The sequence below is a fragment of the Nocardiopsis coralliicola genome, from assembly GCF_054779695.1.
Genome location: NZ_BAAGXT010000045.1, coordinates 1 through 54,027 on the forward strand (window position 1 = coordinate 1; position 54,027 = coordinate 54,027).

52 protein-coding genes and 3 pseudogenes are annotated in these 54,027 nt (G+C 73.3%); 15 read left to right on the top strand and 40 right to left on the bottom strand.

What is annotated here, in order from left to right:
• The first annotated feature begins 895 nt into the window (after positions 1–895).
• Positions 896–2,146 (top strand): Nramp family divalent metal transporter, encoded by a 1,251-nt coding sequence (locus ACYVGT_RS23165; protein WP_460862206.1) that lies wholly within the window; start codon positions 896–898, stop codon positions 2,144–2,146.
• Positions 2,147–2,208: 62 nt separating this feature from the next.
• Here the strand turns inward: ACYVGT_RS23165 and ACYVGT_RS23170 are convergent, their stop codons facing one another.
• The 4 genes from ACYVGT_RS23170 to ACYVGT_RS23185 all read right to left on the bottom strand — a co-directional run bounded on the left by ACYVGT_RS23170 (position 2,209) and on the right by ACYVGT_RS23185 (position 5,163).
• Positions 2,209–2,925 (bottom strand): sulfite exporter TauE/SafE family protein, encoded by a 717-nt coding sequence (locus ACYVGT_RS23170; protein WP_460862208.1) that lies wholly within the window; start codon positions 2,923–2,925, stop codon positions 2,209–2,211.
• A 211-nt stretch (positions 2,926–3,136) separates the two neighbouring features.
• On the bottom strand, positions 3,137–3,802 hold the full coding sequence (gene rdgB, locus ACYVGT_RS23175) for an RdgB/HAM1 family non-canonical purine NTP pyrophosphatase (RefSeq protein ID WP_460862210.1): 666 nt from the start codon (positions 3,800–3,802) through the stop codon (positions 3,137–3,139).
• On the bottom strand, positions 3,799–4,518 hold the full coding sequence (gene rph / locus ACYVGT_RS23180; protein WP_460862211.1) for a ribonuclease PH: 720 nt from the start codon (positions 4,516–4,518) through the stop codon (positions 3,799–3,801). The genes rdgB and rph overlap by 4 nt, the downstream gene beginning before the upstream one ends.
• Positions 4,519–4,614: 96 nt before the next feature.
• Entirely contained in the window at positions 4,615–5,163 is a 549-nt protein-coding gene (locus ACYVGT_RS23185; RefSeq protein ID WP_460862214.1) for a DUF7144 family membrane protein, read from the bottom strand.
• Between the two features lie 288 nt (positions 5,164–5,451).
• Here ACYVGT_RS23185 and ACYVGT_RS23190 point away from each other — a divergent pair, with 288 nt between their 5' ends.
• Entirely contained in the window at positions 5,452–6,213 is a 762-nt protein-coding gene (locus ACYVGT_RS23190; RefSeq protein WP_460862215.1) for a hypothetical protein, read from the top strand.
• A gap of 73 nt (positions 6,214–6,286) precedes the next feature.
• On the opposite strand, the gene ACYVGT_RS23195 is transcribed toward ACYVGT_RS23190, so the two are convergent.
• From ACYVGT_RS23195 to clpS, 7 genes are all read right to left on the bottom strand, one after another.
• The gene (locus ACYVGT_RS23195) at positions 6,287–7,057 is read right to left on the bottom strand and encodes an MBL fold metallo-hydrolase (RefSeq protein WP_460862217.1); all 771 of its coding nucleotides are present in this window, start codon (positions 7,055–7,057) and stop codon (positions 6,287–6,289) included.
• Between the two features lie 203 nt (positions 7,058–7,260).
• A complete protein-coding gene (locus ACYVGT_RS23200; protein WP_460862218.1) occupies positions 7,261–8,079 on the bottom strand; it encodes a thioesterase family protein in 819 nt (272 codons plus the stop codon).
• Between the two features lie 193 nt (positions 8,080–8,272).
• On the bottom strand, positions 8,273–9,220 hold the full coding sequence (locus ACYVGT_RS23205; RefSeq protein WP_460862220.1) for a PLP-dependent cysteine synthase family protein: 948 nt from the start codon (positions 9,218–9,220) through the stop codon (positions 8,273–8,275).
• Between the two features lie 5 nt (positions 9,221–9,225).
• Complete coding sequence (locus ACYVGT_RS23210; RefSeq protein WP_460862221.1) at positions 9,226–9,504, bottom strand: MoaD/ThiS family protein; 279 nt, start codon at positions 9,502–9,504, stop codon at positions 9,226–9,228.
• Between the two features lie 273 nt (positions 9,505–9,777).
• Entirely contained in the window at positions 9,778–10,200 is a 423-nt protein-coding gene (locus ACYVGT_RS23215) for a M67 family metallopeptidase (protein WP_460862225.1), read from the bottom strand.
• 128 nt (positions 10,201–10,328) lie between these two features.
• Positions 10,329–10,946, bottom strand: a complete 618-nt coding sequence (locus ACYVGT_RS23220) for a DUF2017 domain-containing protein (protein WP_460862228.1) — start codon at positions 10,944–10,946, stop codon at positions 10,329–10,331.
• Positions 10,947–11,243 (bottom strand): ATP-dependent Clp protease adapter ClpS, encoded by a 297-nt coding sequence (gene clpS, locus ACYVGT_RS23225; RefSeq protein WP_460862230.1) that lies wholly within the window; start codon positions 11,241–11,243, stop codon positions 10,947–10,949.
• A 135-nt stretch (positions 11,244–11,378) separates the two neighbouring features.
• On the opposite strand from clpS, the gene ACYVGT_RS23230 reads away from it, so the two are divergent.
• Complete coding sequence (locus ACYVGT_RS23230) at positions 11,379–12,734, top strand: nicotinate phosphoribosyltransferase (RefSeq protein ID WP_460862231.1); 1,356 nt, start codon at positions 11,379–11,381, stop codon at positions 12,732–12,734.
• A gap of 173 nt (positions 12,735–12,907) precedes the next feature.
• On the top strand, positions 12,908–13,522 hold the full coding sequence (locus tag ACYVGT_RS23235; protein ID WP_460862232.1) for an isochorismatase family protein: 615 nt from the start codon (positions 12,908–12,910) through the stop codon (positions 13,520–13,522).
• 45 nt (positions 13,523–13,567) lie between these two features.
• On the opposite strand, the gene ACYVGT_RS23240 is transcribed toward ACYVGT_RS23235, so the two are convergent.
• The 14 genes and pseudogenes from ACYVGT_RS23240 to ACYVGT_RS23305 form a co-directional block, all read right to left on the bottom strand.
• Positions 13,568–14,431, bottom strand: a complete 864-nt coding sequence (locus tag ACYVGT_RS23240; protein ID WP_460862234.1) for an alpha/beta fold hydrolase — start codon at positions 14,429–14,431, stop codon at positions 13,568–13,570.
• Positions 14,432–14,615: 184 nt separating this feature from the next.
• Complete coding sequence (locus ACYVGT_RS23245; RefSeq protein ID WP_460862236.1) at positions 14,616–15,629, bottom strand: tryptophan--tRNA ligase; 1,014 nt, start codon at positions 15,627–15,629, stop codon at positions 14,616–14,618.
• A gap of 271 nt (positions 15,630–15,900) precedes the next feature.
• Positions 15,901–16,950: a zinc metalloprotease gene (locus tag ACYVGT_RS23250; RefSeq protein WP_460862239.1), complete on the bottom strand. Its 1,050-nt coding sequence runs from the start codon at positions 16,948–16,950 to the stop codon at positions 15,901–15,903.
• Positions 16,951–17,106: 156 nt separating this feature from the next.
• The gene (locus ACYVGT_RS23255; protein WP_460862242.1) at positions 17,107–18,813 is read right to left on the bottom strand and encodes a DEAD/DEAH box helicase; all 1,707 of its coding nucleotides are present in this window, start codon (positions 18,811–18,813) and stop codon (positions 17,107–17,109) included.
• 310 nt (positions 18,814–19,123) lie between these two features.
• A complete protein-coding gene (locus ACYVGT_RS23260) occupies positions 19,124–19,303 on the bottom strand; it encodes a hypothetical protein (protein WP_460862243.1) in 180 nt (59 codons plus the stop codon).
• Between the two features lie 4 nt (positions 19,304–19,307).
• The gene (locus tag ACYVGT_RS23265; RefSeq protein WP_460862245.1) at positions 19,308–20,132 is read right to left on the bottom strand and encodes a class E sortase; all 825 of its coding nucleotides are present in this window, start codon (positions 20,130–20,132) and stop codon (positions 19,308–19,310) included.
• 226 nt (positions 20,133–20,358) lie between these two features.
• Positions 20,359–20,601, bottom strand: coding sequence for a DUF3039 domain-containing protein (locus ACYVGT_RS23270; RefSeq protein WP_460862246.1), 243 nt, complete (start codon positions 20,599–20,601; stop codon positions 20,359–20,361).
• A 78-nt stretch (positions 20,602–20,679) separates the two neighbouring features.
• A pseudogene (locus ACYVGT_RS23275) lies at positions 20,680–20,940 on the bottom strand (YqgE/AlgH family protein); the annotation flags it as partial.
• 273 nt (positions 20,941–21,213) lie between these two features.
• Positions 21,214–21,504, bottom strand: a pseudogene (locus ACYVGT_RS23280) (YqgE/AlgH family protein); the annotation flags it as partial.
• An 82-nt stretch (positions 21,505–21,586) separates the two neighbouring features.
• On the bottom strand, positions 21,587–22,990 hold the full coding sequence (locus ACYVGT_RS23285; protein ID WP_460862249.1) for a malic enzyme-like NAD(P)-binding protein: 1,404 nt from the start codon (positions 22,988–22,990) through the stop codon (positions 21,587–21,589).
• Between the two features lie 341 nt (positions 22,991–23,331).
• On the bottom strand, positions 23,332–24,069 hold the full coding sequence (locus ACYVGT_RS23290) for a cytidylate kinase-like family protein (RefSeq protein WP_460862250.1): 738 nt from the start codon (positions 24,067–24,069) through the stop codon (positions 23,332–23,334).
• 313 nt (positions 24,070–24,382) lie between these two features.
• Positions 24,383–25,321, bottom strand: coding sequence for a tetratricopeptide repeat protein (locus tag ACYVGT_RS23295; protein WP_460862253.1), 939 nt, complete (start codon positions 25,319–25,321; stop codon positions 24,383–24,385).
• Between the two features lie 149 nt (positions 25,322–25,470).
• Positions 25,471–27,174, bottom strand: coding sequence for an acyl-CoA mutase large subunit family protein (locus ACYVGT_RS23300; RefSeq protein ID WP_460862256.1), 1,704 nt, complete (start codon positions 27,172–27,174; stop codon positions 25,471–25,473).
• Between the two features lie 291 nt (positions 27,175–27,465).
• A pseudogene (locus ACYVGT_RS23305) lies at positions 27,466–27,969 on the bottom strand (MarR family winged helix-turn-helix transcriptional regulator); the annotation flags it as partial.
• Between the two features lie 142 nt (positions 27,970–28,111).
• On the opposite strand from ACYVGT_RS23305, the gene ACYVGT_RS23310 reads away from it, so the two are divergent.
• Entirely contained in the window at positions 28,112–29,806 is a 1,695-nt protein-coding gene (locus ACYVGT_RS23310) for a glycosyl hydrolase family 18 protein (protein WP_460862258.1), read from the top strand.
• Between the two features lie 209 nt (positions 29,807–30,015).
• Positions 30,016–30,486, top strand: a complete 471-nt coding sequence (locus tag ACYVGT_RS23315) for a GNAT family N-acetyltransferase (protein WP_460862261.1) — start codon at positions 30,016–30,018, stop codon at positions 30,484–30,486.
• Between the two features lie 473 nt (positions 30,487–30,959).
• Here ACYVGT_RS23315 and meaB read toward each other — a convergent pair whose 3' ends face one another.
• A complete protein-coding gene (gene meaB / locus ACYVGT_RS23320) occupies positions 30,960–31,901 on the bottom strand; it encodes a methylmalonyl Co-A mutase-associated GTPase MeaB (RefSeq protein ID WP_460862265.1) in 942 nt (313 codons plus the stop codon).
• A gap of 291 nt (positions 31,902–32,192) precedes the next feature.
• Complete coding sequence (locus ACYVGT_RS23325; RefSeq protein WP_460862267.1) at positions 32,193–33,380, bottom strand: acetyl-CoA C-acetyltransferase; 1,188 nt, start codon at positions 33,378–33,380, stop codon at positions 32,193–32,195.
• 84 nt (positions 33,381–33,464) lie between these two features.
• Here ACYVGT_RS23325 and mce point away from each other — a divergent pair, with 84 nt between their 5' ends.
• From mce to ACYVGT_RS23340, 3 genes are all read left to right on the top strand, one after another.
• Complete coding sequence (mce, locus tag ACYVGT_RS23330) at positions 33,465–33,944, top strand: methylmalonyl-CoA epimerase (RefSeq protein WP_460862269.1); 480 nt, start codon at positions 33,465–33,467, stop codon at positions 33,942–33,944.
• Between the two features lie 592 nt (positions 33,945–34,536).
• Positions 34,537–35,826 (top strand): DivIVA domain-containing protein, encoded by a 1,290-nt coding sequence (locus ACYVGT_RS23335; protein WP_460862272.1) that lies wholly within the window; start codon positions 34,537–34,539, stop codon positions 35,824–35,826.
• A 200-nt stretch (positions 35,827–36,026) separates the two neighbouring features.
• A complete protein-coding gene (locus ACYVGT_RS23340) occupies positions 36,027–36,479 on the top strand; it encodes a hypothetical protein (protein ID WP_460862275.1) in 453 nt (150 codons plus the stop codon).
• A gap of 302 nt (positions 36,480–36,781) precedes the next feature.
• On the opposite strand, the gene ACYVGT_RS23345 is transcribed toward ACYVGT_RS23340, so the two are convergent.
• Together ACYVGT_RS23345 and ACYVGT_RS23350 are read right to left on the bottom strand one after the other, a co-directional pair.
• Positions 36,782–37,516, bottom strand: coding sequence for an alpha/beta hydrolase (locus ACYVGT_RS23345; RefSeq protein WP_460862278.1), 735 nt, complete (start codon positions 37,514–37,516; stop codon positions 36,782–36,784).
• 62 nt (positions 37,517–37,578) lie between these two features.
• Complete coding sequence (locus ACYVGT_RS23350; RefSeq protein ID WP_460862282.1) at positions 37,579–37,908, bottom strand: ATP/GTP-binding protein; 330 nt, start codon at positions 37,906–37,908, stop codon at positions 37,579–37,581.
• Positions 37,909–38,366: 458 nt separating this feature from the next.
• Between ACYVGT_RS23350 and ACYVGT_RS23355 the strand changes: the two genes are divergently transcribed.
• Positions 38,367–38,741 carry a hypothetical protein gene (locus tag ACYVGT_RS23355; protein ID WP_460862284.1) on the top strand — a complete coding sequence of 125 codons (375 nt, stop codon included), beginning with the start codon at positions 38,367–38,369 and terminating at the stop codon, positions 38,739–38,741.
• A gap of 78 nt (positions 38,742–38,819) precedes the next feature.
• Here ACYVGT_RS23355 and ACYVGT_RS23360 read toward each other — a convergent pair whose 3' ends face one another.
• The 6 genes from ACYVGT_RS23360 to ACYVGT_RS23385 all read right to left on the bottom strand — a co-directional run bounded on the left by ACYVGT_RS23360 (position 38,820) and on the right by ACYVGT_RS23385 (position 45,059).
• Complete coding sequence (locus ACYVGT_RS23360) at positions 38,820–40,013, bottom strand: 3-hydroxyacyl-CoA dehydrogenase (protein ID WP_460862287.1); 1,194 nt, start codon at positions 40,011–40,013, stop codon at positions 38,820–38,822.
• Positions 40,014–40,044: 31 nt separating this feature from the next.
• Entirely contained in the window at positions 40,045–41,235 is a 1,191-nt protein-coding gene (fahA, locus tag ACYVGT_RS23365) for a fumarylacetoacetase (RefSeq protein WP_460862291.1), read from the bottom strand.
• 254 nt (positions 41,236–41,489) lie between these two features.
• Complete coding sequence (locus tag ACYVGT_RS23370) at positions 41,490–42,377, bottom strand: hypothetical protein (protein ID WP_460862295.1); 888 nt, start codon at positions 42,375–42,377, stop codon at positions 41,490–41,492.
• Complete coding sequence (locus tag ACYVGT_RS23375) at positions 42,374–43,585, bottom strand: cupin domain-containing protein (RefSeq protein WP_460862298.1); 1,212 nt, start codon at positions 43,583–43,585, stop codon at positions 42,374–42,376. The genes ACYVGT_RS23370 and ACYVGT_RS23375 overlap by 4 nt, the downstream gene beginning before the upstream one ends.
• A gap of 227 nt (positions 43,586–43,812) precedes the next feature.
• On the bottom strand, positions 43,813–44,367 hold the full coding sequence (locus ACYVGT_RS23380; RefSeq protein ID WP_460862300.1) for a MarR family winged helix-turn-helix transcriptional regulator: 555 nt from the start codon (positions 44,365–44,367) through the stop codon (positions 43,813–43,815).
• 80 nt (positions 44,368–44,447) lie between these two features.
• Positions 44,448–45,059, bottom strand: a complete 612-nt coding sequence (locus ACYVGT_RS23385; protein WP_460862302.1) for an NAD(P)H-dependent oxidoreductase — start codon at positions 45,057–45,059, stop codon at positions 44,448–44,450.
• Between the two features lie 513 nt (positions 45,060–45,572).
• On the opposite strand from ACYVGT_RS23385, the gene ACYVGT_RS23390 reads away from it, so the two are divergent.
• From ACYVGT_RS23390 to ACYVGT_RS23400, 3 genes are all read left to right on the top strand, one after another.
• The gene (locus ACYVGT_RS23390; protein WP_460862304.1) at positions 45,573–46,040 is read left to right on the top strand and encodes an NUDIX domain-containing protein; all 468 of its coding nucleotides are present in this window, start codon (positions 45,573–45,575) and stop codon (positions 46,038–46,040) included.
• Between the two features lie 457 nt (positions 46,041–46,497).
• On the top strand, positions 46,498–46,713 hold the full coding sequence (locus ACYVGT_RS23395) for a PH domain-containing protein (protein WP_460862306.1): 216 nt from the start codon (positions 46,498–46,500) through the stop codon (positions 46,711–46,713).
• A gap of 209 nt (positions 46,714–46,922) precedes the next feature.
• Entirely contained in the window at positions 46,923–47,957 is a 1,035-nt protein-coding gene (locus ACYVGT_RS23400) for an LLM class flavin-dependent oxidoreductase (RefSeq protein ID WP_460862308.1), read from the top strand.
• A gap of 49 nt (positions 47,958–48,006) precedes the next feature.
• On the opposite strand, the gene ACYVGT_RS23405 is transcribed toward ACYVGT_RS23400, so the two are convergent.
• A complete protein-coding gene (locus ACYVGT_RS23405; protein WP_460862310.1) occupies positions 48,007–48,387 on the bottom strand; it encodes an SCO5389 family protein in 381 nt (126 codons plus the stop codon).
• A 282-nt stretch (positions 48,388–48,669) separates the two neighbouring features.
• Here ACYVGT_RS23405 and nucS point away from each other — a divergent pair, with 282 nt between their 5' ends.
• Positions 48,670–49,347: an endonuclease NucS gene (nucS, locus tag ACYVGT_RS23410; protein WP_460862312.1), complete on the top strand. Its 678-nt coding sequence runs from the start codon at positions 48,670–48,672 to the stop codon at positions 49,345–49,347.
• A 217-nt stretch (positions 49,348–49,564) separates the two neighbouring features.
• Positions 49,565–50,452 (top strand): ion transporter, encoded by an 888-nt coding sequence (locus ACYVGT_RS23415; protein ID WP_460862315.1) that lies wholly within the window; start codon positions 49,565–49,567, stop codon positions 50,450–50,452.
• Positions 50,453–50,476: 24 nt separating this feature from the next.
• Here ACYVGT_RS23415 and ACYVGT_RS23420 read toward each other — a convergent pair whose 3' ends face one another.
• The 4 genes from ACYVGT_RS23420 to ACYVGT_RS23435 all read right to left on the bottom strand — a co-directional run.
• A complete protein-coding gene (locus ACYVGT_RS23420; protein WP_460862317.1) occupies positions 50,477–51,412 on the bottom strand; it encodes an RNA polymerase sigma-70 factor in 936 nt (311 codons plus the stop codon).
• A 78-nt stretch (positions 51,413–51,490) separates the two neighbouring features.
• Positions 51,491–51,967, bottom strand: a complete 477-nt coding sequence (locus ACYVGT_RS23425; RefSeq protein WP_460862319.1) for a carboxymuconolactone decarboxylase family protein — start codon at positions 51,965–51,967, stop codon at positions 51,491–51,493.
• Positions 51,968–52,114: 147 nt separating this feature from the next.
• Complete coding sequence (gene gdhA / locus ACYVGT_RS23430) at positions 52,115–53,467, bottom strand: NADP-specific glutamate dehydrogenase (RefSeq protein WP_460862321.1); 1,353 nt, start codon at positions 53,465–53,467, stop codon at positions 52,115–52,117.
• Between the two features lie 318 nt (positions 53,468–53,785).
• The coding region (locus ACYVGT_RS23435) for a hypothetical protein (protein ID WP_460862323.1) at positions 53,786–54,027 on the bottom strand (242 nt) is incomplete at its 5' end.

Here is a 54,027-nt window from a genome sequence, read left to right on the forward strand (position 1 = left end):
AAAACAAACATGGCATCATAAAGTATTGAACACGCGCTGTTGAGTTCTCAAGAAACAACCGCTCACCGCATACAAGCTTCGAAATCCTTCGCGAAGCTCTTCGGCTGGGACGTTGTCGTTCTCCGCTGTTGTGCTCTCGAATCTACCAGAGTTTCGGACTGCCCTGATCCGCACCGAAGTGGGAGAGAAGTGGCCGAAACGCATCGGGAGTGCGAGAGCCGCGGGACCCGACCGCCCACCCGGTGAGGGTGTTCGGGGCTCGGCGCCCTGCGGTCTCAACGTTACACCGCTCCGGCGAGTGCTTCGAACGGTTTTCCCGAACCCGCCGCAGGGGCGTCGCCTGCGGGCCATCCAGCTGGCCTACCCCCCCCCAGGGCGCGGACCCCCTTGTCCGCCCGCTCCGGCGCAACGGCCCCGCCGCTGCGCAGCCGGCTTCGCTCCAGCGCCCGGGCGGCGCACGGTCCGCCTGCCCCCGAACCCGGCCGCACCACCCCGCCCTGTCCGCACCGCCTCCCCCGCCTCCCCCGCGCGCGGCGCGCGGGCACGGGCGCGGCAGGCGTACGCGCCCGTCCGACACCTCCGCGAATGGACGTCGAAGTCCCGCTCGCGTACCGTGATCCAGGACACATTTCGGACCGGTTTTTCGGGTTGCCGCCCGCAACCAGCGCCATCCCCGCCAGGCGCGAAAGCCGCGCGCCCCCAGGGCCCCGCTCACTGCCAGGGGTGGCCCGGACCACGAGACCGGGGCCATATCGATTACGGCACGGTTACCGAAACGGCTCTTCATCCGGTTTGTCGTGATTTACCGCGGGGCTAGGGTTCCTCCGTACCTGCGCAGCCCGCAGCACCATCTGCGCGGGACACCGCTCCCCCGCTCAGCAAGAAGGAGGTCTCGGTGGTAGCCACCGAACAGCGCCAGGCGACGTGGAAACAGGTCGGTCCCGGCATCGTCGTCGCCGCCACCGGGGTCGGCTCCGGCGACCTGGTCGCCACGCTCGTGGCCGGCAACAACTTCGGCTACGCGCTGCTCTGGGCCGTGATCGTCGGCTGCATCGTGAAGATCTCGCTCGCCGAGGCCACCGGCCGCTGGCACCTGGCCACCGGCCGGACGATCTTCGACGGCTGGAGCAGCCTCGGCAAGTGGACGATGTGGTACTTCGCCCCCTACATCGTCATCTGGGGCTTCGTCTACGGCGCCAGCGCCATGTCGGCCACCGCCCTCCCGCTCGCGGTCCTGTTCCCCGCTGTGCCGCTGGAAGCGTGGGCCATTCTCGCCGGTGTCAGCGGTCTGATCATCGTCGGCCTCAACCGCTACCTGGTCTTCGAGAAGATCATGACCGCGATGGTCGGCGTCATGTTCGTGACCGTCGTGGGCCTGGCCTTCGTCGTCGGCCCGAACTTCGTTGACGCGCTCAAGGGGCTCGTCCCGATGCTTCCGGAGGGCTCCGCCTTCTACACGATGGGCCTCGTCGGCGGCGTCGGCGGCACCATCACCATGGCGGCCTACGGCTACTGGGTGAACTCGAAGGGCTGGCGCGACGCCTCCTGGATGCGCATGATGCGGGTCGACAACCGCGTCGCCTACATCACCACCGGCATCTTCGTCATGGCGATGATGGTCGTCGGTGCCGAACTGCTCTACAACTCGGGCATCGCACTGGAGGAGAGCGACGAGGGCCTGCTCGCCCTCGGCGACGTCCTGAAGGAGCGCTACGGCACCGCCGTCTCCTGGATGTTCCTGCTCGGCTTCTTCTCCGCCGCCTACTCCTCCATCATCGGCGTGTGGAACGGCGTCAGCCTGATGTTCGCCGACTTCATCAACCACGTGCGCGGCCGCAAGAACGTGCCGCCGGAGGAGAACCAGCGGAGCTGGGCCTTCCGCGGCTACATGCTCTGGCTGACCTTCCCGCCGATGCTCCTGCTGCTGATCGGCAAGCCGATCCAGCTGGTCATCGCCTACGGCGTCCTCGGCGCGTTCTTCATGCCGTTCCTCGCCTTCACCCTGATGTACCTGCTCAACTCCTCGCGGGTTCCGCAGCAGTGGCGCAACGGCTGGGTGAGCAACGTCGGCCTCGGCATCGCCGGCTCGCTGTTCGTGGTGCTGTGCATCCACGAGCTCTGGGGCCAGGTCTCCGGCCTCCTCTAGGGCGCGCCCGAAGCAGTGCGGCCCCGGTCCGATCGGACCGGGGCCGCACTGCTGTGTCCGCATCAGACGCCGATCATCAGTACCGCGCCCGAGACCAGGGCGAACACCAGGACCGCGATACGCAGCCGGCGCGGGTCGAGCCAGCCGTGCAGCAGCCGGCTGAGAGCGGCGCCGACCACCAGCGGCGGCAGCATCAGCAGCGACGGCAGGAGCGCGCCGGTGCCCGCCTGTTCGGTGCCGAACAGCAGTGCAAGGGAGACGACCTCGCCCACGAGGAAGCACAGCGCCACCGTGGAGCGCAGCTCGGCGGGCGGCCGGTGCTGGTAGACGAGTGCGAGCGGCGGGCCGCCGACACCGGTCGCGGTCTCGGTGAGCCCGGTGACGGCGCCGGCGCCGATGTAGGCCGCGCGCCCCGGGGAGAACGCCGGAGCTGCCAGGCTGACCAGCGCCGCCAGCACGGTGGCCGCGCCGACGAGGAGGCCGAGGTGGGCCGCTGGGATCGCGGCCAGCAGCAGCGCCCCGGGCGGTGTCGCGGCGATGCGGGCGGCACTGATCCATCCGGCGCCGCGCAGGTCGATGGCCGACCGCTCGCGCAGCGCCACGTAGGCGTTCAGCGGGACCATCGTGATCAGCAGGAAGACCGGGAGCAGCCCCGGATCGACCAGGCCGGCAACCGGCGCGACGATGAGCGCGTAGCCCACGCCGCTGCCGCCCTGCACGAAGGCGGCCGCCAGCACCGTGACTGCCAGGACCGCCAGCCCTGCACCGGATGGCTCCACCGTTCCCGCCCTTCCTTCCCCGGGGTGGGTTCCCGTCCGTCTGCCGGATCTGAAGGGGCGGAGGGCGGGCCTCGGGCCGCCCCTGCCCGCCCGGCCTGCGCCCCCGCTCCCGGCAGGCACACCTGCCCGGCCCTGCGCCCCGCTGCGCACGTACTGCGGCCCCCCGGGCCGGTGGCTCAGGGGGCCGCGGACAGCGGGTGCCGGGCCGCGCCTACCGGGGCGCCGGGGCCAGCGCGCGGATGTGCTCGGCGATGAGCCGGAACGCCTTGCCGCGGTGGCTGATGGCGTTCTTCTCCGCGGCCGGCATCTCGGCGGTCGTCCGGTCCTCGCCGTCCGGCACGAACACCGGGTCGTAGCCGAAGCCGCCGCCGCCGTGCCGCTGGTGCACGACGCGGCCCCGCATCACGCCTTCGACGACCTTCTCGGTCCCGTCCGGGAGGACGAGCGCCGCGGCCGACACGAACTCGGCACCGCGCTGCCCGTCGGGCACCTCGGCGAGCTGGTCGAGGAGGAGGTCCAGGTTGGCCGCGTCCTTCGCCGCACGGCTGCCCCCGGCCTCGGCCCGCTCCGCCGCCTGGTCGCCGAACCTGCCGGACCAGCGGGCGCTGAGCACCCCGGGCATGCCGCCGAGGGCGTCGACCCGGAGCCCGGAGTCGTCGGCGACGGCGGGCAGCCCGGTGTAGGCGGCGATCGCACGCGCCTTGATCAGGGCGTTGCCGGCGAACGTCGGCTCGGTCTCGGCGGGCTCCGGCGCGCCGGGGTGCGCGCCCAGGTCGGTGACCTCGGCGTGCACACCGGACTCGGCGAGGATCGCCTGCATCTCCGGGACCTTCTTGGCGTTGTGCGTGGCCAGCACGAGCACCGGTGCGGCACTCATCCGGCGAGCGCCTTCTTCTGCAGCTCGGTGAGCTCGGCGCAGCCGCTGACAGCCAGGTCGAGGAGGCTGTCGAGCTCGGCGCGGTCGAACGGTGCCCCCTCGGCGGTGCCCTGCACCTCGACGAAGTCCCCGGTACCGGTGACGACGACGTTCATGTCGGTCTCGGCGACGGAGTCCTCGATGTAGTTGAGGTCCAGCCGCGGCGTGCCCTGCACGATGCCGACGCTGACCGCGGAGACCGAGCCGGAGAGCGGGTTGTTCTTGAGGTTGCGCTTCTTGCGCAGGTACTTGACGGCGTCGGCGAGCGCGACGTAAGCGCCGGTGATGGCCGCGGTGCGGGTGCCGCCGTCGGCCTGCAGCACGTCGCAGTCGAGGGTGATGGTGTGCTCGCCCATGGCCTTGAAGTCGACGACGGAGCGCAGCGACCGGCCGACGAGGCGGGAGATCTCATGGGTGCGGCCGCCGATCTTGCCCTTGACCGACTCGCGCGCACCGCGGGTGTCGGTGGACCGCGGCAGCATCGCGTACTCGGCGGTGACCCAGCCCTGGCCGGTGCCGCGGCGCCAGCGCGGGACGCCGTCCTCCACGGTGGCCGCGCACAGCACGCGGGTGTCGCCGAACTCGATGAGGGCGGACCCTTCGGCGTGCCGCAGCCAGTTGCGGGAGATGTTCACGGGGCGGAGTTGGTTCGGTGTGCGTCCATCAGGTCGGGCCATGCCCCGAGACTATCGCCGCGGGCCGACCGGGGCGGCCGGACCGCCGCGGCCGGCGGCGGGCGCCGCCGGCCCGGTCGGAGCCCGCTCTCCCGGCGGTCAGTACATGGTCTGCTCGTGCCTGCCGTGGTGCATGGGCCGCTCGGGCCCGCGCTCCTCGTCACCCGGCACCGGGGCCTCGTCGGAGTCCTTGCGCCCGGCGAGGTAGGCGGCCTGGTCGACGCGGCGCTCCTCGGCGCGCTCGGCCCTGCCTTCGGCGCTCCGCATCGCCATCCGCTCCGGCGCGGGCCAGCCGGCGGTCAGCGCGTAGATCACCAGGACGTCGACGGCGAGCACGGCCAGCGACCAGACTGGCAGCGCCGGAAGGAACGCCAGTTGCGCCAGCGCGTTGACGGCGACCACGACGACGCCGATGGCGCGTGCCCACATCTGCCCGCTGAAGACCGCGAGGCCGATCGCGATGAGCACGGCGCCCCAGGCGGCGAGGAGCGCGCCCCACAGGGCGTAGTCGAAGATGAGCAGCTCGGACTCTGCTCCCGTGAAGAAGGCGGGCCGCACCATGCCCACGAGCCCCTGGACGAGGTTGATCGCCCCCGCCAGCAGGATCATGGTCGCCGCGAAGACCTGCCATCCGCTGCGGTTCTGCATCTGCTTCCCCCTCCGCCGTGTGCCGCTGGCCGGTCCGGAGTGCCCGGAACGGCCGGTGCGGCGGGACCGTGGGTCACGATCGCCCTACGATGCGGCCCTGTTCCCCATGCCGCTCCACCCTCAGCGTGCAGGGCTCTGACCTGTGCTTCCACGCATGGATGGCCATGGTGCGGTAAAGCTCCCGCTACGGCCGCCGGTGTCGCGTGTGCCGGGGGCGCCTGGCACGATGGAGACCCCCTCCCTCCCCTCCCGCGGCCGCAGGCCGTGCCGATCGCAGAGGTCCCCGAGATGAGCGCGCGTGCCAGTGGTGTCCGGTGGAGCCGTACCCGGCGGTCCAGGGCAGGGCTGCTGCTCGCGGTCGCGGCGGTGACCGGCTGCGGAACGGCGCCGGAACCGGGTGCCGCGGCGGGCGGGGACTCGCCGTCTCCGTCCGCGCAGGAATCCCCGGCGGTCTGGGAGGGACTGGGCGGCTCGCCGCTGCCCTCCCCTGAGGCGCCGTCGAAGGCGCACGAGGGTTCCGCGGCGCCCGATGACTCCGGTGCTCCGCCGGAGGCCGAACCGGCCGCGATTCCGGACCGGTGCGGCGACGCCGGGGTGGACGGGGCCGCGGAGGACGCCTTCACCGGCCTGATCGAGGGCGACGCACAGTTCACCGAGGTCCGCTCGGAGACCGCGCTGGAGTGCTCCTGGGCCGGTTTCGGTGCGGACGGCAGCGAGGTCGTGATGGTCTCCTTCTCCTCGGAGAGCAGCCTGGTCTCCTCGGCCGGCGCGGTGCCCGAGGCGGCGGAGGGCGACCCGGCGTTCTTCACCACGCCCGCGGTCGCCGAGCTGGGCGGGGTCGGGCAGTGGGTGCCGGCGGAGATGTTCTCCCGGGTGCGGCTGCACTTCCCCGGCCTGCTGGTCACCGTTTCGGCCAACAGCGCGCGGATGGAGCAGGCGGGTCCGGAGGTCGTGGAGGCCGCGGTGTCGGCCGCGGAGACGGTGCTCGGCGAGGGCTCCGTCCCGGCGGACGGGGACTCGGCCGACGGCGACAGCGACAGCGACGACTAGCCGAGCCCTGCGGGCGTGCTCCGGCCCGGAGCCGTCCGTTCGCGGAGCGGCGCGCTTTCGCCGCTGCCCGCCGTCAGGACTGGACGAGCGCCTCCGCGCCGACCCGGTAGACCGCGCCGGGCCGGGCCAGCTCGACCGGGCCGCCGTAGGCCGACTGCGCCTCGCGCAGGGTCAGCGCGTCATCGTTCCACGGCACCAGGTGGGTCAGGACGAGCCGCCGCGCCCGCGCGCGCGCCGCGTGCTCCCCGGCTTCCCGGCCGGTGAGGTGCACACCCTGCGGGTTGTCGTGGTGGTCGTGGAAGGACGCCTCGCACAGGAACAGGTCGGCGTCAGCGGCGAGTTCGACGAGGGCGTCGCAGGCGGCGGTGTCTCCGCTGTAGGCGAGCGCCGCGCCGTCGTGCTCCAGGCGCAGCCCGAAGGCCTCGACCGGGTGGTTGACCGGCGCCGTGTGCGCGGTGAACGGGCCGATCCGGCGGGAGCCGGCGGACAGCTCGTAGAAGTCGAAGGTCTCCCGCATGCCGGGATCGGGGTCGAGGCCGTAGGCGGACGCCATCCGGTCGGCCACGCCGGGCGGGCCGTAGACGGGGATGCGCGGCTTGCGGCCGTCGTGCGGGTAGGTGCGCGCGACCCAGTAGGAGCAGAGGTCGAAGCAGTGGTCCGCGTGCAGGTGGCTCAGGTACACCGCGTCGACCGAGTAGATGTCGGCGTACTTCTGGAGGGCACCCAGAGCTCCGTTGCCGAGGTCGAGGAGCAGGCGGAAGCCGTCCGCCTCGACCAGATAGCACGAGGCGGGGCTGGCGGGTCCGGGAAAGCTTCCGGAGGAGCCGATGATCGTCAGTCGCACGTCGCTTCAGCCTTTTCGGTGGGATGCCTCCGCAGGGACCGCGGGGACGCGCGGGCGCCTCCGTGGTCTCCGTGTTACGGGTCTACCCCAATGACCGCTGCGGTGGTACCTAATGTGGCTCGCGTCTCACGCGTCGAGAATCACATGTGCAGCCGCGATACCCCGCAACATCGACATCGTCCCTGTTCAGAGCTTTACCGTGGCTACTGTCCGGTTCGGGCGAGCTGCCGCGACTGGGCCACCAGGTTTCCCTTCACATCCCACAACCACACGTTCTCGTCGAACCACCCGTCTCCGACGGCATCAGCGGACGCCCGAAACACGAGCGGCCCCGGGGCCGGAACTGCGCGCAGGTGCCAGGTGAGCTCCACCGTGGGAGCCCAGCGCCAGGAGCCGAACACCGTGACGACCGGGGGCAGGGCGTCGACGGCCATCGGCAGGAACAGCGCCGGGTCGGCCGGGTCCCCGCCGTCGGTCTCGCTGAGCCGCAGGTAGCCGTGGAGCTCGGGGACCGGCTCGGGGTCCTTTCCGGTGAGCCGGCGCCAGGTGGTCTCGGTGTAGAACTGGTCCACCCGGCTGGTGAAGCCCTCGGCGGGGGTGGCGCCGCGGCGCGGGTCGAAGCGGCGGCACTCCTCGATCGGCGGAACGTCGGGCGCCGGCAGGCCGTAGGTGTGCTCCGCACCGGAGAGCGCGGCCGCCGCGATGGTGCCGGCGACGAGGTCCTTGCCGTTCTGCCGGAGCGTGGCGCGCAGGGCGGTGACGGTGCGGCCGCGCTTCACCGGCTCGACCTCGGCCTCCGCGGCGCCGGGGGCGCCGGGGCGCAGGAAGTGGAAGGACGACGCGACGGCGTGGACCTGGCCTGCCTCGGCGCACTGCGGGTCGGCCAGCGCGGCGCGCTGCAGCACGGTCATGAGATAGCCGCCGTTCATGGCGGAACCGATGAGGTAGCCGGCGTCGAGGTCGGCGGTGAACCGGCCGGGCGCTGCGGCGCGGACCTCGGTGGCGGATTCGAATCGCGTCATGGGTCCATTGAACCGAACGGGGTTCGGGGCGGGCCACCCGGCCCCGGCGGCCGCTGCCGGCCCGCCCGCGGGACATGCGGCAGTGGCGGCGCAGGCGCGTCCGGGCCCGCCCCGGGGAGGAGCGGGCCCGGACGCGCCGCGAGCGGAGCGGGGCCGGCGCACACGGCCGGCCCTGCCGGCGGGCGGTCCCCGCTCAGGCCCAGAGCTGGCCTTCGATGCGCTCCTCGGCTTCGTCGAGGGTGCCCTCGTAGGCTCCGGTGGACAGGTACTTCCACCCGCCGTCGGCGACGGTGAACGCGATGTCGGCGCGCTCACCCGCCTTGGCGGCCTTCGCGGCCATGCCGAGCGCGGCGTGCAGGGCACCGCCGGTGGAGATGCCGGCGAAGATGCCCTCCTTCTCCAGCAGCTCGCGCGTGCGCCGCAGCGCCGCCTCTCCGGGCACGGAGAACCGCGTGGTGAGCACGTCGGCGTCGTAGAGCTCGGGGACGAACCCCTCGTCGATGTTGCGCAGGCCGTAGACGAGTTCGCCGTAGCGCGGCTCGGCGGCCACGATCTGCACCCGGGGCACGTGCTCCCGCAGGTACCGGCCGACGCCCATCAGGGTTCCGGTCGTACCGAGCCCGCCCACGAAGTGGGTGATCTCCGGCAGGTCGGCAAGCAGCTCGGGCCCGGTGGAGTCGTAGTGCGCCTGCGCGTTGGCGGGGTTGCCGTACTGGTAGAGCATGACCCAGTCGGGGTGCTCTTCGGCCATCCGCTTGGCGACGCGCACCGCCTCGTTGGAGCCGCCCTGGGCCGGCGAGGAGTGGATCTCCGCGCCCCACATCCGGAGCAGCTGGCGGCGCTCCTCGGAGGTGTTCTCCGGCATCACGCACACCATCCGGTAGCCGCGCAGCTTGGCGACCATGGCCAGCGAGATCCCGGTGTTGCCCGAGGTGGGCTCCAGGATGGTGCAGCTGGGGGTGAGCAGCCCGTCCTTCTCCGCCTGTTCGATCATCGCGAAGGCGGCGCGGTCCTTGATGGACCCGGTCGGGTTGCGGTCCTCCAGCTTGGCCCAGAGGCGGACCTCGGGCGAGGGAGAGAGGGCGGGCAGCCCCACGAGGGGGGTGCCGCCCACCGAGTCGAGCAGGGAGTCGTAGCGCATCGCGGTCAGCGCATACCGCCGGCGACGGCCGGCAGGACGGTGACGGTGTCGCCGTCGGCGACCGGCGCCTCGATCCCGCCGAGGAACCGGACGTCCTCGTCGTTGAGGTAGACGTTCACAAAGCGGCGCAGCTTGCCGTTGTCCACCAGCTTCTCCCCGATGCCGGGGTGCCGGCTGTCCAGGTCGCTGATGAGCTCGCTGAGGGTCGTCCCCGTGCCTTCGACGGCCTTCGCGCCGTCGGTCAGGTTGCGCATGATGGTGGGGATGCGGACCTCGGTGGCCATGGCGTGTACTCCTCGCTGGCGGCGTGTTCGCGCGCGGCCGTCGGCTGCGGCCGCGCGGTGCCCTGGGGCACGGTGTTCTGCTGCGTTGTGTCCACCGCGGAACCGGGTCCGCGGCGGTCGCGCTGGTGTCAACCGGGCCGGGCGGCGGTTGATTCCTGACCCGGTCGGTGGGATTGCTCTCGACGCAGGGCGGGGGCGGGGGGCGGGAGGCGGTAGCGGTACGGGCTCCGCGGGAGCGGCCGCTGCGGCGTGCATGCCGCGGCGGGCGGGCCCCTACGCGCCGTCGACCTCGACCGGCTCCTCGGTGACCTCGCCGTCGACGATCCGGTAGGAGCGGAACTCGATGGTGTCCGGTGCGGCCTCCGGGTCGCGGGTGGAGACCAGCACGTAGTGCGCGTTGGGCTCGGAGGCGTAGGAGATGTCGGTGCGCGAGGGGTAGGCCTCGGTGGCGGTGTGGGAGTGGTAGACGACGACGGGTTCCTCGTCGTTGTCGTCCATCTCCCGCCACACCTTCAGCTGCTCCATGGAGTCGAAGCGGTAGAAGGTGGGCGACCGCTCGGCGTTGGCCATCTCGACGAGCCGCTCCGGACGGTCCGAGCCCTCGGGCCCGGCGACGATGCCGCATGCCTCGTCGGGGTGGTCGCGGCGCGCGTGCGCGACGATCGCGTCGCGGATCGCGCGGTTGATCCTCAGCATGGCTTCAGCCTAGCCCAGAATGTTCCCTACCCACCCACTAGGTAGGAGACTTTCGCGGCACCGCCGACCTGGACGATCAGCGGACGCGAAACCGGCCGGTGCCGGATCGGTGAGCGGTCGCGCACGCGTCAGCGCATCCGCAGCAGGGACTGCACGAGCGTCTCCTGGAGGCCGCCGAGCCACTCGTAGACGTCCAGGGCCGCCGCGTCGGCCTCGCCGGAGCCGGTACCGCGCACGCTGGTGGCGCCGCCCTCCTCCTCGACGCCGAGCCGGGTGCCCAGCGCGATCCGGACGTCGTTGAGCGCCTTCATCCAGGCGTGCGCCTCCTCGGGCCCGAGCACCAGTTCACCGCCGCGCCGGGGCAGCTCGGCCACCCCGCGCACCACGGTCTGGGCGTTCTCCCTCTTGTGGCGCCTCAGGTCGCCCTCGGTGTACCGGCGGAAGTCGCTGTTCGCCTCGGCGGCGTCGGGCTGGCCGTCCCGGCCGGGCCCGCTCTCGCCGCCGCCGTCCGGCGCGGCGCCCCCCGGTTCGGTGTAGGCGTCCGGGAGCAGCCGCGCGAGCACCGGGTCCTCGGGGCGCTCGGTACCGCCGTCGATACCGACCAGGGCGGCCAGATCGTCGCCCCCGCCCCCCGGCTCCTCCACCAGCCCGAGCACGAGCTCGGCCATGGAGCGCAGCACGGCCGCCTCGTCGGCGTCCAGCCGGACGCTCACCCCGCCGCGCACCGGGCGGAATCCCCGCGTCATCTAGGTGTCCTTCTTCAGTGTGGCCCACAGGCCGTAGGTGTGCAGCACCGCGACGTCCCGCTCCATCTCCTCGCGGGAGCCGGTGGAGACGACCGCGCGCCCCTTGTGGTGCACGTCGAGCATGAGCTTGTGCGCCTTGCGCTTGGAGTAGCCGAAGACGGCCTGGAAGACGTAGGTGACGTAGGACATCAGGTTCACCGGGTCGTTCCACACGATCGTCACCCACGGGACGTCCGGGAGGACGTCCTCCGTGGTCTCGGGCCGCTCGAGCTCGACCGGTGCCGGTGCGGTCGGCATGGGTCGCTCACCTCTCCAGGTCGCTTCTCGCCACCATTGTCCCACTCTCCACGGCGGCGCGCCCCGGCCGGACGCGCCGCGAGTGCGCGGTCCGGGGTATTTTGTTCCTCTCAGACACAAACGAGGCTGGACCCCATGACCGACGCCATGTCCGACGCCGCACCCGAGCACTTCGGGCCCGCGTCCGCCACAACCGCCCTGCTCACCGACCAGTACGAGCTGACGATGCTGGAAGGGGCGCTGCGCAGCGGCGTGGCCGGGCGGCGCTCCGTGTTCGAGGTCTTCGCCCGCCGGCTGCCCGGCGCGCGCCGCTACGGCGTGGTGGGCGGGACCGGCCGCTTCCTCGACGCGCTGTCCCGATTCCGCTTCGCAGACGACGACCTGCAGTTTCTGGCCGACAGCAGGGTCGTCGACGACGCCACCCTGCAGTGGCTGGCCGACTACCGGTTCCGCGGCAGCGTGTGGGGCTACGGCGAGGGCGAGGCGTACTTCCCCGGCTCGCCGATCCTGGTGGTGGAGGGAACCTTCGCCGAGGCGGTGCTGCTGGAGACTGTCGCCCTGTCGATCTACAACCACGACTCGGCGGTGGCCACCGCGGCGTCCCGGATGGCGCGGGCCGCGCAGGGGCGGCCGCTGATCGAGATGGGATCGCGCCGAACGCACGAGGAGGCGGCCGTCGCCGCCGCCCGCGCGGCGCACATCGCGGGCTTCGACACCACCTCGAACCTCCAGGCGGGCCGCCGGCACGGGATTCCGACTGCGGGTACCAGCGCGCACGCCTTCATGCTGCTGCACGACAGCGAGCGGCGCGCCTTCCAAGCGCAGCTGGACGCACTGGGCGAGAGCACGACGCTGCTGGTGGACACCTTCGACGTCGAGCGCGCCGTGCGCACCGCGGTGGAGCTGGCCGGGCCGAAGCTCGGCGGGGTGCGCATCGACTCCGGAGACCTGGGCTCGACGGCCGCCCAGGTGCGCGCGCAGCTCGACGAACTGGGGGCGACGGAGACGCGCATCGTCGTCACCGGAGACCTCGACGAGTACTCCATCCAGGCGCTCGCCATCGCCCCGGTGGACGGCTACGGAGTGGGGACCTCGCTGGTCACCGGTTCCGGGTCGCCCACGGCGTCGCTGGTGTACAAGCTCGTCGCGCGGGCCCGCGGCCCGGAGCCGGACGCACCGCTGGAGCCGGTCGCCAAGCGCTCGGTCGGCAAGCCGAGCCGCGGCGGGCGCAAGTGGGCGGTGCGCACACTGGATGAGCACGGCACCGCCACCGCCGAGATCGTCGCCGACTACCCGGTGCCGGAGCGGCCCTGCGCCCGTCCGCTGCTGCAGCAGCTGGTGGCGGACGGGGAGATCGTCGGCGCCGAGCCGGTGGCTGCGGCCCGCGACCGGCACGCCCGCTCGGTGGCAGAGCTGCCGCCGACGTCGGCGCAGATGTCGCGCGGCGAGCCGGTGCTGCCCACGGTGTTCGAGCAGCGCGCGAACGATTAGGGCGGGGCGTTGCCCGCGGGCGGCGTCCGCAGCCAGCGGTGCCCGAGGTTCGCCCGGGGAGAACACAGCGAGGGACCGGCCAGGACTGCACGCCGCAGGGCAGCGGTCCGCCGGACATGACGGAGCAGCGCCGGACCCGGTGGGTGCCGCGCGCGGGAGAGGGGAACGCCGGGATGGATGCCACCGCGGACACGCAGGACACCGGAGACGGGGGCGCGCGGGCGCTGATCGTCGTCGACGTGCAGAACGACTTCTGTGAGGGCGGCAGCATGGGCGTGGCCGGCGGCGCGGCCGTCGCCTCGGCCGTCACCGCCTTCATCGAGCGCCACCGGGGCGACTACGCGGCCGTTGCGGCGACCCGCGACCACCACGTCGATCCGGGGGAGCACTTCTCGGAGACGCCGGACTTCGTCGACAGCTGGCCCCGGCACTGCGTCGTGGGCACCGAGGGCGCTGCCTTCCACCCCGGGTTCGACGCCTCCGCGGCCGACGCGGTGTTCAGCAAGGGGGCCTACACCGCGGCCTACAGCGGCTTCGAAGGCGCCGACGAGGCGGGCCGGTCGCTGGAGGGGTGGCTGCGCGCGGCCGGCGTCGGGTCGGTGGACGTCGTCGGGATCGCCACCGACCACTGCGTGCGGGCGACGGCGCTGGACGCGGCGCGCGCCGGCTTCGCCACCCGCGTACTGCTCGACCTGACGGCCGGCGTTGCGCCCGCCACCATCGACGCCGCGCTGTCCGAACTGGACGGCGCCGGCGTCGCCCTCGAAGGGGCGCCGGTCACCGGCTGAGCCCGGCCGCGCGGGAGGGCGGGCCGCACGGCCGGGCCCTCCCGGTCAGAGGCGGGAGAGCAGGGTGCGCAGGATGTCGGCCGCGCGCGTCCAGAGCAGGGAGCCGCCCTCCCCCGGAACCAGGTGGCGGCGGGCGCCCGCGATACGGCTGGTGAGCAGGGCCGCCTGGTCCGGGGAGTGGAACGCGTCCAGCTCTCCGTACCAGACGTCGGTGGGGACGGCGGCCTGTTCGGGTGCCGGGTTCCAGCGGCCGGAGGCCAGGACGGTGTCGCGCGCGTACCCGGCACCGCCGCCGGCGAAGCCCTCCTCCAGTGCGCGCCGGTAGGCCGCAGCGAAGGCGGGGGCGCGGTAGACGGCCGCGTCGCGTTCGGGGGCGTGTGCGGTGACCAGGTCCCACATGCCGTCGGGGCCCAGCGCCGCCAGGTCGCGCCCGGCACGGTCCGGGTCGGCGGCCACGGCGTCGCGCAGGCCCCGCGCACCGGGGTCGAGGAGGCCGGCCAGGCCGGGGTGGGCGACCTCGTCGGCGGGCGCGACCAGGGCCAGCGCGCGCGCCGCGCCGGTCGCCGCGCAGGCGAGGGCGAATGGAGCGCCCTGGGAATTGCCCACCACGGCGGGACGGCCGGTCCCCAGGCGGTCCGCGAGCACGCGGGCGTCGGCGGCGAAGTCCGCGGCGGTCCGGCCGGGAGCCGGGTCCGAGCCGCCCAGGCCGGGCCGGTCCACCGAGATCAGGTGGACGCCGAGTCCGGCGAGCAGGTGGGTGCCGAATCCCAGGGAGCTGCCGGTCGCGGCGCCGGGGCAGAGCAGGACGGGGGTTCCGCCCGGCTCGCCCCAGGAGCTCCACGCCAGTGCGCGGCCGTCCGGCAGGGTGAGCACACCGGTGCTCTCGGGCTCATCGACTCCGAATTCCATGCCGGCAGGCTAGACGGCCCGCGCCGCTCCGACCAGCGGTTTTCCCCGGTGCAGGAGGGACGGCGGGAAGGGTCCCGCCGCCCCTGCCGCGGTGCGGCTCAGGCCGCTCCGGCAGTGGCCCGGACGGCAGGGACGGCGCGGACGCCGATGTCCGCAAGCGCGGGGCCGGAGGCCGCCCGGGACATCACGCGGCGATGCCGATGGCGCTGCGGACCTCGGCCAGGGTCGCGGAGGCGCGGGCGCGGGCGCGTTCGGCGCCGTCGGCGAGGATCGCGTCGAGGTCACTGCCGGGCTCGACGAGGGCGTCGTAGCGCTCCCGCATCGGGCCGAAGACCCCGTTCAGGACCTCGAACAGCTCGTTCTTGACGTCGCCCCAGCCGGTTCCGCCGGCCTCCAGGCGCTTGCGGACATCGGCGGTGCGGTCGGCGTCGGCGAAGTGCGCGATCAGCTGGAACACCGCGGAGGTGTCGGGGTCCTTGGGCTCTTCGACCGGCGTGGAGTCGGTCGGGATGCGGCGGACGAGCTTCTTGAGCTTGTTCTCCGGCAGGAACAGCGGGATGTGGTTGTCGTAGGACTTGCTCATCTTGCGGCCGTCGGTGCCCGGCAGCAGAGCGCTTTCGCCCTCGGGGTAGGAGCCCTTCGGGATCGGGAAGGCGAAGGCCGCGCCGTAGAGGTGGTTGAACGAGCCGGCGATGTCGGCGGTGTACTCGATGTGCTGGCGCTGGTCCGGGCCGACGGGAACGACGTCGGCCTGCATCGCGAGGATGTCGGCGGCCATCAGCAGCGGGTAGTTGAACAGGCCCATGTTGATGCCCGCGTCGAGGTCGGAGCTGCCGGCCTCGGCGTTGCGGTCGCGGGCGGCCTTGTAGGCGTGCGCCCGGTTCATCAGGCCCTTCGCGGTGACCGAGGCCAGGACGGTGGTCAGTTCGAAGATCTCCGGCACGTCGGACTGCCGGTAGAGGAGGGTGCGGTGCGGGTCCAGCCCGCAGGCGAGCCAGGTGGAGGCGACCGAGCGGACGTCGGCGCGGAGCTTCGCCGGGTCCTTGACCGAGTTGAGCGAGTGGTAGTCGGCGAGGAAGTAGAGCGCCTCATGCGTCTGCGCCGCTTCCAGGGCCGGCTGGATCGCTCCGATGTAGTTGCCGAGGTGGGGCATCCCCGACGTCTGGATCCCGGTGAGGTAGGTCGTGCTGGCTGCCATGCACGCAGTGTATCGGCGCGCGCAGCGAGGGAGCCCCGCCGGACGGCGGGACCCCCTCAGTGCGGTGCTGCTCTGCGGCGGCCGCTCCCCCGCCGCGGCGCGGGCGGTGCGGCGCCGGTGCGCGCGGCTGGCTACAGCGCCCCCCGCGCCCGGAACGCATGCCAATGATCAGCCATCCGATCCGCCCGACCCTGCGTGAACCCACTCATCCAGGCGTCGTCGGCGCAGTACAGCAACACTGCATCCATGAAGTTGTCCACCGGACCCTCCACTACAACGCCCCCCGCGCCCGGAACGCATGCCAATGATCAGCCATCCGATCCGCCTGACCCTGGGTGAACTCGCTCATGCAGGCGTCGTCGCTGTAATCCATGAAGTTGTTCACCGGGTCCTTGCCCGCCTTGTCCGGGCACGTGTCGTTGCCCTCGGGGCAGCCGCTGGACTGCTCCCGCTGGTAGGGCGTGTCGTCGACGTAGTCTCCGGGCGCGCTGCAGCCGTTCTGGAAGGTGTGGAAGAGGCCCAGCCAGTGGCCGGTCTCGTGGGTGGCGGTGTGGCCGAGGTCGTACTTCTCGCGGCCGCCGCCGGGCACCGTCCGGTAGTCGATGACGACGCCGTCCTGGTCGGCGTTCTCGCCGAACTCCTGCGGGAACGTGGATTGGCCGAGGACGCCGCGGCCCATGTCGGTGGTGTAGAGGTTGAGCGTCTCCGCCCCGCCGGTGTGCAGCGCCGACCGCGCCTCGGCGCCGTGCTCGGCGAAGCCGGTGAACCAGTTGTCGTCGGCGGTGCGGGTGACGTCGGACAGGGTGAAGCTGAAGCCGGTGTCGGCGCCGCCGTAGCCGCCGCTGAACGCCTTGTTCATGACGTCGACCTGCTCTTGCAGCACCGAGTCGGCGACGTCGCCGGTGCCGTCGGCCGCGGTGATCACGTGCACCGCGACGTCGACGTCCGCGCCGCCGTCCCGGTGCGGGACCCGCGCTTCCTCCAGCATTCGCTGGTACTCGGCGGCCTGCTGCGAGGTGATGCTGTGCTCGTCGCGTTCGCCGCCGGCGGTGCGGCGGTCGCCCTCCGGCGGACACTCCTGCACGGCCGGTGCTGCGGCGGCGGGCGCCGCAGCGGTGCGCTCGGCGGTCGGCACCGGCCCGGCCGCAGCGGCGGGCACGGGCGCGCCGGCGATGGTCAGCGCCACCAGTCCGGCGGCGCCGGCTCCCAGTCCGAGCCATGTCGCGGGCCCTGCGGGCCGCCCGGTGCGCCGCGCGCACCCCGTCCGCGGCGCGGCCTCCGGCCCTGCCGCCCGCCCGGTCGCATTCGCATCATGGGTCATAACAACCGACGGTAGCCATCTCACTACGCTTCGGACATATGCGACACGCGACGGCGGTGCGCGCGGTTCCTCTTTTGCCCTCCGATTCCCCTGGGGGACGGGGGCTCCCGGGGACAGGCACGGGTCAGGCGGCCGGGCGCCCGCAGCCCCGGGCGTTCAGCGGCCGGTGGCCCAGGCGCGGAGCCTGTCGATGCGGCCCTGGATCTGGTCGGCGGTCGCCTGCGCGATGGGCGGACCGCCGCACGCCCGGCGCAGCTGGTTGTGGATCATGCCGTGCGGCGTGCCGGTGCGGTGGTGCCAGGCGCCGACCAGGCCGTTGAGCTCCTTGCGCAGCTCCGCGCTGCGCTCGTGCTCCAGCGGCTCCGACGCCGCGGGGGCGACCTTCTCCGCCGCCTTCTGGTCGGACTTGCGCTTGCGCAGCAGCTGGGCGACCTGCTCGGGTTCGAGCAGTCCCGGCAGTCCGAGGAAGTCCTCCTCCTCGGGCGAGCCGGGGGCGCCGCCGCCGAACTCCGAGCCGTCGTAGAGCGCCCGGTCGAATTCGGCGGACGCCTCCATCGTCTCGAACGGCAGCTCCTCGCCGGCGTCCGGGGTGTCGCGCTTCTTGCGCGCCTCGTCGATCAGATCCTGCTCGGGGTCGCCGTCCTCGCCGACCGGGCGGTCCAGCGCGTGGTCGCGCTCGCGCTCCATCTCACCCGCGTAGCCGAGCAGGGTGGGCACCGACGGCAGGAAGACCGACGCGACCTCACCGCGCCGCCGCGTCCGCACGAAGCGCCCGACGGCCTGGGCGAAGAACAGCGCGGTGCTGGTGGAGGTGGCGTAGACGCCCACCATCAGGCGCGGCACGTCGACACCTTCGGAGACCATCCGCACCGCGACCATCCAGCGGTCGTCGGACTCGGCGAAGCGGCTGATCTTCTTGGATGCGGCCGGGTCGTCGGAGAGCACCACGGTGGCGCCCTGGCCGGTGATGGAGCGCAGGATGCGGGCGTAGGCGCGGGCCGCCTCGTGGTCGGTGGCGATGACCAGGCCGCCCGCGTCGGGGCTGGCGTTGCGGACTTCGGTGAGGCGGCGGTCGGCGGCGGCGAGGACCTTCTTGATCCAGTCGCCCTTGGGGTCGAGCGCCGCACGCCACGCCTGGGCGAGCGCGTCGGGGGTGAGCGGCTCGCCGAGGCGGGCGGCCAGCTCGTCGCCGGCCCGGCTGCGCCAGCGCATCTCGCCCGAGTAGGCCATGAAGATGACCGGGCGGACGACCCCGTCGGCGAGCGCGGGGGCGTAGCCGTAGCTGTAGTCCCACGAGCAGCGCCGGATGCCCTGGCCGTCCTGCACGTAGTCGACGAACGGGATCGGGTTGACGTCGGTCCGGAACGGAGTGCCGGTGAGCGAGAGCCGGCGCGCGGCCGGGTCGAACGCCTCGCGGACCGCGTCGCCCCAGGACAGCGCGTCGCCGGCGTGGTGCACCTCGTCGAAGATGACGAGGGTGCGCCGCGTCTCGGTGCGGTTGCGGTGCAGCATGGGGTGCGCGGCGACCTGGGCGTAGGTGACGGCGGCGCCGGTGAAGTGCCGGCCCAGCGCGCCCTGGCCGTTCTTGAAGTCGGGGTCGATGGCGATCCCGAACCGGGCCGCGGCCTGCGCCCACTGCTTCTTCAGGTGCTCGGTCGGGCAGACGACGGTGATGGCCCGCACCGCATGCCGGGCCAGCAGCTCGGCGGCCAGCGTCAGCGCGAAGGTGGTCTTGCCCGCTCCCGGAGTCGCGACCGCGAGGAAGTCCCTGGGCTCGCGCCGGAAGTACTCGTCGAACGCCTCCCGCTGCCAGCTGCGCAGCCCGGTGAGGCGCTCGGCCGTGCTCGTCTGCACTGCCGTCATGCGTTCGATCCCCCATTGCTCACTCGGACGAGGGTATCCGGCGCCGCCCGCAGGTGGGTGAAGGCAGCCAGCCGCGTCCGGCTGCTGCGCACCGGCCCCCGGGGGCGCTCGGGGCGCCGGGGTACTGCGCTGCCTGGGCGGTGAGCGGGCGCGGCGGTGCCCGCGGCGGCGGGGCGCCGCCGGCGAGTGGCGTTGGCCACCCGGGCGGTTCGCGCCGCTCCGCTCGGGAGCGCGGGCGCCCGCAGCGGCGCCCAGGGCTCCGGGGAGGCGGCCGGTCCGGGCGCGCCCCTGCCGCCCGCGGCCCCGCCGGTCAGCCGGGGGCGGGCGCGCCGCCGGTGTCGACGGCTCCGTCGTTGAAGGGCATGTAGGGGTCGGCCCAGGGGAACACCACGGTCCACAGCAGGTAGGCGGCGGCACCGAGCAGAACGAGCATGACGAGCAGCTTCACCGGGGCGGGGCCCGGAATGATCCGCCAGATCAGTCCGTACACGGGACTACTCCCCCTCTCCGGCGGACCCGCCGCCCTCGTCGTCCTCCGGAGCCATGTGCGCGATGTTGTCCGGCATGCCCTGGTCCTTGGGGCGGGTGTCGGACAGCTCGGCGTGCACGATGAGCCGGTGCGTGTTGTTGAGCTTGGGGGCGCAGGTGGTGAGGGTGAGCAGGGACCGCTGCGGGTCGTCGTTGTTCTCGGCGTCGTAGGGGTCGGGGTCGACCACCTCGACCTGGTCCGGGGTGACCGTGACCTCGTCGACGACCTCGTAGGTGTAGAAGTTGTCCTGGTCTTCGAGGACGATCTCGGAGCCGTCCTGAAGCAGGTCGAGGTCCCAGAAGATGCCGGGCGTGCGGTGGCCGGCGACCGCGTAGTTGCCGGCCTCGCCTGCTGCGGTGGAGTCGCCGCCGGCGATGTCGTCGTCGCTGTAGTGGCCGGGGCTGTACTTGATGTCGTCCGGCTGGACGCCGTTGACCACGACCCAGTCCAGGTCCAGATCGGGGATGTACATCCGGCTGTTGGCCGCTCCCGGGAGCGTCTCGGAGTCGGGCCCGGCCTCCCAGGTCTCCTCCAGGCCCTGCGCGAGCTGGTCCTGCTCGCGGTCGGTCTCGGCCTGCTTGCCGTAGACCTGGTAGGCGGCGAAGAACAGCATGACCACACCGGCCGTGAACATGAGCTCGCCGATGAACCGCAGTACACCGCGGGCGACGTCGCCGCCAGTGGGGCCGCCCGAGGGGCGCCTGCGCCGACCGCGCCCCCGGCCTCCGCCGCGCGCACCCGACCCGCCCTCGGCGCGCCGGTGCGCACCGCGCTCGCTGGTGGAGACCATGTGCCCTACCCCGTTCTCGGCGTCGTATCGGAGCGTATCGTGCCGCACGGGGCGCGGCAGGCACAAAACCGCACAGCCGCCCCCGGTGTGGACAACGCAGGCGCTCCGCGGCGCGGGTCGGGCGGCGGCTCCGAGGCGCCCGCCGCACGGCGGCGGGCGGCGCGGTCCAGCCGCCGGGAGCGTGCTCCGGCACGCTCCGGCCCGGCTGCGTCAGCGGGGCAGGGGCCTACTTGGTCATCTCCTCGTAGATCCGCTTGCAGTCGGGGCAGACCGGGAACTTCTTCGGGTCCCGGTTGGGCACCCAGACCTTGCCGCACAGGGCGATGACCGGTGCACCGGTGACCGCGCTCTCGGTGATCTTGTCCTTCTGCACGTAGTGCGCGAACCGCTCGCGGTCACCGTCGTCGTGCGAGATGTCCGGGCGGGTCTCGCTCTCCGGCACGACCTTGTTCAGCACGTCCATGGCCATCGGGCCTCACACCTCCTCGTTCGGCCCTCCACGGTATCCGCACCCGCGGGGAGCCGGGCCGCTTCGCCTGCGGCGGCGTCAGTTCAGCGAGGGGTCGTCGGGCAGGGTCGCGACGAGCGCGAGGTCACCGCCCTGCCGGCGCAGCACCCGGGACCAGAGGGTTTCCGGTGCGGCAGAGAAGACGTCGTCGGGCTCGGCGGACAGCACGTACCAGGCGCCGCCGGCGATCTCCTCTCCGAGCTGGCCCTCGCCCCAGCCGGCGTAGCCCGCGAAGATCCGGAACCGGCCCAGTCCGCCGCCGACCACTTCCGGCGGCGCGTCGAGGTCGACGACGCCGAACCGGGCGCCCGTTCCGGCCGCGGCAGATCCGGCGGCGGGGCCGGCGGCACCGTTGGGGCCGGGCTCTTCCACCGCACCGCCCGGCGCGCCGGGGCCGCCGGGCTCCTCCGCCTGCACGGGCTCACCGGTCTCCTCGAACACCTCGGGCTCTTCGGGCTCCGCCGGCGCCTCGAAGCCGCCCGGCCCGCCGAAGTCCACGATCCCGCCGGGCTCGCCGGGAACCCCGGGCCCTTCCGGATCTGCGGGCTCTCCGCCGGACTCCTCGGCGCAGTCCTCCAGGGCGCGCCAGCCGAGCGGCTCGGGCTCGTCTCCGGGCAGGCCGATCGCCAGTCCCGAGCCGGCGCCGACCGGTCCCCCGTCGAACATGACCGCCGGAGCGCTGGCGAAGGCGCTCCAGCCCGCCAGTACCTCGTCGACCGGCAGGGCCGACGGGCGGTTGACGACGACGCCGAGCGTGCCGTCGGCGTCGTCGTCGACGATCAGCACGACCGCCCGCCGGAAGTGGGGGTCCTCCAGTGCCGGGGTCGCCACCAGCAGGCGCCCGGTGAGGTTCTGGTCCTTCATACCCGCTGGTCTACCCCGGCATCCCGGGCCGGAACGGCTGCACCCCGGTCTCGGGGGGGGCAGCTGTTCCCGCAGTGCGCGGCTACTCGGTGCCGGCGCCGTTGCGGACCGCGGCGTCGCGCACGGCCGCGGCGACGGCCTGGGACAGGCCGGTGTGGAAGACGCTGGGCACGATGTAGTGCGGGCCGAGCTCGTCGTCGGTGACCGCACCGGCGAGCGCGTCCGCGGCAGCGACCATCATGTCCGAGTCGACGCTGTGGCTCTGCGCGTCGAGCAGCCCGCGGAAGAACCCCGGGAAGACCAGCACGTTGTTGATCTGGTTGGGGTAGTCGCTGCGGCCGGTGGCCACGACCGACGCGTGCAGGTGGGCGACGTCCGGGTCGACCTCGGGGTCGGGGTTGGCCAGCGCGAAGATGATCGAGTCCTCGTTCATCTCGGCGATGTCCTCGCCGGAGAGCACGTTGGGCGCCGAGACGCCGATGAAGACGTCGCCGCCGGCGACGGCGCCGCTCAGCGGGCCGGCGTAGCCCTCGGGGTTGGTGTTCTCCGCGATCCACTGCAGGTTCGGGTCGGTGTCGCCGCGGTCGCGGTGCACGGCGCCGTTGACGTCGCAGACCACGATGTGCTTGGCGCCGGCGTGCATCAGCAGCTTGAGGATGGCGGTGCCGGCCGCGCCGGCGCCGGACATGGTGATCCGGACGTCGGCGAGCTCCTTGCCGACAACGCGCAGCGCGTTCTTCAGCGCGGCGAGCACGACGATCGCGGTGCCGTGCTGGTCGTCGTGGAAGACCGGGATGTCGAGCAGCTCGCGCAGCCGGGCCTCGACCTCGAAGCAGCGCGGCGCGGAGATGTCCTCCAGGTTGATGCCGCCGAAGCCGGGGGCGATGACCTGGACGGTGCGGACGATCTCGTCGACGTCCTGGGTGTCCAGCGCGATGGGCCAGGCGTCGATGTCGGCGAAGCGTTTGAACAGCGCCGCTTTGCCCTCCATGACCGGCATGGACGCCTCGGGGCCGATGTTGCCCAGGCCCAGCACGGCAGAGCCGTCGGTGACGACGGCGACGGTGTTGCGCTTGACGGTGAGCCGCCGGGCGTCCTCCTTGTTGGCGGCGATCGCCTGGGAGACGCGGGCCACGCCGGGGGTATAGGCCATGGACAGCTCGTCGCGGTTGCGCAGCGGCACCTTCGACTTCATCTCGATCTTGCCGCCGAGGTGCATGAGGAAGGTGCGGTCGCTGACCTTGTGGACCGTGACGCCTTCCAGCGCGCCGAGCGCGTCGACGATGCCCTGGGCGTGGTCGGTGTCGCGGGCCGCGCAGGTCACGTCGATGCGGATCCGCTCGTGGGCCGCCTGAGCGACGTCGAGTGCCGTGATGACGCCACCCACCTGCTCGACCGCGTTGGTGAGGCTGCCGACGGCGGTGCCGTGGCCGTCCAGTTCGAGGCGGACCGTTATCGAGTAGGAGACGCTGGGAAGGGTGGCCACGGATAGCTCCTCTATGTCATGTCTGCCGCGCATCGACGCCGCGACCGGCTCAGTCGCGCGCCGCCGTGCACCGCCGCGGCCTGGCTGGGGCCGCGGGTCCGGACGTCGTGTCCCGTCCGGGGCGCCGGGGAAGGGCGCATCGGGTGCTCGGGCGCATCCCTCATGGTGCCACCGCGCCGATCGTCCAGGGCCCGCGCGGGGGCGGGAATCCCGCGGTGCTGCCTGCGCGGCGGCGCGTGGCGCGCATTGCCACAGCTTATGCGGCATTTGAGGCCGTTCATCCTGCGGTGTCGGCGGCGCCGGCCAGCGGTGGCGCCGCCAGCGGGCCGGCCGGGCAGGTGTCAGCCCGCGGGCCGTTCGGCGCCCCGGGCGGTCCCGGCATGCTCGCGGGCGAGCCGCTCGATGATGTCGGTGCAGGTGTCGAGGGAGACCGCGGTGGAGTCGAGCACGAGGTGGTAGTGGCGGCTGTCGGCGGGGTCGGTGCGGTAGTAGCGGCGCACGTAGGCGGTGCGGGCACGGTCGTTGTCGGCGACGTCGCGCATCCGCGGCGGCCGCCACTCGGGCGCCCCGGTGCCGGTCGCAGTGTCGGCCCAGGGATCGGCGAGGGCCTCCCCGGAGCCCGCCTCTCCGAGCCGCACGACCTGGTCGAAGCGGCGCGCAGGCGGGCCATCGAGCCGCACGTGCAGCACGCCGGGGCGGTCGGCGAGGACGATCGCGGCGGCCCTGCCGAGGACGACGCCGCCGCGCTCGGCCATGGCGGCGAGCACTTCTTCGGTGCGCTCGACGAATTCCCGGTCGTCGAGCACCCGCCCGTCGGCGCCGAACCCGGGGTAGCCGGTCTCCACCCCGCCCAGGGTGACCGTGGGCAGCCGCGCGGCGCCCGCCAGCAGGCGCTCCAGGCCGCTGGGAGCGCGGTCGTCCCGGGTGAGGGCGTCTTCCAGTGTGCAGCCGACCTGCTCGGCGACGGCGGTCGGCACGGCCCGGTCGAGGAAGGGCACCCCGAGCCGTTCGGCAACGGCAGGCCCGACAACACTGCCGCCGGCTCCGAACGTCGCCGACACCGTCACTGCGTACGCCATAGCGCCACCATCCGTTCCACCTGACGGTCTTCTACCCCGGCTGGGGGGCACCGCAACGGCGGAAGGCGGTCCGGGCACACCGGCGAGCCGGCTCCCGCAGCGCGCCGCGCGCGAGCGCTTCCGCCGCCGGCGGTTCGCGGGCGGCGGGTAGCGGCCGGCGGAGAGGCCCGGCCTGCCGCAGCCGCTGCGGAGCGGGGCTGCCTTCATCTGCGCGGCCGGCCGCGGTGCGGTGCGGGGACGGTCGTCCCCGCACCGCGCGGCGGCGGGCGGCCCGGTGCGGGCGGGCGCGGCGCAGCCGGCCCGCAGCGGGGGCTCAGAACAGGGCCGAGGTGAGGGCGCGGCGCGCCGCGGCGACCGCCGGGTCGCCGGGGGGCAGGACCTCGAAGAGGCTGAGGAGGCGGGTGCGGGCCCGGTCGCGGTCGTCGTCGCGGGTGCGCCGGACCAGGTCGACCAGGCGGTCGAAGGCGGCCTCGTACCGCTCGGTGGCGACCTCGACGTCGGCGGCGGCGAGCTGCGCGTCGACGTCGTCGGGGGCCTGCGCGGCGGCGTCCAGCGCAGCCTGGGCGTCGATGCCCTCGGTGCGGCGGGCGACGCGCACCCAGGCGAGGCGGAGCTTGGCCTCCTCGTTGCGGGGGTCGCGCTCGGCCTCGGCGGCGTAGACGGCCTCGGCGGCCGCGAAGTCGCCGCGCTCCAGCGCCTGGCGGGCCTCGTCTTCGACCGGGTCCTCGGCGGGCTCGGCTTCGGCCTCGTCGGCCGCGTCCTCCGGGCCCAGGCCGGCGTACTCGGCGGGGAGCACCTGCTGGCGGCGGAGCTCCTCGAAGATCTCGGTGAGCCACTGCCGCAGCTGCGCCTCGTCAGCGGGGCCGGCCGGACCCGGCACGACCTGGCCGCCGATCACCAGCGCGACGGTGGGCACCGCCTGCACCCGCATCGCCTGGGCGATCTGGGGGTTGGCCTGCACGTCGACCTTTGCCAGTGCCCACTGCCCGCCGGCGCCGACGGCGAGCCGGTCCAGGGCCGACTCGACCTGGGCCGACTGCTCGGAGCGGGCCTGGAGGACGGCCAGCACCACGGGGGCCCGGGTGGACCCCTCGAGGACGACCTGCTGGAAGTTGCTCTCGTCAACGTCGATCGCGTACGGGTTGGCGGTGCCCGACGCCTGCTCGGCCTCGCGCTTGGCCTCGCGTTCCATGGCCGCTTTCCGGGCCCCGAGGTCGATCGCGCCCTGCATGGAGTAGTCCGATGGCTGCATGCCCCCATCCTGCCGCATCCGCGGCGACCACCGGGAACAGCCCGGCGGCCGGTCTCGGGCCCCGGCGGCCGCCGCGCCGGCGGCGCGGACCGGAGCCCGGGCGGCGCCGGCCCGTGCTCAGCGGGAACCGCTATGCCGCGCGCGCAGGGTCAGAACTGCGGGTCCTCCACGTAGGTGCCGAACTCCTCACCCATGGCCCCGCAGATCTCGCCGAGGGTGGCCTCGGCGCGGGCCGCGTCCAGGATGAGCGGCACGAGGTTGCCCGAGTGCGGGTCGCGGGCGGCGGCGAGCAGCCGGTCCAGGGCGGCCTGCACTGCGGCGCCGTCCCGCTCCGCGCGGCGGCCGGTGAGCGCGGCGACCTGGTCGCGCTCGACCTCGTGCCCGATGCGCAGGATCTCCAGCGCGCCGGAGACGGTGTTCTCCGCGGTGTTGACGCCGACGATGCGCTTGTCGCCCTTCTCCAGCGCCTGCTGGTAGCGGAACGCGGACTCGGCGATCCGCGAGCTGAACCAGCCGTTGCGGATGCCCGCCAGGATGCCGGAGGTGACCGGGCCGATCGCGTGCTCGGCGTCCTCGCCGCCGCCCATCTTCACGATGTGGGCGAAGACCTCCTCGGCCTGCTCCTCCATCCGGTCGGTGAGGGCTTCGAGGTAGTAGGAGCCGCCGAGGGGGTCGGCGACGTTGGCCGCACCGGTCTCCTCGCGCAGCACCTGCTGGGTGCGGAGGGCGATCTCGGCAGCCTGCTCGGTGGGGAGTGCGAGGGTCTCGTCGAGCGCGTTGGTGTGCAGCGAGTTGGTGCCGCCGAGCACTGCGGACAGCGCCTCCACGGCGGTGCGCACGACGTTGTTGTAGGGCTGCTGCGCGGTGAGCGAGACGCCGGCGGTCTGGGTGTGGAAGCGGAGCCACTGCGCCCGCTCGGTGGTGGCGCCGAAGCGGTCGCGCATCCAGCGGGCCCAGATGCGGCGGGCGGCCCGGAACTTGGCGATCTCCTCGAAGAAGTCGATGTGGGCGTCGAAGAAGAAGGACAGCCCCGGGGCGAACACGTCGACGTCCATGCCGCGGGACAGGCCCAGCTCGACGTAGCCGAAACCGTCGGCGAGCGTGAAGGCGAGCTCTTCGGCGGCCGTGGATCCGGCCTCGCGGATGTGGTAGCCCGACACCGACAGCGGCTTGAAGGCCGGGATGTTCTCGGCGCAGTACTCCATGAGGTCGCCGATCAGGCGCAGGTGCGGCTCGGGCGGGTAGAGCCACTCCTTCTGCGCGATGTACTCCTTGAAGATGTCGGTCTGCAGGGTGCCGTTGAGCCGGGACAGGTCGGCGCCCTGCCGCTCGGCGGCGGCCAGGTACATGCAGAACACCGGCACGGCGGGGCCGCTGATGGTCATCGAGGTGGTGACCTCGGCCAGCGGGATGCCGTCGAACAGCACGTCCATGTCGGCGGTGGAGTCCACGGCCACGCCGCAGTGGCCCACCTCGCCCAGCGCCATCGGGGCGTCGGAGTCGTGGCCCATCAGGGTGGGCATGTCGAAGGCGACCGAGAGCCCGCCGCCGCCGGACTCCAGGATCATCTTGTAGCGCTCGTTGGTCTGGCGGGCGCTGCCGAAGCCGGCGAACTGCCGGATGGTCCAGGGGCGGCCGCGGTAGCCGGTCGGGTAGAGGCCGCGGGTGTAGGGGAACTCGCCGGGCCAGCCGATCCGCTCGAAGCCCGGCTGCTCGGTGCCGGGCGGCGGACCGTAGGCGGGCTCCACCTCCAGGCCGGACAGGGTGGTGAAGTCCGCGTCGCGGGTGGGGGCCGCATCGAAGCGGGCCTGCCAGCGGGCACGGCCGTCCGCGATCTCGTCACTGGTCGCCATATCCCGATACTAGGACTTCCGAATAAACCTGCCAAGAGTCCCGCCGAGCGCCGCGCAGAATACCCGAAAGGGGATGCGGAAGAAGGAAGGGCGGACGGAACGGGGGATGCGGAACCCAGCGCACCGCCGGAACGCAGCCGCCGCCCGGCACGGGAGGCGGGGTCAGCCGGCGGCGCGCTCGCCTTCGCGCCCGGCGCGGCCACCGAGGGCCGGCGCCCCGGCTGCGGGGTCGGCGGCTCCGTCGGATGCGGCCTCCTCCGGCGGGGTGGAGAGGGGGCCGCCCGCTGCGGCGGCCGGGAAGTCGCCGAATCCGACGCGCAGCTTGATGAAGGCGCGGTGCAGTGCGCCGAGCTCGTCGTCGGAGTACTCGTCGAAACCGAAGTCCATGGCGAGCAGGTCCCGGCTGGCGCCCTCCATCGCCTCGCGGCCCGCGTCGGTGATCTCGGCGAGGGTGCCGCGGCCGTCGCTCGGGTTGGGCGCGCGGCGCACCAGGCCCTGCCGCTCCAGCCGGTCGATGGTGTTGGTGACGCTGGTGGGGTGCACCATGAGCCGCTCGCCGATCTTCCCCAGCGGCAGCGCGCCGCTGGCGCTGAAGGTGAGCAGCACCAGCGCCTCGTAGCGGGCGAAGGTGAGCCCATAGGGCTTGAGTGCGGCGTCAAGCCGGCCGATCAGGATCTGCTGCGCGCGCATGACCGAGGTGACGGCGGCCATGGCGGGAGAGGCGCCCCAGCGCCGCTCCCAGTTCTCGTGCGCGCGCTCGATCGGATCGAACGGCAGGTTCAGCGCGTTTCCCACGCCGCCACTCTAACGCCCAGTGCACAATCCCGCGGCGGGACCGTTGACCCGGCCAATATTGATAGTTAAGTTTCCTAAAAATTAGTGGGCCGCGCGCCCGGCAACCCGCCTCTCGCCCCCGACCCCCCGGGAGACCACCGCGATGCCATTCCCCCACGCAGCGCCCAGGAGGCGGCGCACGGTCGCCGCTGCGGCCGCCCTGCTCCTCGTCCCGCTGGCTCCGGCCGCGGCCGGAGCAGACGAGCGGCCGCAGGGCGGCGCCGTCACCGTCGAGCATTCCGAGCAGTCCCGGTGGCCCTCCGGCTACCAGGCCGAGATCACCATCGACAACCCGACCGACGCGCCGCTGAAGGACTGGTCGGTGGAGATCACGCTGGCCGGCGACGCCCGCGTGCACGCGATGTGGGACGCGACGCTCACCGAGCGGGAGGACTCCGGCGAGGGCGCCTCCTACACCGTGGCCCCGCCGGAATGGGGTGCGGACGTCCCCGCGGGCGGCAGCTACACCTTCGGCTACACCGGCACCGGCGGCGACGGCCCGGCCGACCTCGCCGCGTGCACCGTCAACGGGGCCCCCTGCGACGGGTCCGGCGCCGAACCCGGGTACCGCCAGGTCGGCTACTTCACCCAGTGGGGCGCCGAGGACAAGGGCTACACCGCGCGCGTGCTGGACGAGTCCGGGCAGGCCGCGAAGCTCACCCACCTCAACTACGCGTTCGCCAACCTCGACGAGGACGGCCGCTGCTTCGCCTCCGACGAAGAGGGCGTCGGCGAGGCCCGCTCCGACTACGGCCGCGCCTACACGGCCGAGGAGAGCGTGGACGGCGTCGCCGACAACCCCGACCAGGCGCTGCGCGGCAACTTCAACCAGCTGCGCAAGCTCAAGGAGCGCCACCCGGACCTGCGCGTCAGCATCGCCCTCGGCGGCTGGGCCTGGTCGGACTACTTCTCCAACGCCGCGCTGCCGGAGAACCGCGAGGAGGCCGTCGCGTCCTGCATCTCCCAGTTCATCGACGGCGACCTGCCCGAGCTGAACGGCGCCGGCGGCGACGGGGCCGCGGCGGGCCTCTTCGACGGCATCGACCTGGACTGGGAGTGGCCCGGAACCGAGGGCGAGCCCGGGAACATCATCCGCGAGGAGGACAAGGAGAACTACACGGCGCTGGTGCAGGAGTTCCGCGAACAGCTGGACGAGCGCTCCGCCGAGACCGGCCGCGCCTATGACCTGACCGCGTTCGTGCCGGCCAGCACCGAGGCGATCGAGGCCGGCTACGAGGTGCCCGAGCTGATGGAGGAGTTCGACTTCATCAACGTGCAGGGCTACGACTTCACCGGCACCTGGTCCACCAGCACCGGCCACCAGGCCAACGTGCGCGTGCCCGAGGGCGACCCCGCCGAGGCGCCGCGCAGCTACGAGACGGTGGTGCAGGCCTACGTCGACCGCGGCGCCGACCCGGCCGACCTGGTGATGGGCGTGCCGTTCTACGGCCGCGGCTGGGAGGGGGTCGAGCCCGGCCCGGACGGCGACGGACTCTGGCAGGAGTCGGACGGCGCCGCGCCGGGACCGCGCGACCCCGGCTACAACGACTTCTCCGTGCTGCAGGGCATGGTCGAGGAGGACGGCTACGAGGTCTTCCGCGACGACCACGCCGGCACCGCCTGGATCTACAACGGCGACCAGTGGTGGAACTACGACGACCCCGAGGCGATCGCGCTGAAGACCGCCTGGGCCCGCGAGCGCGGCATGGGCGGCGCCATGGCCTGGTCGCTCGACGGAGACACGTCCGACGGCGCCCTGATGGCAGCGCTGGACGGCGAGCTCAACGGCTCGGGCTGACGATCCCGGCCGCCCGGTGCGCACGGCCGGGCGGCCATCCCGGCGGGGGCGGTCCGGCGATGGCCGACGAGACGGGCCTCCCCCGCCACCGCGGGGTGCCGCCGTGAACGGGGCGGCACCCCGCGCCGTCTCCGGGCCTGCCGCGTTCGGCCGGCGGTGCCTGGCGCCCCGTCCCGTCCGGATCCGGCGGCTCGCATAGGCTGCCCGGCATGCGGAGATCCATGATCAGCACGGCGGCCTTCGACGAGTTGGCGCCGGCCGAGCTGTACGCGCTGCTCCGGCTGCGCGTCGACGTGTTCGTGGTCGAGCAGGAGTGCCCCTACCCGGAACTCGACGGGCGCGACACCGAGCCGGGCACACTCCACCTGTGGAGTACCGACGCCGCCACCGGGGCGGTGGAGTCCTGCCTGCGGCTGCTCACCGAAGCCGACGGCAGCGCGCGCATCGGCCGCGTCGCCACCGCCCAGCACGCCCGCGGCCGGGGCCTGGCCCGCGCCCTGCTCGCCGCCGCCCTTGAGCAGACGTCGGCCGGCACGGTCCGCCTGGACGCCCAGACCACCGCCGCCGGCCTCTACACCGGCCTGGGGTTCGCGGTGGACGGGCCGGAGTTCCTCGACGACGGCATCCCGCACGTCCCGATGGTCCTGCACCGCAGTACCGCACCGGCCTCGGCGGGCTGACCGGCCCGGCAGTCCCCCGAACTCCGCCCAGGCAGAGGCCGGGCACGGACCGCCCCCGTCCGGCCGCCCTCTGCCGGCGTCGACGCCCGCACGGTGCTGACCGCGGGAGGCGCCCTTCGCCTCCCGTCAGCCAGCGCCGCACCGGGTGGGGCCCGGCTCCGGCAGGCCGGCCGGGGCCAGCGCCTCCGGAGCACTCCCGGCGCACGGCTGCACAGGCCGAAGCAGGGGGAGGGCGCGCTGCCCCGGGGCACCCACCAGCACGCTTCCGGGCACCACCGGCCGGCGCTTCCCGCGGCGGGCGTGGACGCCCCGCCACGGGGCCCGCAGCCAGGCAGGCCGGGGCAGACGCAACCCGGAAGCGGCGCCGCCGCTCCGCGTGGCGGATCGTGCGCACAGGCAGGCTCCGACCGCGCCGCCGCAGACCGCCGCCTGCCGACCACCCGGACTCGGCTGTGTGCGCAGGCTCAGCCGGCTCAGCCGTCGTCGCCCAGCAGCCGGTCGGCGGCCGCGTAGGGGTCCGCACCCGCGGCGACGCCGGCGGCGAGCCGGTCGATGCCGGCGTGGCCGTGCACCGTGGCCAGGCGGGAGCGGAGTTCCTCCAGGGCGATCGACTCGATCTCAGCGCGCGCCCGCGCAGTGCGGCGGAGCTCCAGCCCGCCGCCGGAGCGCAGGTGGTCCGCGTGCTCGTCGAGGCGCTTCACCAGTTCGTCCAGGCCGGTGCCGTCGATCGCGGAGGTGGACACGATCGGCGGCTTCCACGCGCCGGCGGGCCGCTCGACCAGGGCGATCATCTGGCGGAGTTCGCGGACGGTCGCGTGCGCGCCCTCCCGCTCGGCCTTGTTCACCGCGAACACGTCGGCGATCTCCAGCACACCGGCCTTGGCGGCCTGCACGCCGTCGCCCATGCCGGGGGCGCAGAGGACGATCGTGGTGTCGGCGTGCCCGGCGATGTCGACCTCGGCCTGGCCGACCCCGACGGTCTCCACCAGCACCGTGTCGAAGCCGGCAGCGTCGAGCACCCGCAGGGCGTGCGGTGTCGCCCAGGACAGCCCGCCGAGGTGGCCCCGGCTGGCCATCGAGCGAATGAAGACGCCCGGGTCGGTGGCGTGCTCCTGCATGCGGACCCGGTCACCGAGCAGCGCGCCGCCGCTGAACGGCGAGGACGGGTCGACCGCGAGCACGGCGACGCTCTCGCCGCGCGCCCGCAGCGCACCCACCAGGGCGCTGGTGGAGGTGGACTTGCCGACGCCGGGCGGCCCGGTGAGCCCGACGATGCGGGCCCGGCCGGTCGCCGGGGCCAGCGCGGCGGTCAGCGGCCGCAGCTGCGGCGCGGCGCTCTCCACCAGGGAGACCGCGCGCGCGACCGCGCGCCGGTCACCGCCGCGCACCCGCTCAGCGAGTCCGGTCACATCCATGGCCTGGGCCTCCCCAACCGTTTCGGCGGCGCACCCCGGGCGCCGGTGGAGCATCGACGCTGCTGCAGGCGCGCGGCCCCGGTGCCGCGCGCCCTCCCACTGCGCTGTTCCCCGCGCATGCCGTGCTTCCGTGCCGTGCAGGGCGGCCGTGCAGCACCGTCCCTACTGCACCGCCACCGCCCGCGGAAGGGCCTGCACCGCACACGCCGGGACCGCTGCTGAAGCGTGCGAGCGCTGGGCCCGCAGGCGCACGGGCCCAGCCGACCGCGGAGCAGGGCTCCGCAGCGCTGGTCAGGCTCCGGGAACCTGGAAGAGGAGCGCGTCGCCCTGGCCGCCGCCGCCGCACAGCGCCGCGGCACCGAAGCCGCCGCCGCGCCGCTGCAGCTCGTAGATCAGGTGCACGGCGAGCCGCGCGCCGGAGGCGCCGATCGGGTGGCCGAGGGCGATGGCGCCGCCGTCGGGGTTGACGATCTCCTCGTCGATCCCGAGGTCGCGGGTGGACTGCACGGCCACCGCGGCGAACGCCTCGTTGATCTCGACCATGTCCAGTTCCGCGGCGTCCCGGCCGGCCTTGCCCAGCGCGTGCCTGATCGCGTTGGAGGGCTGGGAGTGCAGCGAGTTGTCCGGGCCGGCCACGTTGCCGTGCGCGCCGACCTCGGCGAGCACCGTGCAGCCGAGCTCTTCGGCCTTGGCGCGGCTCATCACGACGACGGCGGCGGCGCCGTCGGAGATCTGCGAGGAGGATCCGGCCGTGATGGTGCCGTCCGCGGCGAACGCCGGGCGGAGCTTGGCCAGCGACTCGGCCGTGGTGTCCGGGCGCACGCCCTCGTCGGCGTCCACGATCTTGGGGTCGCCCTTGCGCTGCGGCACCTCGACCGGCGCCAGCTCGGCGTCGAACCGGCCGTCCTTGGCAGCGCGGGCGGCGCGCTGGTGGGAGCGGGCGGCGAAGGCGTCCTGCTCCTCGCGGGTGAGGCCGAGGCGGGCGTTGAACCGCTCGGTGGAGGCGCCCATCGACTCCTCGTCGAAGGCGTCGGTCAGCCCGTCGTGCTCGGTGGCGTCGAGAACCTCGATGGCGCCGTACTTGTAGCCGGTGCGCGAGCGCGGCAGCAGGTGCGGGGCGTTGGTCATCGACTCCATGCCGCCGGCCACGACCACGTCCACCTCGCCGGCGGCGATGAGCTGGTCGGCGAGGGCGATGGCGTCGAGGCCGGAGAGGCAGACCTTGTTGATGGTCAGCGACGGCACGGTCATCGGGATACCGGCCTTCACCGCGGCCTGGCGGGACGGGATCTGCCCCTGGCCGGCCTGGAGGACCTGGCCGATGACGGTGTAGCCGACCTGGTCGCCGGTGATGCCGGCGCGCTCCAGGGCGGCCTTCACCGCGACCGCCCCGAGGTCGGTGGCGGACTGCCCGGCGAGCGCGCCCAGCAGCCGGCCGATGGGCGTGCGCGCCGCGCCGACGATGACGGATCCGGGCATGAGGGGCCTCCACGTGTTCGCCTTCAGACCTGCTCTGCCACGATACAGACGTCGGCTCATCCGCCTGTCGGGAGGATCTGCGCAGTGTCTTCGTTCACCCGGATCGACCACGTCGGCATCGCCTGCCGCGACCTGCAGGCGTCGGTGGCCTTCTACACCGAGACCTACGGCTTCACGCTGGAGCACGAGGAAGTCAACGAGGAGCAGGGGGTGCGCGAGGCGATGCTGCGCGTCTCCGGCACCGACGACGGCGGCGCCTCCTATATCCAGCTGCTGGAGCCGATCCGCGACGACTCCCCCGTCGCCCGCTTCCTGGACCGCAACGGCGAGGGCGTGCACCACGTCGCGTTCGGCACCGGCGACGTGGCCGCCGCGTCAGCCCGGGCCGCAGAGCACGGGGTCCGGGTGCTCGACCCGGAGCCGCGGGCGGGCTCGATGGGTTCGCGGATCGCCTTCCTGCACCCGAAGGACTGCGGCGGCGTGCTGACCGAGGTGGTCGAAGCGGCCGGCGGGCACGGCGGCAGCGCGGAGAGCGGGAGCGACGGAAGCGGCGTCCGCCCCTGACACGCCCCCGCCGCCGTCGGGAACATGTGTCCGAATCGGCGGCCGCGGCGTTGCCGCTGCAATGGAATCGGATCCCGCTGCCCGCCCGGCCGGGACCACCGGGGCGCAGGGGGCGGATGGGGCGCAGGAGCCACTGCCGCTGCGAGGCTGCCGCGCGTTCGTGGGCGGCCGCGGCACCGCCGGCCCCGGAGCGGTCCGGGCCCGTGACACAACCGTCACTTCCGGTGTCCGCGCACGTCCCAGGGGGCGCAGGAGGAGCGGAATGCACGGTCCGCCCGCGGGAAGCGCCCTTTGCTTGGTAAAGTCTGGTAGCCGCCGATTATCTGGCGTTTCCCCTCGTAGTCCACGCCCCCGCGACGGGCTTTTGCGCCGGTACGCATGGGTGCGGTAATGGCCGGCCAAGACTCCGTATCAATGGAGGGAACCACGACACGCCCGCAGTCGCCGGAGAGTACCCTCCCCACAGGAGTACTCGACGGATGAGGGCGTCCGCGGAGGTTCCGCACCAAGGCCGCGCGAATCACCCGCGCCCGCGCCCGCCCGTCGCCGACCGTCCGTATGCCGTTCCGCCACCCGTTCAGGATTCCGCCACATGTCGTCCGATATTGAAGCCCAGCTGACCAACTTCTTCGAGGAAGACACCGAGTCGACAGAGTTCGACGTGGTCCTGCGCGGTTACGACCGGCAGCAGGTCACCGACTACATCAACCAGAAGCAGAACGACCTGCACCAGGCGCGCGAGACCGCCGAGCGCTCGCGCCAGGAGCTCAGCCAGGTCAAGCAGCAGCTCCAGGAGCAGGACCGGCCCACCTACTCGGGTCTGGGCGCCCGCATCGAGCAGCTGCTGCGGCTCGCCGAGGAGCAGGCCACCGAGCTGGTCCAGGGGGCCCGCGCCGAGGCCGACGACATCAAGGCCGCCGCCAAGATCGAGGCGGCCGACATGCGGGCCGCGGCCGAGAACGAGGCCAACGAGCTGCGCACCACCGCCCAGCGCGAGGCGGACGAGATGCGGTCCTCGAGCGAGAACGAGGCCGAGGAGATCCGCACGACCGCCCGGCGGGAGGCGGACGAGCTCACCGCCACCACCGAGCGCGAGGTCCAGAAGAAGATCTCGACGGTTGAGCACGAGATGGCGGAGCGCCAGGCCACGCACGAGGCCGAGATCTCCAAGATCCGGATGACGACCGAGCGCGAGTGCACGCAGGCCCGCGCGGCCATGAAGCGTGAGCGCGACGAGACGCTGCAGGCCGCGAAGCGGCAGGCCGAGGAGCTCCGCGCCCAGGCGCAGCGCGCGCTGGAGGAGAGCGAGGCCCGCCGCGCCCAGGAGGAGGCCGAGTTCGAGATCCAGCTCGCCGGCCGCCGCGAGGAGGCGGAGCGCCAGGACGCCGAGCGCCTCGCCGCCGCCCAGGCCGCGACGCAGAAGCTCGTCTCCGAAGCCGAGGAGCGGGCCGCCAGCGCCGAGCAGCGGGCCACCAAGGCCAGCACCCAGGCCGAGCAGACGCGCCGCGACGCCGAGCAGCACGCCAAGCAGCTCGTCGCCAACGCGAAGAAGCAGTCCGAGCAGATCGCGGGCGAGGCCAAGTCCAAGGCCGAGCACCTGGTGAGCGACGCGAAGGGCGAAGCCGACCGCACGATGACGGCGGCCCGCCAGCAGGTCGACGAGCTCACCAAGCAGCGCGACAGCATCCAGTCCCACCTCCAGCAGCTGCGCCAGCTGCTCGGCGGCGGCGACTCGATGCCGGCGGCCCCGGCCGCCGCGGCTGCTCCGGAGAAGCAGGCCATCGAGTCCAAGGACAACAACGCCGCCGGCAACGGCAACGGCTCCAAGAAGCAGAAGGAAGCCGTCGCCGCCGGTGAGGACGAGGACTGGTGGCAGGAGTAGCGGCCACCCGGGCGCCGCTCTGAGGCGGATCCGATCGGGCACCGGGCCCGGCCCCCGCGGGGGCCGGGCCCGTTCTCGTCTCTGCGGCGCAGCGCCAGGCTCCGCGTGGTCCCGAGCGCGTGCGCAGGAACGGGCCCGGCCGGCGGGTGCGGGCCGCTACGATCGCGGCGGGTCCGACCAGTGTCGAGAGGGGCATCCAGATGAGCCACACCGCCGCCGGGCTGGAGCTGCCCCACCGCCACGCGGTGAAGATCCACGCCGAGTACGTGGAGCACCCGGCGGCTCGCGCCCTCCTCAAGGCGGAGCAGGCCAACTGCGCGGTCTGCCGCGACCTCGCCGACCGGCACGCGGTGGACCAGCACGAGGTGATGGAGTCGCTGCTGATGGGCTTCGCCCGCAAGCGGTCGGCCGAGTGGCGCAACGCCCACACCCGCTACCCCATCAACCTCGGCGAACTGGTCCCCCCGCCGGAAAGCCGCCTGCTGTCGCTGACCACCCGCATCGTCGCCGACCACATCATCATCGGCTCCCGCTCCGGCGACCGCGTCTCCCTCCGCACCGCCATGGAGCTCCTCGACCAGCTCACCACGCACGAGCGAACCGAACTCCTCGACGACGTCATCGACGCCATCATGGACGGCGACGACGGCTGAGCTGTGCATTGAGCTGACGGCGGCGATGCATCCCGCGCCCGCGGGGCTCACGCCGGTGAAGTTCCACGTGGACTCGGGGCCGTCCCCGCACGCGCGGGGCTCTCGCCCCAGGATGGCCTACACGCGCGTGGTGGAGCGGTCCATCTCCTCCGCGCCTGCGGGGCTCCCCTGGTCGAGGACGGCCACATCCTCACCCACGCCGGTCCATCCCCGCGTCTGCGGGCTCCCACGGCCCGGCCTGCACCGTGGCGGCGCCGTGGCCATCCTGCATGGTCAGTGACCGGAAAGTGGCCGCATCCCGTTCACGCGCCCGTGTCGCGGGTGGCCGGGCCGTCCCATTCGGTGGGGAGCGGGGTGGAACCCGGGACGACCTGTTCGGCGATGCGGTTGAGCACGGTGCGGACGTAGGGCTCGCCGACCCAGAGGTGCTTGGCGCCGTCGACGCCGACGACGTCGGCCTGCGGGATGCGGGCGAAGCGCTTGCGTGCCTCCTCCGGGCGGAGGTAGTCGTCGAACTCGGGGACGAGGGCCAGGACGGGGCGGCCGAAGTCGGCCCAGCCGTCGAGGTCGGCGCCGGTGGCCCGGTGCAGTGGCGGCGAGAGGAGGATGGCGCCTTCGATGTCGGGCTCGCGGCCCCACTTCAGCGCGAGTTCGGTGCCGAACGACCAGCCGAGCAGCCACGGGTTCGGCAGTTCCTCGAACTCGGCGAACTCGATGGCGGCGGCCACGTCGTAGCGCTCGTCCTCGCCGTCGCCGAAGGAGCCCTGGCTGGTGCCGTGGCGGGACGTGGTGCCGCGGGTGTTGAACCGCAGCACCGCGATGTCGGCCAGCGCCGGCAGCCGGAACGAGGCCTTGCGCAGCACGTGGCTGTCCATCATGCCCTCCGCCGTCGGCAGCGGGTGCAGGCAGACCAGGGTGGCCTTCGGCGGGCGCTCGGCGGGCAGCGCGAGCTCGCCGACCAGGTCCAGGCCGTCGGCGGTGTGCAGCGTCACGGGCCGCCGGTCGGCGGGCAGGACCGTGGTGGCGCGGATGTCCATGGCTCCTCGATGGATCGCGGTGTTCGGAGGCGGCCGCCGAGCGGCGGCCGGGCTGGTGCGCGTCAGCGGCGCGGCGCGCGGACTCCGCGCCGGTCGCGCCGCTCCCAGCAGGACGAATGCCAGTGCCTGCGGTCCTCGCCGTCGCCGTAGGGGCGCCAGGCGACCAGGTGCGGCATGCCGGGCCGGATCTCCTGGGCGCAGCCGGGACACCGGTAGGTCTTGGTGGCGGCCGACCCGGGGATGCGCCGGGTCACCCACTCCCCGTCGGGGCCGGTCTCCCTGCGCTCGCCGCCGGTGACGCGCAGCATGAGGGCGTCGGGGTCTCCGGCCGGCGCCGGCCCCCCGCTCCCCTGCCCGCTCCGGCGGCGCGGCGTATTGCGGCGTGGACTCACCGTTCCAGGGTAGGCGGCGCCCTGCCACGGGAATACCGCGGCCCCGGCTCTCACGGCGTGCTGCGCACTCCGCCCGCTCGCCCGCCCGAGGTGCGGCTCCGCTCCGGCGCGCCGAGCCGGCGCAGCCATTCCCCCGGGACCGCGCCCCGGGCCGGCGCCGCCTCCCATTCGCCCGATTGTTCTGCCGCTGCCGCCTGCCTTTCGCGGAGTTTCGCTACGATGACCGACTCCACAACGGCGGCAGCCCCCTGCCGGCGTCATTGCGAGGAGTGCACATGCAGCCGAATCCGCAGCAGCCCCCGCCTCCGCAGTACGGACAGCCGCCGGCCCATGGCCCTGCACCGGTGGGCGGCGGGCCGGGGCCGGGCGCTGCACCGCCCCGGCCGCCCAGGCCGCGGTCGGCAACCGCGGCGGCCGTCACCGCGGGTGTCCTGGCGCTGCTCACGTCCGCACTGCTGGTGGCGTTCGCGATCGTCAACGTCGCCTACGCGGTCGGCCCGGTCGACCGCGCCGGGCCACTCGGAGTAAACGCGGCCAGCGGGCTCGTCTCCGGCGGGGCGCTCGCTCTCGCGGCGCTTTTCACGTTCTTCCGCTGGATTCCCGCCGCCTGGACGCTCTGCGGCCTGAGTGCGCTCTATGCCTTGGCGTCCGTTTTCGCGTCGCCGCTCGCCTTCGGCACGAGCCAGGTCGACCAGCTCGCCTTCCTCTTCGGCTTCCGGGAAATCGACGATTCCCTCGCCGGGCTGGCGGTCGTCTTCGCGGCGCTCACCGCGATCAGCGCGGCGATTGCGGGCAGCGTACGGGCGACGGGGCCGGCCACCGCGGGCCGCTGATCCGGGACGGCGGGCGGAGCATGCAGCGGTCCGGCGGCGGAAGCCGTTGATCGCCTCCCGCCGCCGGACCGGTCGTGCTCAGCGCAGGGTTGCCGCCCCGGTTCGGCCCAGCTCGAGCAGGAGCGGGGAGCGCGTGGCCGGGGCGAGGCCCGCGGCGGAGAGGCCGTCGAGCGCCTTGGCCACGGACGTAACGCCCCGCTCGTCCAGCATCTCCAGCGGCCCCTGCGGGTACCCGCAGCCGAACCGCATCGCGGTGTCGACGTCGGCCGCGGTCGCGTAGCCGTCCCCCACCATGCGCAGCGCGTCGTCGATGTGCGGCGCGAGCAGCAGGTCGGCCAGGTCGAACCCGCGGGCGCCCGACCGCACGGCCTGCGCGACCGGGCCCTCGGGCAGCGGCTCCGCGGCGTTCTCGGCGCCGCCGTAGGTGTAGAAGCCGCGCCCCGTCTTGCGGCCCAGGTGCCCGGCGGCGACCATCCTGCGCAGCAGCGGGGCGGTGGCGTAGCGCTGGCCGCGGAACTCGTCCCACAGGACGTCCATCACCGCGAGGCACACGTCGATGCCGACGAGGTCGGCGAGCGTGAGCGGCCCCATCGGCAGGCCGGCGGCCTTCTGCACCGCGGCGTCGATCTCCTCGCGCGAGCCGAGCCCGCGCCCGTAGGCCGCGATGGCGTCGTTGATGTAAGGCACCAGCAGGGCGTTGGCGACGAACCCGCCGCGGTCGCCGACCCGCACCGGCGTCTTGCCGATCCGCTTGGCCACTTCGGCGGAGATCTCCGCGGTCTCCGGCGCCGTGCTGAGCGTGGTGACGACCTCCACCAGCTTCATCACCGGAGCGGGGTTGAAGAAGTGCAGCCCCACCACGCGCGACGGGCGGCCGGTGAGCGCCGCGATCTCGGTCACCGACAGCGAGGAGGTGTTGGTGGCCAGGATCGTCCCGGGCGGGCAGATCCGGTCCAGGTCGCCGAACACGTCGCGCTTGAGGTCCATCCGCTCCGGGACGGCCTCCACGACGAAGTCGGCGTCGGCCAGCGCCTCGCGATCGGTGGAGAACGCGATGCGGCCGAGGATCCCATCGTGCTCGGCGCTGGTAATGCGCCCCTTGTCCAGGGACTTGCCCAAGGACTTCTCGATGTGCCCGCGGCCGCGGCCGAGGGCGTCGTCGTCGATCTCGACACCGGTCACGGAGAATCCGGCGCGCGCGAACACCTCAGCGATGCCCGCGCCCATCGTCCCCAGCCCGACCACGCCGAACTTGTTGAATTCCTGCACCATGGCGCCCACCTTAATCCGTGGTCTGCGCGGCTCAGCGCGCGGGCAGCACTCGCCCGCGCACCTCGCCGAAGCCGATGCGGCCGGAGGCGCCGGGCGCGGTGGCGGTGATGGCGACCTCGTCGCCGTCGGCCAGGAAGGTGCGCTCCTCGCCGGCGACCTTCACCGGTTCCCGGCCGTTCCGGGTGAGCTCGATGAACGCGCCGACGGTCTCCGGCTCGGGGCCGGAGATGGTGCCCGAGGCGTAGAGGTCGCCGGTGCGGGTCGAGGCGCCGTTGGCGGTGAGGTGCGCCAGCATCTGCGCGGGCGACCAGTACATCTGGGCGTAGGGCGGGCGGGTGATCTCCTGGCCGTTCCACACCACCGACAGGTCGATGTCGAGGCCCCACGGTGCGCTCTCCTGCAGGTAGGGCAGCGGCTCGGGGTCCTGCACCGGGGTGGGCACGCGGGCTTCGGACAGGGCGGCGAGCGGAACCACCCACGCCGCCACCGAGGTGGCGAAGCTCTTGCCGAGGTGCGGCCCGAGCGGCACGTACTCCCACGCCTGGATGTCGCGGGCGGACCAGTCGTTGACCAGCACCGCGCCGAAGACGCGGGTGGCGAAGTCCGCGGTGCTGACGGGGGTGCCCAGCGGCGATCCGGTGCCGATCACGAAGCCGAGCTCGGCCTCGATGTCGAGCCGGCGGGACGGCCCGAAATCGGGCGCCGCGGCGTCGGGGGCCTTGCGCTGGCCGTTGGGGCGGACGATGTCGGTGCCGGAGACGACGACGCTGCCGCCGCGGCCGTGGTAGCCGACCGGCAGGTGCTTCCAGTTGGGCATGAGCGGCGCGGAGTCGGGCCGGAAGAGCCGCCCGAGGTTGGTGGCGTGGTGCTCGGAGGCGTAGAAGTCGACGTAGTCGCCGACCTCGAACGGCAGGTGCAGCGTGACGTCGCCGAGCGCGTGCACGGCCTCGTCCGGCACCTCGCCCCGGATGCGCTCGCGGATGGCGGCGCGCACCTCGGTCCAGCGCGCGTGGCCCTGCGCCATGAACGGGTTGAGGGAGCCGGCGGCGAACACGTCGGTGCCGACACCGCTGCCCTGCAGCAGGACGGTCAGGTCGACGACGTGGTCGCCGTAGCGCACGCCCACGCGCGGAGCAGCCCCGGCGGGGGAGAAGACGCCGTAGGGCAGGTTGTCGGGTCCGTACAGGGAGTCCTGCGGAAGGTGCAGGCGGGAGGCTGGCACGGGGTCTCCTCGTGGGTCGGTAGCGGTCGGTCGTTGCGGTCGCGGGGGTGCGGGGGCCGGGGTGCCGGGCTCGGCGTGGGGGCTCGGGGACGCCGGCGGCGCGGGGCGCCGTTCCGTGTCCCCTACCCCCGGCCCTGGCGCCGCACCGCAGGGCGCGGCTCCTGCTGCGCGGCGGTTCTGCGTTCGGGTTCGGCTGATTCACGGGCCGGGGCGCAGGCCGCGCGCTGCCGTGCTCGGCCTGCGCCCGGGAACATCTAGTCGCCGTCGTCCAGGACCGCGGCCGGGAGGAGGCCCAGGTCCACCAGTTCGCCGAGGGGCTCGGTGATGCTGCACGTCCCGTAGGAGGCGAACGCCGCCCGGGCCGCCGCCGCGCGCTCGGCGCTGAGGGCGCCCGCGCGGCGGGCGAGGGCTGCGGCGTCGCGCTCGGCGAGGAGCGCGGCGAGGTCGCCGGGTTCCGCGCCGTCCGCGGCCGCCTCCGCGGCGAGCAGCAGGTTGAGGAACCCGTGCTGCTCGAACCCGGTGTCCGGTGCAGTGTTCCGGACGGCGTGGTGCAGCCCGGCGGTCGCCTTGAACGGGATGCCGGCGGCCGCCGCTGCGGCGATGCCGCCGGCCAGCTCCGCCTCGTCCGGGTAGAGGTCGGCGCGGATGCCGCCGGTCCGGAACTTGGCGCGCCGCCCGGTCTCGGCGAGCGCCGCGAGGATGCCGGTCCGCCGGTCGTCCCGCGGCACCTCGACGTAGACCCCGGTGCTGCCCGGTGCGGTGGCGAGCGCCCGGTCGAGGGCGGTCGGCAGCTCGGCGGCAGACATGCCGTCGGGCACGGCGATCTCGACGGCGCGCAGGTCGGCGCCGAGGCGGTCGGCCTCCTCCAGCGCAGCGGGCAGCGTGTCCGGCCCGCCGGGTGCGGTCAGGACCAGGTCGAGCGGCGGCTCTGCGGGGCTGAGCAGCTCCGCCAGCGGCTCCAGGGCCGCCACTGGCAGCACCAGCGGCCCGACGAGCGCGGCCCGGGGGCCGGCGGTGTGTGCGCGGTGCGCCGGCAGGGCCTGCTCCAGCGGCGCGCGGCCGGGCGGGAAGACCGCGGCGTCGTCGAACAGCGCGGCGAAGAGGGTGCGCGCCGCCGGCCCGGCCGTGTCGAGGGCGGTCACTGCGGACCACGCCCCGCCCAGGACCAGGCGTAAGTGCCGTCGTCGGCGGCGGTCCCGGCCTCGCCGAGCTCCAGCGGGCGGAAGGTGTCGACCATGACGGCCAGCTCGTCGACCTCCTGGACGCCGATGCTGCGCTCGTAGGCGCCGGGCTGCGGGCCGTGCGCGTGGCCGCCCGGGTGCACGGAGACGGAGCCCTGCCCGATACCGGAGCCCTTGCGCGCGGAGTAGTCGCCGCCGCAGTAGAACATGACCTCGTCGGAGTCGACGTTGGAGTGGTAGTAGGGCACCGGGATCGCGAGCGGGTGGTAGTCCACCTTGCGCGGCACGAAATTGCAGATCACGAAGTTGTTGCCCTCGAACGCCTGGTGCACGGGCGGCGGCTGGTGCACCCGGCCGGTGATCGGCTCGAAGTCGTGGACGCTGAACGTGTAGGGGTACAGGCAACCGTCCCAGCCGACCACGTCGAACGGGTGGTGCGGCACGACCATGCGGGTGCCGGCGATGTTGCCCGGGCCGGGGCCGCGGTGCTTGACGTAGACCTCGGTGTCGCCCTCCGCACCGCTGCCTTCGGCGAGCAGCGGGGCGTCCGGGCCATGCAGGTCGCGCTCGCAGTAGGGGGCGTGCTCCAGCAGCTGGCCGTAGCGCGACAGGTAGCGCTTGGGCGGAGCGATGTGGCTGGTGGCCTCGATCGCGTAGAGGCGCAGCGGCTCGTCGCCGGTGGGGACCCACCGGTGCGTGGTGGAGGTGGGGATGATGACGTAGTCGCCGGACTTGGCTTCCAGCGCGCCGAAGACCGTCTCCACACGGGCGGTGCCGGACTCGACGTAGACGCACTCGTCGCCGGTGGCGTTGCGGTAGAGCGGGGAGGCGGTGCCGACGACGGCGTAGGAGATGCGCACGTCGCCGTTGCCGAGGATGAGGCGGCGGCCGGTGACGGCGTCGGTGTCCTTCCACTCGTCGCCGAACAGGCCGTGCAGCTTGAGGTGGCGCGGCTTGAGCGGGTGGTTGGCGACGGTGGCCAGGTCGGGCAGTTCCCAGGGCGCGGAGTCGACGATGGCCGAGGGGATGTTGCGGTGGTAGAGCAGCGAGGAGTCGGACGAGAAGCCCTCCTCGCCCATCAGCTCTTCGAAGTAGAGCGTGCCCTCCGGGCTGCGGTGCTGGGTGTGGCGCTTGGGCGGGACCTCGCCCACTCGGCGGTAGTACGCCATGACTCGCCTCCGATGTCCGGTGCGTGGCCGGGCCGTGCGCCCGCGCCGTCTCCATATAGTTAACACATTGACTATTGGGTTGGAAACACCCCGGAAGCATTCGGCCCGGAGGAGAGGGAGCGCGCCCGGAGAAGCGGCCGGACAGCGGCCTACCGGTGGCCTGAGCAGCGGATTTCTCCTGGGGCGGCGTACCCCGGCGAGCCCGGCAGGGCGGCCTGAGCCCGGCGTCAGGTGCGCTCGCGCGCGCCGATGGCGCGGCCGCCGGCGACGAGCTTGTCGAGCAGGAGCACCAGGATCTGCTGCTCGGCCTCTGTCAGGGCGCCGACCCACGCCTGCTCCCGCTCGTTCTGCTCGCGGAACACCTCGACCATCTCGGCACGGCCGGCCTCGGTGAGCCGCAGCTCCACGGCGCGGCCGTCCGAGGCGGAGGGCGAGCGCTCCAGCATGCCGTCGGCGATGAGGGTCTTGGCGAGGTTGGAGACGGCGGCCTTGCTCATCCCGGTCAGCTCGGCGGCGCGCTTCTGCTCCAGTGGACCGGCCAGCCAGGTGACGAAGAGCAGCCGGAACCCCGACCAGGAGCGGCCGCGCGGGCGGTGCACCGCGGCGGCCATGTCGTAGGTGACGATGTCGGAGACGCGGTTGAGGGTGAGCAGCACTTCGGTCGCGCCGCGGTGCTCGAACCCGTACTCGTGGTACAGCCGGTGCTTGGCCAGCTCCACGAACGAGTAGAAGTCGACCGCTTCCCGCGCTTCCGGCCCGCCGTCCGCGCCACCTTCCGCCATCCCGCCCCCTTGATTTAGTCAATACCCATACTAGTTCCCTCGCGCCCCACCGCCACCCCGGACAGCGCCGGATATCGGCGTCAGAGCACTCGCGGGAGGGGGCGCCGGGCGGCGGCCCTGCGGTCGGCGTACTCCATCGCCGCGGCCAGTTCGCCCATCGCGGCGCGCACCCGTGCCACCACGTCGGCGTCGGCGCCGGCCGCACCGCCGCCGCGCAGCCGGGCGGCGGCGCGGGAGACCGTCACCGAGTCCACCAGGTGGGCGCCCATCAGTGTGAGTGCCGGGATCAGCGGCAGGTGCCCGCGCAGCCCGCCGGCCTGGCCCGGGGAGGCGGCCATCAGCAGCGTGGGGCGGTCGGCCATCCCGCCGGAGCCGACCAGCCAGTCCATCGCGTTCTTGGTGACGCCGGAGGGGCCGTGGGCGTACTCCGGGGTCGCGATGACGATCCCGTGGGCGCGCTCGGCGCAGGCCCGGAATTCCGCGACGGCCGGCGGCAGGGCCTGCTCGGTGTCGAGGTCGGGGTTGAACAGCGGAAGGCGGCCCGCCATGCCGGCGCCGGAGAGCACGACGTCGGAACGGACCGCGCCGGCCAGCTCCAGCAGCGCGGCGTTGTGCGACCCGCGGCGCAGGCTGCCGCAGATCGCCAGCACGGTCCAGGGTTCGATGGGTCCTCCAGGGTTCGGCGGAGGCATCAGACTAGCGGAGCACCCCTGCGCCTTCCGGGTACTCCGTCTCCGCGCCGGCGCCACCGCCCGACCTGGAAGCGGGGCCTGCCTGGCTGCGCCGACTCTGACCAACCGGCACATTGTGGCCACTCCTGACCACCCCGAATCGCAGAACGGTAACGTCTCCTACCGGCGCCTCATCCGCACCAGGGGCCCTCTGACCGACCGAGGAGGCGACACCCACGCAGGCCAGAGGCCCAGTACGCCCCTCTTCAATGCGGCCACGATGAGGACACGCCGAATCTCATTTCAGCAACGCCGCACATGATCGCAGGTCGGCCCTTGTGACTCCCGCGTACGCGGGAATGGACCGGGTCGACCGGGTCTTCCATGAGCGGTCCGGTCAGCAACTCCCGCGCACGCGGGAATGGACCGCACCGCCATGCTGCAGGCGACGCCAGGCAGATCCAGCCGAACCCGTCGTTCACGACTTGATCCGATCTGCGGCGCACCCGCAGTGAGCTGCCCTAACCTGCGCTCGTGACGCTGAATCTCGCTGCTCTGCCCGCCACCCGCGGCGCCGCCGGCGCCCTGATCCGCAACGCGGGCGATGACGGACTACTGCTGGTGCGCCGCGCCTACGGCGACCGGTCCTGGGGACTCCCCGGCGGCATCATCGAAGCCGGGGAGTCCCCGCGGTCCGCGTGCCGACGGGAACTCTTCGAGGAGCTGGGCATGGACGTCGAGCCCGGACGGCTGGCCGTCGTCGACTGGACGCCGCCCCAGCAGGAGCGCACTGCTTCGTTGCAGTGGCTGTTCACCGCGCAACTCCCGGAGGACGCCCAGGTGCGCCTCCCTGCCGAGGAGCTGGCCGGATGGGAATGGGCGCCCCGCCGCGACCTCGCCCGGATGCTGCCCGACCGCATCGCCCGCCGCGTTGAGCAGGGCTGGATCGCAGCCCACCACGGCGCGACGTACTACCTGGAGAACGGCTACCGCTGCCACTAGAAGATCCGATGCCCCTGCCAGAACCCCTCGCCGGGGGGAATCGGTGGCCACCGACTTCGCCCTCCTGGGCCCGGCGCCGTCACCTACGCCCCCGGCATGGCGCGTCTGGCACAAGTCCGGCCACCGCCCAACCTGGGTACTCCCCCACCGCGCCGACCCCGTTCTGACCAACCGGCACATTGTGGCCACTTCTGACCGCCCCGCATCGCAGAACGGTAACGTCTCCCACGACCCCGCTCCTTCACTGCGATCCGCCTGCACCAGGCGGCCCCCGACCGACCCAAGGAGGCGACTGCCCTGCAGGTCAGAGGCCCATCCCTCGCCCTTTCCGATGTGGCCACAATGAGGACACGCCGAATATCATTTCAGCAACGCCGCACATCATCCCAGGTCAGCCCTTGCGACTCGCGCGCACGCGGGAATGGACCGACCCCGGTCAGGTCGCGCTGGCCGCCACGTGAGCGACTCCCGCGCAGGCGGGAAAGGGCCGCTCGGCGGGTGCGTCCTGCTCGTCGTCCTCGTTGCAGGATGGCTGACTTCCGTCCCGGCGCGGCTGGGGGTTGACGGCGGCGGCATCGCGGTCCGCTACTGGGCGTTCCGTCGCCGGCTGCCCTGGTCCCAGGGCGAGGAAGTCCTCCCGAGCGACCGGGTCGACGGCTTCGGATCGCGGTGAGGGTCAGAGGCCCGATGATCACCGTGGTGCATCCCGGTGGAGGATCCGCACCAGCGCGCCTCACCAGCGGACAGTCCGCCGGCCCGCCGGACCGGCGCCATGTCGAGGCCCTCGCCGGCGCCGCCAGGGGGCCGGGGGCGAGGCGGCGGCGTCCGCCAGCCTGATGGATTCACCCACACAGGGGACGGCGCACCAGAGACACTGGCGGCATGCGGATCGGGCTCTTTCTTGTGGCGGCGGGCTTTCCCGGGCGGAGCGACAGCGAGACGTTGGAGGCGGCGGTGGCGGCCGCCGTCGCGGCGGAGGAGGCGGGGTTCGACTCGGTGTGGTTCGCCGAGCACCACTTCATGCCCTATGGGCGGTGCCCGTCGGCGGTGGCGCTCGCGGCGTTCGCGCTCGGGCGGACCCGGAGGATCGCGGTCGGCACCGCGGTGAGCGTGCTGGCGACCGCCCATCCGGTGGCGCTCGCTGAGCAGGCGGCCCTCCTCGACCAGGTGGGCCAGGGCAGGTTCCGGCTGGGCGTGGGGCGCGGGCAGCCGCTGATCGACCTCGACGTGTTCGGCACCGGGCTGGGCCGCTGGGAGGCCGCCGAAGAGAGCCTCGACCTCCTGCTCGACGCGGCCCGCGGTGGGCCGGTGCGGGCCGATGCCCCGCCGTTCGCCTCGCCGGAGGCGCCCTGGGAGGTGCGGATCGCCCCTGATCCGCGGACGCGGCCGCACCCTCCGGTGCTCCTTGCCGCGTCCTCGCAGTCCTCCCTGGCCATGGCGGCCGAACGGGGCCTTCCAGTGCTGCTCGGCATGCACCAGACCGGCCCGCAGCAGGCCGAGTCACTGGCTGCCTATGGGCGACTCGCCGCAGCGGCCGGCTCGGCCTCCGGGACCTCCGCGGCACCCGGGCACGTCGTCACGGCCGTCGCGCACCTCGCCGACACGACCGGGCAGGCGCGCGCGGAGCTGCTGGCGGCCATGCCGCGCTGGCTGGGGCCGGGGCTCGCCGGCTATCGGCGCATCGGCGGGTATCCGGCGCCGCAGCGCGACCCCTCCGCCTACGCCGAATTCCTGTGCGACGCCCACATGGTGGGCACGCCGAAGGAGTGTGCCCGCAGGATCACCGGACGGTTCACCGAGACCGGCGCCGCCGAGCTGCTGCTGATGGTCGAGGGCACCGGTGAGACGGAATCGGTGCTGCAGACGATCGAGCGGCTGGGGGCAGAGGTCCTGCCCGAGGTGCGCACCGCCCGCTGAACGGCGCCCGGGCCGTCCCACCGGCCCGGGCGGTGATCAGGCAGGGGCGTCAGCAGTCGACGAGCTCGGGGCTCTGGTTGAGGAGCTGGGCGCGCGGGGTGGTGAACTCGGCGCGGGCCTCTTCGGCGCCGGGCTGGAACAGGGCGACGCGGTGGCAGTTCTGGAAGGCCAGCCGCATACCGAAGTGGCGCTCGACTGCGGCGCGCATGGCATCGCTGGCCACGAGGCGCAGCAGCTGCCCGCGCTCCTGCTCGCCCGGCGGCGGCACCTCGTTGGCGGCGAACTCCGCCCCCTTGGCCTCGTCGGCGAGGCCGCTGATGACGCCCCAGGCGTAGGGCAGGGAGGTGCGGATGCAGTCGATGAAGTCCGCGTCGTCGACGGGGCCCTGCTGCGCCCGGTCGAGAAGTTCCGGGGAGACCGTCAGGGACATGTGGATCCTCGTCTCTGTGTCGGGTGGTGCGACGGTAACCGCCCGCGTGCCGCAGCAGCACGGGCCGACGGGACACATCACCGTGCCGCTCAGGTGTGGGCCCCGCCATGATATGAAAATAGTTTTCATTTTCGCTATGCGCCACCGGTTCTCCGGAATCGGCGGCATTTCCGCACCCCGGATCCCCCTGCCGCGCCGCCGCGGGCACCTGGGCCGGTTGCGGACGGCCCGGTTCTGCGACCGCAACCAGGCCGGTGGCCGGGCGCCGCTAGGATCGCGACCGTGAGACTCGTGATCGCCCGCTGCAGCGTCGACTATGCAGGCCGCCTCACCGCGCACCTTCCGATGGCACCGCGGCTCCTGCTGTTCAAGGCCGACGGCTCGGTCTCGGTACACGCCGACGACCGCGCATTCAAGCCGCTGAACTGGATGAACCCGCCGTGCACCGTGCGCGAGTCGGTGGATGAGGACGGCACCGACATCTGGACCGTCACGCACGGCAAGTCGGGCGAGAAGCTGGTGCTGCGGATCGAGGAGATCCAGCACGACTCCGCCCACGAGCTCGGCGTCGACCCCGGCCTGCAGAAGGACGGCGTCGAAGCGCACCTGCAGGAGCTGCTGGCCGAGCACATCACCACGCTCGGCTCCGGCTACACGCTGATCCGCCGCGAGTTCCCGACCGCCATCGGCCCGGTCGACATCCTGTGCCGGGACGCCGACGGCGCCACGGTCGCCGTGGAACTGAAGCGGCGCGGCGAGATCGACGGCGTCGAGCAGCTCACCCGCTACCTGGAGCTGCTCAACCGCGACCCCGCGCTCAAGCCGGTGCGCGGCGTGTTCGCAGCCCAGGAGATCAAGCCGCAGGCCCGCGTCCTGGCCGGCGACCGCGGGATCGACTGCGTCACACTCGACTACGACGCGCTGCGCGGCATCGAACCGGACACCCCGCGCCTGTTCTAGCCGCTGCCGGGCCGTCCGGCCCGCACGGCGCCGGTGCGGGTGCGATGCCGGCCGCTGCCGGCGCTGCCTTCCCGACTGCTCCGCCTGACCGCTCTACCAACCGATCCGCTATCCCGGGCCCCGCAGCTGCCGCGGAGCTGGGCCGGCGGCTCCTCAGACCGACCGCCGCGCATCCCCCTCGGTCCCGCCCTCGCCCCCGAGCCGGGAGTTCTCCCCTGTGCGTACGCGCGTCCGCGCATTTGTCGACGCCCCGTTGTTCCAACGCGTCATCGTCACGCTGATCCTGGCCAACGGGGTCACGCTCGGCCTGGAGACCTGGCCGAGCGTGCTGGCCGAGCACGGTGGCCTGCTCTACCTGGCCGACCGCGCCCTGCTGGCCGTGTTCACCGCCGAGATCGCCCTGCGCTGGTACGCCTACGGGCGGGCGTTCTTCCGCGACCCCTGGAACGTGTTCGACCTGGCCATCATCAGCCTGGCGCTGATGCCGGCCACCGGCCCGTTCTCGGTGCTGCGGGTGCTGCGCGTGCTGCGGCTGCTGCGCCTGCTGTCGGTCATCCCGTCCCTTCGCCTGGTGGTGACGGGCCTGTTCCGCGCGCTTCCGGGGATGGCGTCGATCTCGCTGCTGCTGTTGCTGCTGCTCTACGTGTCCGGCGTGATGGCGACGAAGGTGTTCGCCGAGGCCGCGCCGCAGTACTTCGGCGACCTGTGGACGTCCCTGTTCACGCTCTTCCAGATCACCACCGGCGACGGGTGGAGCACGATCGCCCTGGAGGTCATGGAGGACCAGCCGCTGGCCTGGATCTTCTTCGTCATCTTCATCCTGGTCTCGACGTTCATCGCGCTGAACCTGTTCATCGCGGTTGCGGTTCAGGCCCTGGAGCACGGCGCCGACGACGACCGGCCGGCGCACCCGCCGCTGTCGCCGCCCCCGCCCGGCGCAGGCCCGGATCAGGGCGGACCGCCGCCGGAGGATCGGCCGGGCGGTACCGAGCGCCCGGCCGCGGCGGACGAGATCCTCGCCGAGCTGCGCGCTCTCCGTGCCGAGGTCGCCGAACTCCGCGCCGACCGCTCCGGCGCGCGCGACGACGAGCCCGCGGTCCGCTGAGCGCGGGCCCGCCGGCCCGGGACGTCAGCGCTCCGACCGGGCGTCGCGTGCCGCGTAGTGCACCGCCCAGATGTCGCCGACGCCGCCCAGATGGGCGAGCTTGTCGGGGTTGCTGACGGCGCGCACCGCCTGGATCTGCCCGTCGAGCACCTCCAGCGCGATGACGGTGACCACCTGGCCCTGCGCATCCTGGAGCACCGCACCGGCCCCGCCGTTGACGTCGCAAGGCTCGATGGTGGCGCCCACCTCCAGCACCGACGGCAGCGCCCCCGCGAGCAGGCGGGCGATCTTCGCGGCTCCGGCGACGGTGCGGGCCAGCTGCGGGCTCTTGCCGCCGCCGTCGCCGACCAGTTGGGCGTCAGCGGCGAGCAGCGACTGCAGCCCGCCGACGTCGCCGTCGCGGATGGCGCCGAAGAACCGGTCGGCGAGCTCGCGCTGGGCGGCCCGGTCGGTGTCGAAGCGCGGCCGGCCGTCGGCCATGTGCCGCCGCGCCCGCGCACACAGCTGCCGGCAGGCCGCCTCCGACCGCCCCACCGCCGCGGCGATGTCGCCGTATCCGAAGCCGAACACCTCGCGCAGCAGGAATGCGGCGCGCTCCAGCGGGCTGAGCCGCTCCAGCACCATCAGCGCCGCCATCGACACCGAGTCGGCGAGCTCGGCGGAGCGCGCCGGATCGTCGTAGGGGTCGGTGAGCAGCGGTTCGGGGAACCAGGGGCCGACGTAGGCCTCCCGCCGCTTGCGCGCCGACCGGAGCACGTCGACCGCGATCCGGGAGACGGTGGTGGAGAGCCAGGCGCGGACCGATTCGGGCCGCACCTCGGCCGCGGCGAACCGCAGCCAGGTCTCCTGGACGGCATCCTCGGCCTCGCTGACGCTGCCCAGCATCCGGTAGGCGATCGCGAAGAGCAGCGGGCGCAGCTCCTCGAACTCCTCGGCTCTGCCCTCTTCGGCGCTGCCCACGTCCGCACCTCCTGTGCGACCGGGGCGGACCCGAGACCGGGCCCGCCCCTGCCTTCCGCTTACCCTGCTGTGCCGCGGTCAGTGCAGCGATCCGGCCTTGTAGTCGCCGGCCGTCTGCTGCCGGGTGATGATGTTGATCCGGTTGGCGGTGTTCATGAACGCCACCAGCGTGACCAGGGCGATGAGCTGCGCCTCGTCGAAGTGTTCGGTGGCGCGGGTCCACACCGGATCGCTGACGCCCTCGCCGGCGTCGGCGACGCGGGTGCCCTGCTCGGCGAGCTCCAGGGCGGCCCGGTCCGCCGCCGAGAACACGGTGGCCTCGCGCCAGGCGGCGACCAGGGCCAGCTGCTCCGGCGTTGCGCCGGCCTCCACTGCCTCCTTGGTGTGCATGTCGATGCAGGGCCCGCAGCCGTTGATCTGGCTGACCCGCAGCGACACCAGCTCCTGGGTGAGGGCGGGCAGCGGCGACTTCCTGAGCACGCCGCCGACCGCCATCATCGGGCGGATGTAGGCGGCCGCATCCCGCGAGTGGACGAAGTCGATGCGCGCTTCCATGGGGTGCCCCTTCCGATCTGCCGATGCTTCCACCCCGTAGACGAGGCGGCGCCGGCGGCTGTGACACGGAAACGGCCCGGACACGCAAAAACCCCGCCGCGCGCTGGAGTTCCCAGTGCGCGGCGGGGCGGTGACCAGGTAATCCGGTCAGATGACGCCGAGGGCGAGCATGGCGTCGGCCACGCGCTCGAAGCCGGCGATGTTGGCGCCGGCCACGTAATTGCCCGGGCGGTCGTAGCGCTCGGCGGTGTCCCGGCAGGTGGCGTGGACGTGCCGCATGATGGCGTCCAGGCGGTCCTCGGTGTAGCCGAACGACCAGGAGTCGCGGGAGGCGTTCTGCTGCATCTCCAGCGCGCTGGTGGCGACGCCGCCGGCGTTGGCGGCCTTGCCCGGACCGAACGCGACGCCGGCCTCGGTGAAGACGCGGATGCCTTCCGGCGTGGTGGGCATGTTGGCGCCTTCGGCGACCGCGCGCACGCCGTTGGCAATCAGCTGGCGGGCGTCGCCGTCGGTCAGCTCGTTCTGCGTGGCGCACGGCAGCGCCACGTCGCACGGCACCGACCACACGCTGGTGCCCTGCACGAAGCGGGCCGAGCCGCCGCGGCGCGCGGCGTAGTCGGCGATGCGGCCGCGCTCGACCTCCTTGATCTCCTTGAGCAGGTCGAGGTCGATGCCCTTGTCGTCGACGACGAACCCGGAGGAGTCGGAGACGGTCACCACGCGGGCGCCGAGCTGCTGGGCCTTCTCCACCGCGTAGACGGCGACGTTGCCCGAGCCGGACACCGCCACGCGGCGGCCGTCCAGGTCTTCGCCGCGCTCGCGCAGCATCTCCGCGGTGAACAGCACAGTGCCGTAGCCGGTGGCCTCGGTACGGACCTGCGAGCCGCCCCAGGAGAGGCCCTTGCCGGTGAGCACACCGGACTCGTAGCGGTTGGTGATGCGCTTGTACTGGCCGAAGAGGTAGCCGATCTCCCGCGCGCCGACGCCGATGTCGCCGGCCGGCACGTCGGTGTACTCGCCGAGGTGGCGGGAGAGCTCAGTCATGAAGGACTGGCAGAACCGCATGATCTCGAAGTCCGAGCGGCCCTTCGGGTCGAAGTCGCTGCCGCCCTTGCCGCCGCCGATCGGCATCCCGGTGAGCGCGTTCTTGAAGATCTGCTCGAAGCCCAGGAACTTGACGATGCCCAGGTCGACCGAGGGGTGGAAGCGCAGCCCGCCCTTGAACGGACCCAATGCGCTGTTGAACTCCACCCGGAAGCCGCGGTTGACGTGCACCTCGCCGCGGTCGTCGGTCCAGGGCACGCGGAAGATGATCTGCCGCTCGGGCTCGGCGATGCGCTCGATCAGGTTGGCATCGATGAATTCGGGCCGCTTGGCGAGCATCGGGCCGAGTGACTCAAGCACTTCCCGTACTGCCTGGTGGAACTCCTCCTCGCCAGGGTTCCTCTGCAGGATCACCTGGTAGAGCGGTTCCACCTTCTCGTCCAAAACCGGGGACACGTGCGCCTCCACATCATCGGACCCCTTGGCGCCCCCGATAGGCCCGGCCCCGTTGCCGCACCGAGGCGCCCCGTCGACACTAGCCGCCCCTGACCTGTAGATCGGGAGCGCCCCCGGCCTGGGGAGCTGTGTCGACGGGACGCCGTGCAGTGTGAGCGTTCCGGGTGCGCTGCCGCGGTGTGTGCATAGCGCGGTTGGTGGGTGGGGCGGTGGCTGTGCCTGGCACGCGGCCCGGCAGCGGGGGCTGCGGGGTGGCTATGGGCGTGCGGGTGCTCTTCCGCCGGGTGTGTGTGGGTGGGCGCTTCCGGAGTGCGGTGGCTACTGCGGTTCGAGCTGCGGTTGGGGGTTAGCGGCGGGCCTCGGCGCTGTCGTCGTCGTCCATGGCGTCCTCCTCGTCCTCGTCGAACTGGTCTTCGTCGTCTTCGTCGTCTTCGTCGTCGAGGCCTCGTGGGTGAGGTGGGCGTCGGGGCGGGGGTCGGCCAAGTTGAGGATGTCGCGGCAGATCTGGATGGCGGTGGTGAGGCGGTGCAGGTAGGCCGCGGCGGTGGGGCCTTTGATGA

What these genes read in the sequence shown, in the direction of transcription:
- ACYVGT_RS23220 (WP_460862228.1), bottom strand. Translation starts at nt 10,946, where the DNA reads ATGACGCGGGGATTCCGCCCGGTGCGCGGCGGGGTGAGCGTCCGGCTG.
- ACYVGT_RS23230 (WP_460862231.1), top strand. Translation starts at nt 11,379, where the DNA reads ATGACCGACGCCATGTCCGACGCCGCACCCGAGCACTTCGGGCCCGCG.
- ACYVGT_RS23400 (WP_460862308.1), top strand. Translation starts at nt 46,923, where the DNA reads ATGCGGATCGGGCTCTTTCTTGTGGCGGCGGGCTTTCCCGGGCGGAGC.
- ACYVGT_RS23295 (WP_460862253.1), bottom strand. Translation starts at nt 25,321, where the DNA reads ATGCAGCCATCGGACTACTCCATGCAGGGCGCGATCGACCTCGGGGCC.
- ACYVGT_RS23290 (WP_460862250.1), bottom strand. Translation starts at nt 24,069, where the DNA reads ATGGCGTACGCAGTGACGGTGTCGGCGACGTTCGGAGCCGGCGGCAGT.
- ACYVGT_RS23265 (WP_460862245.1), bottom strand. Translation starts at nt 20,132, where the DNA reads ATGGTCTCCACCAGCGAGCGCGGTGCGCACCGGCGCGCCGAGGGCGGG.
- ACYVGT_RS23405 (WP_460862310.1), bottom strand. Translation starts at nt 48,387, where the DNA reads ATGTCCCTGACGGTCTCCCCGGAACTTCTCGACCGGGCGCAGCAGGGC.
- ACYVGT_RS23255 (WP_460862242.1), bottom strand. Translation starts at nt 18,813, where the DNA reads ATGACGGCAGTGCAGACGAGCACGGCCGAGCGCCTCACCGGGCTGCGC.
- ACYVGT_RS23300 (WP_460862256.1), bottom strand. Translation starts at nt 27,174, where the DNA reads ATGGCGACCAGTGACGAGATCGCGGACGGCCGTGCCCGCTGGCAGGCC.
- ACYVGT_RS23190 (WP_460862215.1), top strand. Translation starts at nt 5,452, where the DNA reads ATGAGCGCGCGTGCCAGTGGTGTCCGGTGGAGCCGTACCCGGCGGTCC.
- ACYVGT_RS23360 (WP_460862287.1), bottom strand. Translation starts at nt 40,013, where the DNA reads ATGGTGCAGGAATTCAACAAGTTCGGCGTGGTCGGGCTGGGGACGATG.
- ACYVGT_RS23240 (WP_460862234.1), bottom strand. Translation starts at nt 14,431, where the DNA reads ATGGAATTCGGAGTCGATGAGCCCGAGAGCACCGGTGTGCTCACCCTG.
- ACYVGT_RS23345 (WP_460862278.1), bottom strand. Translation starts at nt 37,516, where the DNA reads ATGGACATCCGCGCCACCACGGTCCTGCCCGCCGACCGGCGGCCCGTG.
- ACYVGT_RS23235 (WP_460862232.1), top strand. Translation starts at nt 12,908, where the DNA reads ATGGATGCCACCGCGGACACGCAGGACACCGGAGACGGGGGCGCGCGG.
- ACYVGT_RS23205 (WP_460862220.1), bottom strand. Translation starts at nt 9,220, where the DNA reads ATGCGCTACGACTCCCTGCTCGACTCGGTGGGCGGCACCCCCCTCGTG.
- ACYVGT_RS23210 (WP_460862221.1), bottom strand. Translation starts at nt 9,504, where the DNA reads ATGGCCACCGAGGTCCGCATCCCCACCATCATGCGCAACCTGACCGAC.
- ACYVGT_RS23335 (WP_460862272.1), top strand. Translation starts at nt 34,537, where the DNA reads ATGTCGTCCGATATTGAAGCCCAGCTGACCAACTTCTTCGAGGAAGAC.
- meaB (WP_460862265.1), bottom strand. Translation starts at nt 31,901, where the DNA reads ATGGATGTGACCGGACTCGCTGAGCGGGTGCGCGGCGGTGACCGGCGC.
- ACYVGT_RS23310 (WP_460862258.1), top strand. Translation starts at nt 28,112, where the DNA reads ATGCCATTCCCCCACGCAGCGCCCAGGAGGCGGCGCACGGTCGCCGCT.
- rph (WP_460862211.1), bottom strand. Translation starts at nt 4,518, where the DNA reads ATGGCCCGACCTGATGGACGCACACCGAACCAACTCCGCCCCGTGAAC.
- ACYVGT_RS23200 (WP_460862218.1), bottom strand. Translation starts at nt 8,079, where the DNA reads ATGACGCGATTCGAATCCGCCACCGAGGTCCGCGCCGCAGCGCCCGGC.
- ACYVGT_RS23185 (WP_460862214.1), bottom strand. Translation starts at nt 5,163, where the DNA reads ATGCAGAACCGCAGCGGATGGCAGGTCTTCGCGGCGACCATGATCCTG.
- rdgB (WP_460862210.1), bottom strand. Translation starts at nt 3,802, where the DNA reads ATGAGTGCCGCACCGGTGCTCGTGCTGGCCACGCACAACGCCAAGAAG.
- ACYVGT_RS23245 (WP_460862236.1), bottom strand. Translation starts at nt 15,629, where the DNA reads ATGGCAGCCAGCACGACCTACCTCACCGGGATCCAGACGTCGGGGATG.
- ACYVGT_RS23375 (WP_460862298.1), bottom strand. Translation starts at nt 43,585, where the DNA reads ATGGCGTACTACCGCCGAGTGGGCGAGGTCCCGCCCAAGCGCCACACC.
- ACYVGT_RS23215 (WP_460862225.1), bottom strand. Translation starts at nt 10,200, where the DNA reads ATGCTGAGGATCAACCGCGCGATCCGCGACGCGATCGTCGCGCACGCG.
- ACYVGT_RS23380 (WP_460862300.1), bottom strand. Translation starts at nt 44,367, where the DNA reads ATGGCGGAAGGTGGCGCGGACGGCGGGCCGGAAGCGCGGGAAGCGGTC.
- ACYVGT_RS23425 (WP_460862319.1), bottom strand. Translation starts at nt 51,967, where the DNA reads ATGGAAGCGCGCATCGACTTCGTCCACTCGCGGGATGCGGCCGCCTAC.
- clpS (WP_460862230.1), bottom strand. Translation starts at nt 11,243, where the DNA reads ATGCCGACCGCACCGGCACCGGTCGAGCTCGAGCGGCCCGAGACCACG.
- ACYVGT_RS23340 (WP_460862275.1), top strand. Translation starts at nt 36,027, where the DNA reads ATGAGCCACACCGCCGCCGGGCTGGAGCTGCCCCACCGCCACGCGGTG.
- ACYVGT_RS23270 (WP_460862246.1), bottom strand. Translation starts at nt 20,601, where the DNA reads ATGGCCATGGACGTGCTGAACAAGGTCGTGCCGGAGAGCGAGACCCGC.
- ACYVGT_RS23315 (WP_460862261.1), top strand. Translation starts at nt 30,016, where the DNA reads ATGCGGAGATCCATGATCAGCACGGCGGCCTTCGACGAGTTGGCGCCG.
- ACYVGT_RS23250 (WP_460862239.1), bottom strand. Translation starts at nt 16,950, where the DNA reads ATGACCCATGATGCGAATGCGACCGGGCGGGCGGCAGGGCCGGAGGCC.
- ACYVGT_RS23385 (WP_460862302.1), bottom strand. Translation starts at nt 45,059, where the DNA reads ATGCCTCCGCCGAACCCTGGAGGACCCATCGAACCCTGGACCGTGCTG.
- ACYVGT_RS23325 (WP_460862267.1), bottom strand. Translation starts at nt 33,380, where the DNA reads ATGCCCGGATCCGTCATCGTCGGCGCGGCGCGCACGCCCATCGGCCGG.